The organism is Nocardiopsis metallicus (assembly GCF_014201115.1).
Lineage (GTDB): Bacteria > Actinomycetota > Actinomycetes > Streptosporangiales > Streptosporangiaceae > Nocardiopsis > Nocardiopsis metallicus.
This window is the reverse complement of the sequence record NZ_JACHDO010000001.1, coordinates 4,070,762-4,127,788: the sequence shown is the minus strand read 5'-3', so window position 1 is coordinate 4,127,788 and position 57,027 is coordinate 4,070,762. Positions and strand designations below refer to the sequence as shown.

At 70.5% G+C, this 57,027-nt stretch carries 48 protein-coding genes (2 of these 48 only partly in view); 29 read left to right on the top strand and 19 right to left on the bottom strand.

Annotated elements, in window-relative coordinates:
• From HNR07_RS17980 to HNR07_RS17960, 5 genes are all read left to right on the top strand, one after another.
• Positions 1-578: the 3' portion of an ABC transporter permease gene (locus tag HNR07_RS17980; protein WP_184365983.1), read on the top strand. Its footprint begins 334 nt before the window's first position; the window shows 578 of its 912 coding nt (coding positions 335-912); its start codon lies beyond the left edge, outside the window; its stop codon occupies positions 576-578.
• Complete coding sequence (locus HNR07_RS17975; RefSeq protein WP_184365982.1) at positions 578-1,531, top strand: ABC transporter ATP-binding protein; 954 nt, start codon at positions 578-580, stop codon at positions 1,529-1,531. The genes HNR07_RS17980 and HNR07_RS17975 overlap by 1 nt, the downstream gene beginning before the upstream one ends.
• 4 nt (positions 1,532-1,535) lie before the next feature.
• On the top strand, positions 1,536-2,447 hold the full coding sequence (locus HNR07_RS17970) for an ATP-binding cassette domain-containing protein (protein ID WP_184365981.1): 912 nt from the start codon (positions 1,536-1,538) through the stop codon (positions 2,445-2,447).
• Positions 2,448-2,501: 54 nt separating this feature from the next.
• Entirely contained in the window at positions 2,502-5,009 is a 2,508-nt protein-coding gene (locus tag HNR07_RS17965) for a glycoside hydrolase family 2 protein (protein WP_184365980.1), read from the top strand.
• A 285-nt stretch (positions 5,010-5,294) separates the two neighbouring features.
• A complete protein-coding gene (locus HNR07_RS17960) occupies positions 5,295-5,498 on the top strand; it encodes a cold-shock protein (RefSeq protein WP_017581854.1) in 204 nt (67 codons plus the stop codon).
• A gap of 207 nt (positions 5,499-5,705) precedes the next feature.
• On the opposite strand, the gene HNR07_RS17955 is transcribed toward HNR07_RS17960, so the two are convergent.
• On the bottom strand, positions 5,706-7,274 hold the full coding sequence (locus HNR07_RS17955) for a glycerol-3-phosphate dehydrogenase/oxidase (RefSeq protein WP_184365979.1): 1,569 nt from the start codon (positions 7,272-7,274) through the stop codon (positions 5,706-5,708).
• Between the two features lie 387 nt (positions 7,275-7,661).
• Here HNR07_RS17955 and HNR07_RS17950 point away from each other — a divergent pair, with 387 nt between their 5' ends.
• Complete coding sequence (locus tag HNR07_RS17950; protein ID WP_184365978.1) at positions 7,662-8,516, top strand: helix-turn-helix domain-containing protein; 855 nt, start codon at positions 7,662-7,664, stop codon at positions 8,514-8,516.
• 88 nt (positions 8,517-8,604) lie between these two features.
• On the opposite strand, the gene HNR07_RS17945 is transcribed toward HNR07_RS17950, so the two are convergent.
• The 5 genes from HNR07_RS17945 to HNR07_RS17925 all read right to left on the bottom strand — a co-directional run bounded on the left by HNR07_RS17945 (position 8,605) and on the right by HNR07_RS17925 (position 14,047).
• Positions 8,605-9,366 (bottom strand): MIP/aquaporin family protein, encoded by a 762-nt coding sequence (locus HNR07_RS17945; RefSeq protein WP_184365977.1) that lies wholly within the window; start codon positions 9,364-9,366, stop codon positions 8,605-8,607.
• Positions 9,367-9,553: 187 nt separating this feature from the next.
• A complete protein-coding gene (gene glpK / locus HNR07_RS17940; RefSeq protein WP_184365976.1) occupies positions 9,554-11,053 on the bottom strand; it encodes a glycerol kinase GlpK in 1,500 nt (499 codons plus the stop codon).
• Positions 11,054-11,370: 317 nt separating this feature from the next.
• On the bottom strand, positions 11,371-12,159 hold the full coding sequence (locus HNR07_RS17935) for an IclR family transcriptional regulator (protein WP_184365975.1): 789 nt from the start codon (positions 12,157-12,159) through the stop codon (positions 11,371-11,373).
• 159 nt (positions 12,160-12,318) lie between these two features.
• Complete coding sequence (locus HNR07_RS17930) at positions 12,319-13,323, bottom strand: threonine aldolase family protein (RefSeq protein ID WP_184365974.1); 1,005 nt, start codon at positions 13,321-13,323, stop codon at positions 12,319-12,321.
• Between the two features lie 91 nt (positions 13,324-13,414).
• A complete protein-coding gene (locus HNR07_RS17925) occupies positions 13,415-14,047 on the bottom strand; it encodes a DJ-1/PfpI family protein (protein WP_184365973.1) in 633 nt (210 codons plus the stop codon).
• 342 nt (positions 14,048-14,389) lie between these two features.
• Between HNR07_RS17925 and HNR07_RS17920 the strand changes: the two genes are divergently transcribed.
• Positions 14,390-15,766 carry a GntP family permease gene (locus tag HNR07_RS17920; protein WP_184372246.1) on the top strand — a complete coding sequence of 459 codons (1,377 nt, stop codon included), beginning with the start codon at positions 14,390-14,392 and terminating at the stop codon, positions 15,764-15,766.
• Between the two features lie 42 nt (positions 15,767-15,808).
• On the opposite strand, the gene HNR07_RS17915 is transcribed toward HNR07_RS17920, so the two are convergent.
• Complete coding sequence (locus HNR07_RS17915) at positions 15,809-16,522, bottom strand: FadR/GntR family transcriptional regulator (protein WP_184365972.1); 714 nt, start codon at positions 16,520-16,522, stop codon at positions 15,809-15,811.
• Positions 16,523-16,662: 140 nt separating this feature from the next.
• Here HNR07_RS17915 and HNR07_RS17910 point away from each other — a divergent pair, with 140 nt between their 5' ends.
• Positions 16,663-17,178, top strand: a complete 516-nt coding sequence (locus HNR07_RS17910; RefSeq protein WP_184365971.1) for a gluconokinase — start codon at positions 16,663-16,665, stop codon at positions 17,176-17,178.
• A gap of 121 nt (positions 17,179-17,299) precedes the next feature.
• Positions 17,300-17,794 carry a hypothetical protein gene (locus HNR07_RS17905; RefSeq protein WP_246420377.1) on the top strand — a complete coding sequence of 165 codons (495 nt, stop codon included), beginning with the start codon at positions 17,300-17,302 and terminating at the stop codon, positions 17,792-17,794.
• Between the two features lie 93 nt (positions 17,795-17,887).
• Here HNR07_RS17905 and HNR07_RS17900 read toward each other — a convergent pair whose 3' ends face one another.
• A complete protein-coding gene (locus tag HNR07_RS17900) occupies positions 17,888-18,292 on the bottom strand; it encodes a hypothetical protein (RefSeq protein WP_184365970.1) in 405 nt (134 codons plus the stop codon).
• Positions 18,293-18,649: 357 nt separating this feature from the next.
• Between HNR07_RS17900 and HNR07_RS17895 the strand changes: the two genes are divergently transcribed.
• The 5 genes from HNR07_RS17895 to HNR07_RS17875 all read left to right on the top strand — a co-directional run bounded on the left by HNR07_RS17895 (position 18,650) and on the right by HNR07_RS17875 (position 24,848).
• Positions 18,650-20,317 (top strand): ABC transporter substrate-binding protein, encoded by a 1,668-nt coding sequence (locus tag HNR07_RS17895; protein WP_184365969.1) that lies wholly within the window; start codon positions 18,650-18,652, stop codon positions 20,315-20,317.
• Positions 20,318-20,579: 262 nt separating this feature from the next.
• A complete protein-coding gene (locus tag HNR07_RS17890) occupies positions 20,580-21,584 on the top strand; it encodes an ABC transporter permease (RefSeq protein WP_184365968.1) in 1,005 nt (334 codons plus the stop codon).
• Positions 21,584-22,630 carry an ABC transporter permease gene (locus tag HNR07_RS17885; RefSeq protein ID WP_184365967.1) on the top strand — a complete coding sequence of 349 codons (1,047 nt, stop codon included), beginning with the start codon at positions 21,584-21,586 and terminating at the stop codon, positions 22,628-22,630. Before HNR07_RS17890 ends, HNR07_RS17885 begins: the two co-directional genes overlap by 1 nt.
• 2 nt (positions 22,631-22,632) lie before the next feature.
• Entirely contained in the window at positions 22,633-23,742 is a 1,110-nt protein-coding gene (locus HNR07_RS17880; RefSeq protein ID WP_184365966.1) for an ABC transporter ATP-binding protein, read from the top strand.
• Positions 23,739-24,848, top strand: a complete 1,110-nt coding sequence (locus HNR07_RS17875) for an ABC transporter ATP-binding protein (protein WP_184365965.1) — start codon at positions 23,739-23,741, stop codon at positions 24,846-24,848. Before HNR07_RS17880 ends, HNR07_RS17875 begins: the two co-directional genes overlap by 4 nt.
• A 122-nt stretch (positions 24,849-24,970) precedes the next feature.
• Here HNR07_RS17875 and HNR07_RS17870 read toward each other — a convergent pair whose 3' ends face one another.
• Together HNR07_RS17870 and HNR07_RS17865 are read right to left on the bottom strand one after the other, a co-directional pair.
• Positions 24,971-25,690 (bottom strand): endonuclease domain-containing protein, encoded by a 720-nt coding sequence (locus tag HNR07_RS17870; protein ID WP_221318862.1) that lies wholly within the window; start codon positions 25,688-25,690, stop codon positions 24,971-24,973.
• A gap of 465 nt (positions 25,691-26,155) precedes the next feature.
• Positions 26,156-26,725 (bottom strand): GNAT family N-acetyltransferase, encoded by a 570-nt coding sequence (locus HNR07_RS17865; RefSeq protein WP_184365964.1) that lies wholly within the window; start codon positions 26,723-26,725, stop codon positions 26,156-26,158.
• A gap of 283 nt (positions 26,726-27,008) precedes the next feature.
• Between HNR07_RS17865 and HNR07_RS17860 the strand changes: the two genes are divergently transcribed.
• Positions 27,009-27,806 carry a hypothetical protein gene (locus HNR07_RS17860; protein ID WP_312893873.1) on the top strand — a complete coding sequence of 266 codons (798 nt, stop codon included), beginning with the start codon at positions 27,009-27,011 and terminating at the stop codon, positions 27,804-27,806.
• 178 nt (positions 27,807-27,984) lie between these two features.
• Positions 27,985-29,646 carry a serine hydrolase domain-containing protein gene (locus HNR07_RS17855; RefSeq protein WP_184365962.1) on the top strand — a complete coding sequence of 554 codons (1,662 nt, stop codon included), beginning with the start codon at positions 27,985-27,987 and terminating at the stop codon, positions 29,644-29,646.
• Positions 29,647-29,650: 4 nt separating this feature from the next.
• On the opposite strand, the gene HNR07_RS17850 is transcribed toward HNR07_RS17855, so the two are convergent.
• Both HNR07_RS17850 and HNR07_RS17845 read right to left on the bottom strand, forming a co-directional pair.
• Entirely contained in the window at positions 29,651-30,364 is a 714-nt protein-coding gene (locus HNR07_RS17850; RefSeq protein WP_184365961.1) for a response regulator, read from the bottom strand.
• Positions 30,364-31,656 carry a sensor histidine kinase gene (locus tag HNR07_RS17845; protein ID WP_184365960.1) on the bottom strand — a complete coding sequence of 431 codons (1,293 nt, stop codon included), beginning with the start codon at positions 31,654-31,656 and terminating at the stop codon, positions 30,364-30,366. Before HNR07_RS17845 ends, HNR07_RS17850 begins: the two co-directional genes overlap by 1 nt.
• Before the next feature lie 170 nt (positions 31,657-31,826).
• On the opposite strand from HNR07_RS17845, the gene HNR07_RS17840 reads away from it, so the two are divergent.
• Both HNR07_RS17840 and HNR07_RS17835 read left to right on the top strand, forming a co-directional pair.
• Positions 31,827-32,246: a thiol-disulfide oxidoreductase DCC family protein gene (locus HNR07_RS17840; protein WP_184365959.1), complete on the top strand. Its 420-nt coding sequence runs from the start codon at positions 31,827-31,829 to the stop codon at positions 32,244-32,246.
• Between the two features lie 13 nt (positions 32,247-32,259).
• Positions 32,260-32,673 carry an SdpI family protein gene (locus HNR07_RS17835; RefSeq protein ID WP_184365958.1) on the top strand — a complete coding sequence of 138 codons (414 nt, stop codon included), beginning with the start codon at positions 32,260-32,262 and terminating at the stop codon, positions 32,671-32,673.
• 60 nt (positions 32,674-32,733) lie between these two features.
• On the opposite strand, the gene HNR07_RS17830 is transcribed toward HNR07_RS17835, so the two are convergent.
• On the bottom strand, positions 32,734-33,630 hold the full coding sequence (locus HNR07_RS17830) for a 3-methyladenine DNA glycosylase (RefSeq protein WP_312893872.1): 897 nt from the start codon (positions 33,628-33,630) through the stop codon (positions 32,734-32,736).
• 54 nt (positions 33,631-33,684) lie between these two features.
• Here HNR07_RS17830 and HNR07_RS17825 point away from each other — a divergent pair, with 54 nt between their 5' ends.
• Positions 33,685-34,281, top strand: a complete 597-nt coding sequence (locus tag HNR07_RS17825; RefSeq protein WP_184372235.1) for an HD domain-containing protein — start codon at positions 33,685-33,687, stop codon at positions 34,279-34,281.
• A gap of 34 nt (positions 34,282-34,315) precedes the next feature.
• Here HNR07_RS17825 and HNR07_RS17820 read toward each other — a convergent pair whose 3' ends face one another.
• A complete protein-coding gene (locus HNR07_RS17820) occupies positions 34,316-36,118 on the bottom strand; it encodes a cell division protein ZapB (protein ID WP_184365957.1) in 1,803 nt (600 codons plus the stop codon).
• A gap of 383 nt (positions 36,119-36,501) precedes the next feature.
• Between HNR07_RS17820 and HNR07_RS17815 the strand changes: the two genes are divergently transcribed.
• Entirely contained in the window at positions 36,502-37,926 is a 1,425-nt protein-coding gene (locus HNR07_RS17815) for an aldehyde dehydrogenase family protein (RefSeq protein WP_184365956.1), read from the top strand.
• A 142-nt stretch (positions 37,927-38,068) separates the two neighbouring features.
• Here the strand turns inward: HNR07_RS17815 and HNR07_RS17810 are convergent, their stop codons facing one another.
• A complete protein-coding gene (locus tag HNR07_RS17810; RefSeq protein WP_184365955.1) occupies positions 38,069-39,148 on the bottom strand; it encodes a trypsin-like serine peptidase in 1,080 nt (359 codons plus the stop codon).
• Between the two features lie 194 nt (positions 39,149-39,342).
• The gene (locus HNR07_RS17805) at positions 39,343-40,977 is read right to left on the bottom strand and encodes a CocE/NonD family hydrolase (protein ID WP_184365954.1); all 1,635 of its coding nucleotides are present in this window, start codon (positions 40,975-40,977) and stop codon (positions 39,343-39,345) included.
• Between the two features lie 307 nt (positions 40,978-41,284).
• Here HNR07_RS17805 and dxr point away from each other — a divergent pair, with 307 nt between their 5' ends.
• The 6 genes from dxr to HNR07_RS17775 all read left to right on the top strand — a co-directional run bounded on the left by dxr (position 41,285) and on the right by HNR07_RS17775 (position 50,157).
• Positions 41,285-42,487, top strand: a complete 1,203-nt coding sequence (gene dxr, locus HNR07_RS17800) for a 1-deoxy-D-xylulose-5-phosphate reductoisomerase (protein ID WP_312894068.1) — start codon at positions 41,285-41,287, stop codon at positions 42,485-42,487.
• Positions 42,488-42,514: 27 nt separating this feature from the next.
• A complete protein-coding gene (locus HNR07_RS17795; protein WP_184365952.1) occupies positions 42,515-43,870 on the top strand; it encodes a M50 family metallopeptidase in 1,356 nt (451 codons plus the stop codon).
• A gap of 290 nt (positions 43,871-44,160) precedes the next feature.
• Positions 44,161-45,315: a flavodoxin-dependent (E)-4-hydroxy-3-methylbut-2-enyl-diphosphate synthase gene (gene ispG, locus HNR07_RS17790; RefSeq protein ID WP_184365951.1), complete on the top strand. Its 1,155-nt coding sequence runs from the start codon at positions 44,161-44,163 to the stop codon at positions 45,313-45,315.
• Between the two features lie 463 nt (positions 45,316-45,778).
• Complete coding sequence (locus HNR07_RS17785) at positions 45,779-47,239, top strand: amino acid permease (RefSeq protein ID WP_184365950.1); 1,461 nt, start codon at positions 45,779-45,781, stop codon at positions 47,237-47,239.
• Between the two features lie 307 nt (positions 47,240-47,546).
• On the top strand, positions 47,547-48,365 hold the full coding sequence (locus tag HNR07_RS17780; protein ID WP_184365949.1) for a carbon-nitrogen hydrolase family protein: 819 nt from the start codon (positions 47,547-47,549) through the stop codon (positions 48,363-48,365).
• Positions 48,366-48,432: 67 nt separating this feature from the next.
• Entirely contained in the window at positions 48,433-50,157 is a 1,725-nt protein-coding gene (locus tag HNR07_RS17775; protein ID WP_184365948.1) for a flavin monoamine oxidase family protein, read from the top strand.
• Between the two features lie 92 nt (positions 50,158-50,249).
• On the opposite strand, the gene HNR07_RS17770 is transcribed toward HNR07_RS17775, so the two are convergent.
• A complete protein-coding gene (locus HNR07_RS17770) occupies positions 50,250-50,714 on the bottom strand; it encodes an Lrp/AsnC family transcriptional regulator (protein WP_184365947.1) in 465 nt (154 codons plus the stop codon).
• A gap of 144 nt (positions 50,715-50,858) precedes the next feature.
• Here HNR07_RS17770 and HNR07_RS17765 point away from each other — a divergent pair, with 144 nt between their 5' ends.
• From HNR07_RS17765 to HNR07_RS17755, 3 genes are all read left to right on the top strand, one after another.
• Entirely contained in the window at positions 50,859-52,496 is a 1,638-nt protein-coding gene (locus HNR07_RS17765; RefSeq protein WP_376769929.1) for an alpha/beta fold hydrolase, read from the top strand.
• 127 nt (positions 52,497-52,623) lie between these two features.
• A complete protein-coding gene (locus HNR07_RS17760) occupies positions 52,624-53,466 on the top strand; it encodes a GNAT family N-acetyltransferase (protein WP_184365946.1) in 843 nt (280 codons plus the stop codon).
• A gap of 220 nt (positions 53,467-53,686) precedes the next feature.
• A complete protein-coding gene (locus HNR07_RS17755) occupies positions 53,687-54,916 on the top strand; it encodes a Bcr/CflA family efflux MFS transporter (RefSeq protein ID WP_184365945.1) in 1,230 nt (409 codons plus the stop codon).
• Positions 54,917-55,257: 341 nt separating this feature from the next.
• Here HNR07_RS17755 and HNR07_RS17750 read toward each other — a convergent pair whose 3' ends face one another.
• Both HNR07_RS17750 and HNR07_RS17745 read right to left on the bottom strand, forming a co-directional pair.
• Positions 55,258-56,301: a zinc-binding dehydrogenase gene (locus HNR07_RS17750; protein WP_184365944.1), complete on the bottom strand. Its 1,044-nt coding sequence runs from the start codon at positions 56,299-56,301 to the stop codon at positions 55,258-55,260.
• Between the two features lie 146 nt (positions 56,302-56,447).
• A protein-coding gene (locus tag HNR07_RS17745) for an SH3 domain-containing protein (RefSeq protein ID WP_184365943.1) crosses the window boundary here: on the bottom strand, positions 56,448-57,027 show its end. 3,128 nt of this gene lie beyond the right edge of the window; the window shows 580 of its 3,708 coding nt (coding positions 3,129-3,708); the start codon falls outside the window, past its right edge; the stop codon is at positions 56,448-56,450.

The following is a 57,027-nucleotide window of genomic DNA, read 5'->3' as shown; positions in this document are numbered from 1 at the left end:
TCGTCGTGGGCACCGCGGTCGGGTTCCTCGCCGGCTACAAGGGCGGGTTCATCGACGAACTCCTCAACATGTTCACCAACGTGGTGCTCGTGCTGCCCACCCTGGTCGTGCTGATCGTCGCCGTCGCCTACCTGGACGTGCGAGGCATCCTCGTGCAGGCCCTGTTCATCGGACTGACCTCCTGGCCCTGGGCCGCACGCGCGGTCCGCTCCCAGGCGCTGTCCCTGGCCACCCGCGACTACGTGGACCTGGCCCGTCTGAGCGGTCGCCGCACCGCGAAGATCATCACCACCGAGATCGCTCCGAACATGAGCTCCTACCTGGTGATGTCCTTCATCCTGCTCTTCGGCGGGGCGATCCTCATCGCCGCCGGGCTCGACTTCATCGGCCTGGGCCCCGTGAGCGGGGTCTCCCTCGGCCTCATGTTGGAGAGCGCCGTCCAGTGGAGCGCCCTGCAGCTCGGCATGTGGTGGTGGTTCATCCCGCCGGGTGCCGGGATCACCCTCCTGGTGGGTTCGATGTACATCCTCAACGTCGGGTTGGACGAAGTCTTCAACCCCAAGCTGCGGGAGCTGTGATGACCCTGCGCGTCAAGGACCTGAAGGTCTACTACCAGACCCTGCGCGGGGACGTCCACGCCCTCGACGGGGTGAACTTCGACCTCGCCGACGGGGAGATCATGGGCCTGGCCGGCGAGTCCGGCTGCGGCAAGAGCACCCTCGGCAAGAGCCTGATCAGGCTGGACGGCCGGATGCGGCACGTGGACGGCACGATCGAGCTGGACGGCAAGGACGTACCCATCGCCGATGACGGCGCGATGAATCCGTTCCGCTACCACGAGATCTCCCTCATCCCGCAGTACGCGATGAGCGCGCTCAACCCCACCCGCAAGATCGGGCGGATGATCAACGAGCTGCTGCGCTCGCGCGGAGTGCGCCCCGCCACGGTCGCCGAGGAGCTCGAACGGCGCCTGGAGCTCGTCGGGCTCGACCCCGACGTGCTCAACCGGTTCCCGATCGAGCTCTCCGGCGGGATGAAGCAGCGGGTGGTCATGGTCATGGCGACCCTGCTCAACCCGTCCCTGCTCATCGCGGACGAGGCGACCTCGGCCCTGGACGTGTCGACCCAGCGGTCGGTGGTCGAGTCCATGGTCGAGTTCCGCGACCGCGGCTACGTCAAGAGCATGATCTTCGTGACCCACGACATCTCGCTCGTCTACCAGATGGCCGACACGGTCATGGTGATGTACGCGGGCCGGATCGCCGAGAAGGGCCCGGCGAGCACGATCATCAACGACCCGCAGCACCCCTACACCAAGATGCTCATCGGGGCGCTGCCCGAAGTCGGCGCGACCACGGTGGACACGCGTCTGGAGGGAATCCCGGGCACCCCGCCGGGGCTGCTGAAACCTCCCACGGGCTGCCGGTTCAAGGACCGCTGCCCCATCGCTTCGGAGGAGTGCTCCCAGACGCCGCCGCTGGTGGAGATCGATCCCGGCCACTGGGCCGCCTGCTGGAAGACGGGGAGGTAGTGCCGTGCTGGAACTGAGCCACGTGCACAAGGTGTACCGGGTGGGAGCGTTCGGCGGAGCGAAACTTCGTGCTGTTCGCGACGTCAGCCTGACCGTCGAGCCAGGCGAGGTGGTGTCGCTGATCGGCGAGAGCGGCAGCGGCAAGAGCACGATCGGGAAGATGGTGCTGGGGCTGACCAGGATCAGCTCGGGCACCATCCGTTTCGAGGGCGAGGACGTGTCGCGGATCCGCGGGTTCTCGGCGAAGAAGGAGTACTACCGCAAGGTACAGGGGGTCTTCCAGGACCCGTTCAGTTCCTTCAACCCGATCTTCAAGGCCGACCGCGTCTTCGAGATGATTCGGTCCTCCTACTTCCCCGGGATGTCCGACGCGGACTGGAAGCGCAAGGTCCTGGACGCGGTCGGCACGGTCCGCCTGGACCCGGAGAACGTGCTGGGCAAGTACCCGCACCAGCTCAGCGGCGGGCAGCTCCAGCGGCTGCTCATCGCACGTGCGCTGCTGCTCGACATCAGACTGCTGGTGGCGGACGAGATCATCAGCATGTTGGACGCCTCCACCCGTATCGACGTGCTCAACCTGCTGGGCGACCTCAAGGAACGGGGCCTGGGCATCATCTTCGTGACCCACGACCTGTCCCTGGGCAACTACGTCAGCGACAAGTCCGTGATCCTGCGCAAGGGCGCCATCGCCGAGATGGGACCCACTCGCACGGTGTTCGACAACCCCCTCCACCCCTACAGCCGTCACCTGCTCTCGTGCGTGCCCCAGATGCACCGCACCTGGGCGGAAGTGGACGCGGAGCTGGCGGCCAACCCGCCCGAGGACGTGGAACTGCCCAAGGTCGCCGATGACGACGACTCCGCTCCGCTCATCGAGGCCGAAGAGGGACACTTCGTCGGTATCGATCAGGGCTGACCAAGGTCCGGACCCGCCTCCAACACCATCAGAAGCATCAGAAAGGGAGCGCGCATGACCTCCTGGTTCGACCTCCACGACGACTGGGCCCTCACGGCGGTGCCCCACGGGGACGCCCTGTCGGATCCGGCCGCCGCGGTCGGCGAGGTCCCCGCCACCGTGCCGGGCTGTGTCCACACGGACCTGCTCGACCACGGCCTGATCGCCGACCCCTACCTGGACGACAACGAGGACCGTCTGGGCTGGATCGGGCGCACGGACTGGAGGTACACGCGCTCCCTGGCGGCCGAGGCCGAGGCCCTGGACGGCACGGCGGAGCGCGTGGACCTGGTCTGCGCCGGTCTGGACACCGTCGCCACCGTCCGGGTCGGTGGCCGGGAGGTCGGTCGCTCCGCCAACATGCACCGCTCGTACCGCTTCGACGCCACCGAGGCGCTGGCCGAAGGCGGCGCGGACCCCGCCCTGGAGGTGGAGTTCGCCTCGCCGTACCGGTACGCGGAGGCCAACCGGGAGCGGATGGGCGTCCTCCCCGGCGCCTACGACGAGCCGTACCAGTACATCCGCAAGATGGCCTGCAACTTCGGCTGGGACTGGGGCCCGACCCTGGTGACCTCCGGGATCTGGCGGCCGATCCGGTTGCACGCCTGGTCCACGGCGCGGCTGGCCTCGGTCCGGCCGCTGGTGTCGGTCACCGAGGACGGCTCGCTGGGCCGGGTCGGCGTCCGGGTGGCGGTGGAGCGGACCGGGCCCGGGGCGGACGTTCCCCTCACCCTGACCGCGACGGTGGCGGGGGAGACCACCACCGTCGCCGTGCCCGCGGGCGAGACGGAGGCCGCCCTGGAACTGGTGGTCGCCGACCCCGGGCTGTGGTGGCCGCGCGGTCACGGCGACCAGCCGCTGCACGATCTCACCGTGGAGCTGTCCGCCGCCGAACCCGGTGCGGATCAGAGCATCCTCGACACCTGGACGCGCCGGATCGGGTTCCGCAACGTGGCCGTGCACAGCGCGCCCGACCAGCACGGGGCCGCCTTCGCCCTGCGCGTCAACGGCCGCGACGTCCTGGTCAAGGGCGCCAACTGGATCCCCGACGACACCTTCCCCAGCAGGATCGGCCGCGGCCGCTACCGGGAGAGGATCGACCAGGCCGCCGAGGCCGGGATCAACCTGCTGCGGGTCTGGGGCGGCGGGATCTACGAGTCCGAGGACTTCTACGAACTCTGCTCCGAACGCGGGATGCTCGTCTGGCAGGACTTCCTCTTCGCCTGCGCCGCCTACCCCGAGGACGAGCCGCTGGCCGCCGAGGTCGAGGCCGAGGCGCGGGACGCGGTCGTGCGGCTGGCCCCGCACCCCAGCCTCGCCGTGTGGTGCGGCAACAACGAGAACATCTGGGGGCACGAGGACTGGGGCTGGAAGGAGCAGCTCGACGGCCGGGCCTGGGGCGCCGGGTACTACCTGGACGTGCTGCCGCGCGTGGTCGCCGAACTCGACCCCACCCGCCCCTACTGGCCGGGCAGCCCCTACTCCGAGGCGGAGGGCGTCCACCCCAACGAGGCGACCCACGGCACCATGCACCTGTGGGACGTGTGGAACGAGGTCGACTACACCGTCTACCGCGACCACCGGCCCCGGTTCGCCGCCGAGTTCGGCTACCAGGCGCCGCCCGCCCACTCCACCCTGCGGGGCTCGGTGACGGACGCCCCGCTCACCTCGACCTCGCCCGGCGTGCTGCACCACCAGAAGGCGATCGACGGAAACGGCAAGCTGGCCCGCGGACTGGCCGCGCACTTCGGTGACCGCGACTGGTCCTACGACGACTGGCACTACCTCACCCAGGTCAACCAGGCGCGCGCCCTGACCGTGGGTATCGAGCACTTCCGCTCCACCTGGCCGTACTGCACGGGCACGGTCATGTGGCAGATCAACGACTGCTGGCCGGTCACCTCCTGGGCCGCGGTGGACGGGGCGGGGCTGCGCAAGCCCCTGTGGTACGCGCTGCGCCGCGTGTACGCGGACCGGGTGGCCACCGTCCAGCCGGTCTCCGGTGGCGGGCTGACGGTGGTCCTGGGCAACGACACCGACCAGGAGTGGTCCACCGAGGTGACGGTGGTGCGCCGCGACTTCGACACCGGCCGGGCCCTGGCCGCCTCGGCGCATCCGGTCCGGGTGGCGCCCCGCGGCGCGCTGCGGATCCCGGTGCCCGAGGGGGTCGCCCGGGCCCAGGACCCCGCCCGTGAGGTGCTGACCGCCGACGGCGGGGGAGAGCGGGCCTGGTGGTTCTTCTCCCGTGACCATGAACTGGACTACCGAAAACCCGAATTCGACGTGGAAACGCGGATGGACGGTGACGATTTGCGGGTGAGGGTCCGGGCGCGTGTGCTCTTGCGGGACCTGGTCCTGAACGTGGACCGGCTCGACCCCGGGGTGAGCGCGGACAGCGCCCTGGTGACCCTGCTGCCCGGGGAGTCCCACACCTTCACGGTGCCGGGCGGTGCCCGGCTCGACCCGGAGGCGGTCACGGCGCCACCCGTGCTGAAGTGCGTCAACGACTCCCTCGTGAACTAGGGGTGGCGTTCCCGTTACGCTCCGGTGGCTGCCGTGCGCATCACGCGTGCTCCCCGCGCGGCCCGCCGGTATTCCCCGGCGCGCCGTGCGGGTTGCCACACCGAAATCCATCACCAGCTGGCTCGTCTGTGGTACGTTCATTGAAGATTGTTAGTCGTTGAATTTCGCAGTTGGTGTCTTGCCCGCGGAGTTTGTGACCGGCGGGCGGTTTCTCATGGAGTCGGCTCGCGGCAATTTTCGGGCGTGTGAGTATGCGTCCGTGTACACCGAGCTGAAGGAGAAAACATGGCTCAGGGAACTGTGAAGTGGTTCAACGGCGAGAAGGGCTTCGGCTTCATCTCCCCCGACGACGGTGGCCCCGACGCCTTCGTTCACTACAGCGCCATCCAGGGTTCGGGCTTCCGTAACCTGGAGGAGAACCAGCGCGTGGAGTTCGAGATCGTCGCCGGTACCCGCGGCCCCCAGGCCGAGAACGTCGTCGCGATCTAAGACCGCCAGACGTTGCGATGTCGCCCCTCGAGGGGTGCGAATGTCGCGGAACGCCCCCGGAGAGCCTGGCTCTCCGGGGGCGTTCGCATGTCCGGGGCCGCTGCCCGAGAGCCTCTGGCCCGGGGCCGAGCCCTGGAGCGGTGCCTCCGCGCGCACGGGAGCCCCGGGACCCGTCAACAAAGGTCCCGGGGCTCCCGTGCGCGCGACTCAGGCCTCCAGGAGGGCCTTGGTGCGCTCACGCACCTCGGCGGTGTCCAGGCCGCGCACGGTGACGGTGGTCCGGCGCCGCAGGGCGTCGTCCACGGTCACCGCCCACTCGCGGTCGCGGGCGAAGACCACCTGGGCCCAGATGTCCGGGCCGTCCGGGTGGATGCGCTCGCCCAGTTCCGGCTCGGCGCGCACCATCGCGGCGAGGTCCATGGCCAGGCTGCCGTAGTGGGAGGCCAGGTGCCGGGCGACCAGCGGGTCCAGGCGGGTGCCCGGCTCACGGTCGATGATCAGGCGCTGGGTGACCGCGTCCGGGCTGGCCAGCCCGGGCAGCGGCACGGTCCGCAGCGGGTCGGCCATGTCCTCCGACAGCGGGACCGCCGACACCTTGCGCAGCTCCTCCAGGACGGCCCGGCCGATGTGCCGGTAGGTCGTCCACTTGCCCCCGGCCACCGAGAGCATCCCGCCGCGCCCCTGGCTGACCACGGTCTCCCGCTTGGCCGAGCTGGTGTCCCCGGGGCCGCCCGGCAGCACCCGCAGCCCCGCGAAGGAGTAGGTCATGCGGTCGCGGTCCAGGTAGGGGGCGTCGATGCCCAGCGCCGCCTCGCCCAGGATCTGGTCGACGTCGGAGGGGACCACGCCCACGTCCGCGGGGTCGCCCTCGAAGGCCTCGTCCGTGGTGCCCAGGAGCAGGTGCCCCTCCCACGGGATGGCGAAGGACACCCGGTACTTGTCCACCGGGATGGTGAGCGCGGCCCGCCACGGGTCCGGGGTGCGCAGTACCAGGTGGGCGCCCTTGGACAGGCGCACGCTGGGCGCCGCGGCCGGGTCCTCCAGACGGCGCAGGTGGTCCACCCAGGGGCCGGTCGCGTTGAGGACCAGCCGCGCGTCGATCCCGAAGTCCTCACCGTTCACGCGGTCGCGCAGGTCGGCACCGGTCACCCTGCCCCGGGTGGTGCGCAGCCCCAGGACCTCGGCGTGGTTGAGAACCACGGCCCCGGCGTCCGCGGCGGCGCGCACCGTCATGACCGCCATCCGGCTGTCGTTCATCTGGTGGTCGCTGTAGGCGGCGACGGACTTCAGGCCCTCGGTGCGCAGCCCGGGCGCCAGGCGCTTGGCCTGGAGCGGCGAGAGCAGGCGGCCCATGCCGTCGCCGAAGGCGGACAGCGCGGAGTAGAGGAAGACGCCCGCGCCCATCTTGGCGGCGCCGTGCGGCCCCCCGGAGTAGATCGGCACCAGGAAGGGGCGGTGGTTGACCAGGTGCGGAGCCACGTCGGAGGCGAGCGAGCGCCGCTCCCTGTGGTTCTCCGCGACCAGGCGCACGTTGCCGGTCTGGAGGTAGCGCAGACCGCCGTGCACGAGCTTGGAGGAGGCGCTGGAGGTGGCTCCGGCGAAGTCGCCGGCGTCGACCATGGCCACTCGCAGGCCGGCCTGGGTCGCGGTCCAGGCGACGGAGGTGCCGAGGATCCCGCCGCCGATGACGAGGAGGTCGAAGGTGCCCCGGGCGAGTTCCTCGCGCGTGTGCGCGCGTACCGCGGGGGCGTCGCTTCGGTGGGTGCTGGCGGTCATGGCTGGTGCTCCGTCCGTTGGAGAGGGGGGCGATTCCGCACGTACCTGAACGGGCTCCACGTTTCAGGTGGGTGTCGTACGCATAATACGACAATGCCGAACGATGGTGAAGATCGGAGTCGGTATTGGCGGTGTTCCCTTGACCGAGATGGGTCTTGGGGGGCGCTTGGAAGCTCTGATGTGACCCAGGGGGGTCATGGTGTCGCTTGTTGTGTTTGAGGTTCGGCATTGTCGCACTGTTTGAGTACGTGGCCAGAAGCCTCGTGCGCAAGGTAAAAGCTGGAATCCGGGGATCCTGAACTGGGCTTCCAGCTTCCCTGAACAGGATAAATGCCTGGACTTCGGGTTCTCCGGTTGTCCCACTGGGGAGGCGCCGCCGGTCCTACGATGAACCGCATCATGGCCAATAGGTACTCACCCACGATCCGGCGGCGCCGGCTCTCCGCCGAGCTCCGGCGGGTCCGGCTCGCCGCCCGTAAGACCAGCGAAGAGGCCGCGGCGGAAGCGGGCCTGTCCAAGTCCACGTATTCGAACATCGAGTCCGGGGTGAAGAAGCGCCCCAGCCTCCCGGAGGTCCGGGCGATCCTGGAGGCCTGCGGGGTGCCCCCGGGCGGAGAGTTCGACGAGATTCTGGACCTGTGCCGCCAGTCCCTCGAACGCGGCTGGTGGACCCGGTACCGCGACGTCCTCGCGGCCCGGTTCGTCGGCTTCGAGGCCGAGGCCAGATCCATCACGACCTGGCAGCCCCTCCTGGTGCCCGGGCTGCTCCAGGTCCCCGAGTACATGCGGCTCGTCGCGCAGGCCTGCCTGGCCAGCCCGCAGGAGATCCGCCGGGCCGTCGACGCCCGGATGACCAGACAGCGCATCCTGGAGGACCGCGACCCGCCGGAGCTGTACGCCATCTTCGACGAGGGCTCGCTGCTGCGCCTGCACGACCATCCCGAGGTCCGGCGCAGCCAGGTCAAACACCTCCTGGAGATGGCCCAGCGCCCCAACGTCACCGTGCAGATGACCAGGGCGGACCGGGTCAACCCCGGCAGCGGCGGCTCCTGCGTGATCCTGGAGTTCCCCGATGCCATCGACCCGACCGTGGTCTTCCTGGAGACCGCCACCGACGGCATCTACCTGGAGGAGCCGGATGACGTGGCCCGCTACCGGAACCTGCTCAACCACCTGGGGCTGGTGGCGCTGCGACCGGGGGAGACCCTCGACTACCTGGAGGAGGTCCACCTCGGCCGGTGAGCCGTGGAACGGGAACGGCACGAACGACGGAGGGCGCCCGGAACGATCCGGGCGCCCTCCGAGGACACTGATGGCGGCGGGATCGCGGCTAGCCGCCGAAACCGGTCAGGTGCCAGATCCAGGCGCCGATCACACCGCCCACGATCGGGCCGACCACCGGGATCCACGCGTAGCCCCAGTCGGACGAGCCCTTGCCCGGGATCGGCAGCAGCGCGTGCGCGATGCGCGGACCCAGGTCACGGGCCGGGTTGATGGCGTACCCGGTGGGACCACCGAGCGACAGGCCGATGCCGAGCACCAGGAGACCGACCAGCAGCGGGGCCAGGCCGGTGCTGAACAGGCCGGACAGGTCGGCGTCACCGATCGAGACGTGGCCGGAGTTGGCGCCGATGCCGAGGATGCCCAGCACCAGCATCGCGGTGCCGATGACCTCGGTGGTGAGGTTGGCGACCGGGTTGCGTACCGCGGGCGAGGTGCTGAAGACGGCGAGCTTGGCGTCCGCGTCGTCGGTGTGCTTCCAGTGCGCGGAGTAGGCCAGGAAGACCAGGCACGCGCCGGTGAAGGCGCCGAGGAGCTGGGCGGCGATGTAGCCGGGCACCAGGGCCCAGCTGAACTCGCCGATGCTGGCCAGCCCGAGCGTGACCGCCGGGTTGATGTGGGCGCCGGAAGTGGTGCCGACGACGTAGACGGCCATGGCGACCGCCATACCCCAGCCGAGCGTCACCACGATCCAGCCCCCGGCGAGGGCCTTGGACTTGGCGAGTACGACGCCGGCGACGACACCGCCGCCGAGCAGGATCAGGATGGCGGTACCGATGAACTCCGCCAGGTACACCGAGAAGTCTTGCATGGGGACCTCCGCCCCGAGAGGGGGGCAGTCGGGTCACGGGTCGGCGCCTTGCCCGTTGCGGGCATAATCGGACGCACCCGTCACAGGATGGATGGGCGGGGGCACTGCTCGGTGCCCCCGGATCCGCGCTCCGGGGGTCCCAGGTGGCACTAGTGCCCCCGGGGCGCGGTCGTCTTGTTGCCAAGCGCTACTTGGCGTCCTCGTGCTCCACCCAGGAGCGGGTGCGCTGCACGGCCTTGTTCCAGTTGTGGTACTCGCGCTCGCGGGCCTCGGAGGCCATCTTCGGGTTCCACTCGGCGGCCTTGTGCCAGTTGGCGCGCAGGGTCTCGATGTCGGGCCAGTAGCCCACCGCGAGCCCCGCCGCGTAGGCGGCGCCCAGGCACGTGGTCTCGGCGACCATCGGCCGCACGACCTCGGCGTCGAGCACGTCGGACAGGATCTGCATGAGCAGGTTGTCCGCGGTCATGCCGCCGTCCACCTTCAGGGTGGTGAGGTCGATCTGGGAGTCGGCGTTCATGGCGTCGACGACCTCGCGGGTCTGCCAGGCCGAGGCCTCCAGGACGGCGCGGGCGATGTGGCCCTTGTTGACGTAGCCGGTCAGGCCGGCGATCACGCCGCGGGCGTCGCTGTCCCAGTGCGGGGCGAACAGGCCGGAGAAGGCCGGGACGATGTAGCAGCCGCCGTTGTCGTCCACGGTGCGCGCGAGCGTCTCGATCTCGGGCGCGGTGGAGATCAGGCCCAGGTTGTCGCGCAGCCACTGGACGAGGGAGCCGGTGACCGCGATGGAGCCCTCGAGGGCGTACACGGCCGGGGCGTCGCCGATCTTGTATCCCAGCGTGGTGAGCAGACCGTTGTTGGAGGTCACGGGCTCGGTGCCGGTGTTCATCACCAGGAAGGTGCCGGTGCCGTAGGTGCCCTTGACGTCGCCGGGGTCGAAGCAGGTCTGGCCGAACAGGGCGGCGTGCTGGTCGCCCAGGGAGGCGGCCACGGGGGTGCCAGCCAGGTAGCCGGTGGACTCGCCGTAGACCTCGGAGGAGGAGCGGATCTCCGGCAGCAGGCTGGCCGGGATCTGCATGGCCTCCAGGATCTCGGTGTCCCAGTCCAGGGTGGCCAGGTTCATCAGCATGGTGCGGCTGGCGTTGGTCACGTCCGTGACGTGGCGGCCGGTCAGCTTCCAGATGAGCCAGGTGTCCATGGTGCCGAACAGCAGCTCGCCGCGCTCGGCGCGCTCGCGGACGCCCTCGACGTTGTCGAGCAGCCAGCGGACCTTGGGACCGGAGAAGTAGGTGGCCAGGGGCAGGCCGCACTTGGGGCGGAACCGGTCCTGGCCCTCCTGGGCGCCGAGCTCGCGGACGATGTCGTCGGTGCGGGTGTCCTGCCAGACGATGGCGTTGTAGACCGGCTCGCCGGTCTCCTTGTCCCAGAGCAGGGTGGTCTCGCGCTGGTTGGTGATGCCGATGGCGGCGATCTGGTCCGGCGTGATGTCGCTCTTTTGCAGGGACTCCTGGACCACGGCCTCGACGTTGGTCCAGATCTCCAGGGCGTCGTGCTCGACCCACCCCGGCTTCGGGAAGATCTGGCGGTGCTCTCGTTGGTCGACCGAGACGATGCGTCCGTCCTGGTCGAAGAGGATGCAGCGGCTCGACGTGGTGCCCTGGTCGATCGCGGCGACGTACTGCTGACTCATCGGTGCTCGCCTTCAAGGTGGACGGGTGCGGAACGGGGTGGGAAACGGTGTGATCGGCGATAGTCACCGAACGACGTACGACATTGACGTATGATTAGGCGATAGTTTCAACCGTCTTTCCTTCCCATGTCAAGGCCGCGTGACGCAATCGTGTTGCGTGGGTCACCAGCTTGGGGCGGCCACTGTCCCAGGACGGGTGCGGACACGGAAAACACCACTCCGCTGATGGCCGCGAAGTGGTGCGAAGTGGACGTCGCCTTGGGAAAGAGGCGGGGTTTGTGAGGGTCTGTGACGGCCAGGCGGGGTCCGGCAGGGCCCTAGTAGGGCGTGACGCCCAGCTCCCGGGAGATCGCGCGGGCGGCGTCGCGGACGTAGGAGACCTGTTCCATGTCGGGCTTTCCGTCCTCGCCGCGCAGGCGCTCGACGGCGCCGCGCACTCCGATGGCGCCGACGGTGACGTTGCGCCGGTCGCGGATGGGGGCGGCGATGGACACCTCGCCCTCGACCAGCTCCTCGGCCTCCCAGCCCCAGCCGCTGTCGCGGATCTCGGTCAGCTGGCCCTCCAGCGCCGCCATGGACGTGACGGTGCGCCGGGTGAAGGCGGTGAGCTCCACCGGGGAGTCGGTCTCCACCGAGGCGACCTCCTCGGGGACGGCCAGCGGGTCGAAGGCCATCAGGGCCTTGCCCAGGGCGGTCGCGTGCAGCGGCAGCAGGGTGCCCACGTCCAGGGTCTGCCGACTGGAGTCCGGCCGGAAGACGTGGTGTACCACCAGGACCTGGTGCTTGTGCAGGGTGCCGATGCGCACGCTCTCCCCGCTGCGCGAGGCTAGGGTGTCCGCCCAGTTCAGCGCACGGGTGCGCAGCTCGTTGCCGTCCAGGTAGCGGGTGCCCAGGCTGAGCATCCCGCCGCCCAGGCGGTACCGGCCCGACTCGGGGTCCTGCTCCACGAAACCGACGTGCTGGAGCGTGCGCAGGATGCCCAGGGCTGTCCCCTTGGGCAGCTCCAGTGAGCGGGAGACCTCCGCCAGGCTCAGTCCGCGGGCGCCACTGGCCAGGAGCCGGAGGATCGCGGCGGCGCGTTCGATGGACTGGATTCTTCCCGGCATTGCGGTGCTACCACTCTCTAGTACGACAATGTCATACGCCAGATGCTACTACGCGATGTGATGCGCAACACCTGCCGGTGCCCCTTCGTTGCGCGAGATCGGCCAAGTGTACCGACGGGCACCCGTGCTGACCTGCGGTCGGGCGAGGCCATGGGCGGATCAGAGTTCGGCCGCGGCCCGGGTGATCGCCTTCGCGGCGTCCTCGACGTCGCTGTCGGTGATCTCCAGGCGCAGTACCAACCGGACCCGGGAACCGCCGCCGAGTGCCCGCACGCCCTGGGCGGCGAAGGCCTCCAGGTACTCCGCGGCCCGCCCCTCAGGGGTCCGGATCAGCACCATGTTGGTCCGCGCCCGCACGGACAGCCCGGGCAGGTCCGCCAGCAGTCCGGCCAGCCGGGCCGCGCGCTCGTGGTCCTCCACGATCCGCTCCCGGTGGTGGCGCAGCGCGTGTAGGGCGCCCGCCGCGATGATCCCCGCCTGGCGCATGCCCGCGCCCAGCAGCTTGCGGCCGCGCCGGGCCCGCCGGATCGTGTCGGTGTCACCGGCCAGCGCCGAACCCACCGGCGCGCCCAGGCCCTTGGAGAAGCAGACCGACACCGTGTCGAAGCCCGCGGCCACCGCGGCGGGGGAGACCTCCAGGTGGGCGGCGGCGTTCCACAGCCGGGCGCCGTCCAGGTGCGCCTTCAGCCCGTGCGAGTGCGCGAAGTCCGTCACCCGCCGCTGCTCGGTCAGCGGGACCACTCGGCCGCTGAAGGTGTTCTCCAGCCACAACAGGGCCGGGTCGGCGCGGTGGACGTCGCCGAGCCCAGAGATCCAGGTGTCCAGAAGCTCCTGCGAGGGGAAGGGGTCGCCCGGGTACAGCCGCGGCAGCACCCGGGAGAGCACCACCGCGGCGCCCTGCTCGTCACCGATGAGGTGGTGGTTCTCGTGCGCCCACACCTCCTCGCCGCTGCGCGTGGACACGTACAGCCCGAGTTGGTTGGCCATGTGCCCGGAGGGGACGTAGAGCGCGGCCTCGCGCCCGAGCAGGGCCGCGGTCTCCTCCTCCAGCGCCCGCACGGTCGGGTCCTCGCCGAACACGTCGTCGCCGACCTCTGCCTCGGCCATGGCCCGGCGCATGTCGGGCGTGGGACGGGTGAGGGTGTCCGAGCGCAGGTCGATCAAGGTTTCTCCGTAGGTTGGGGACGCTGCCACGACGATACTCGGCGGGGCTCGGGCCGCCTCGGGGCAGGTGTCTCCTTTCCCGGCCCTCCCCTCAGGTCTCCTCCATGAGGATCAGGTAGGCGTCCTCGTCGTGCAGGGCGTGCAGCCGGTACCAGGCCTGTAGGGCGCGCGGGCTGAGGACGTCGAGCTTGGCCAGGATCTCCCGGGCGAACTCGACCGGCGCGGTGGCCCCGGCCGTGATGAGGTCGTCGTCGGCGACCGCCAGCTCGGACCGATACCTGTGCCCGCCCGCGTACCCGGTGCCCAGGAGGTAGTCCGGCGCGGAGCTGGTGTGGTCCCGGTGGTCGAGCAGCCCCTCCCTGGCCAGCCCGGCGGTGGCCCCGCAGATCGCGGCCACCGGCACCCCGGCGTCGAGGAAGATGCCCGCAGCCGAGGCCAGCGGCGCCATCGTTTCGGGCGCCGAGTCCCAGTCGGGGGAGCCGGGCAGGACGAGCATCGCACTGGCCGAGGGCTTGAGCTGGGGCAGCGTGAGGTCGGGCAGGACCGTCACCCCGCCCATCGTGGTCACCGGCGCACCGGTCAGCCCCACGGTGACGACCCCGAGGCTCCCCGCCCCGTGCGGCCCGAGCCCCGATCTCACCTGCGCGATCGCATGCCCGTACTGCCAGTCGGCCATCCGGTCGTACACGGCGAGATGCAGGGAGGGGGCGGGCTCAGCACTCATGGCATGAGGTTGGTGTCTGGGCGGTCGGAGTGTCAATTTTCGGCCACCGGCTTCTGCGCAGCGGCCCCATCAGCCTCCGGTTTTATTCATGAGTGCCGTGAAAATACCGGCCTGTCCGTCCAGGTGGCGTCCTGCCCGGATGGCTGCCCGGAGGGTGGCGGTCGGGGGTGCCCCCGACGGATTTCAGGCCTGTGACCTGGGTCTCCCTCACAAAATCGAAACCTCGTGTTCACACGGGCTCACAAATGGTATTACCATTCACTCAGCTTGGCTCAAGAGCAGGTCAAGGGCGTGTTCAGCCACGGCCAAGCACCACTGTCCCGTCCACTGGAAGGCTCCGTCGTGGAGAACTTCGAACCCGTCTACGGCACGGGTCCCCTCCTCGGGATCGCGGCGGGTGCCATCGCGCTCCTGCTGTTCCTGATCATCCGCTTCAAGTTGCACGCGTTCATCGCACTGGTCCTGGTCAGCGTGCTCACCGCGCTGGCCGCCGGGATTCCGGTGGACGGGGTCGTGCCCACCCTGCTGGACGGCTTCGGCGGCACCCTCGCCAACGTCGCCCTGCTGGTGGGCCTGGGCGTGATGATCGGCCGCATGCTGGAGGTCACCGGCGGTGCCGCCGTCCTGGCCGGTGCGCTGATCAAGCTGTTCGGTGAGAAGCGCGCCCCGCTCGCCCTCGGCGTGGCCTCACTGCTCTTCGGCTTCCCGATCTTCTTCGATGTCGGCCTCGTCGTGATGCTGCCGATCGTCTTCAGCGTCGCCCGCCGCGTGGGCGGTTCCGTGCTCACGTACGCGCTGCCGACCGCCGGCGCCTTCGCGGTCATGCACGCCTTCGTGCCGCCGCACCCCGGGCCGGTCACCGCCGCCGTGGAGATCGGCGCGGACATGGGGCTGACCCTGCTGGTCGGCGCCGTCCTGGCCATCCCCACCTGGTACCTGGCCAGTTACCTCTACGGCCTGTGGGCGGGCAAGCGCTTCGAGCTCCCCGTCCCCGACGACATCATGGGCAACGGCGACGTCAAGCACGAGAACCCGCCGCACCTGCTCACCGTGCTCAGCATCCTGCTCCTGCCGATGCTGCTCATCTTCGCCAACACCGGAACCGGTACCCTCACCGCGACCGGAACCGTTTCCGAGGACCTGGTCTGGGTCCAGTCCCTCCAGCTCGTCGGCGCCACCCCCATCGCGCTGCTCATCACCGTGCTCTACGCGATGGTGGTGCTCAGCAACGGCCGCTTCACCCGCCAGCGGGTCGAGGAGATCGTCGGCGGCGCGCTCGGCCCCGTCTGCGGCATCATCCTGATCACCGGCGCGGGCGGTATGTTCGGCGGCGTCCTGCGGGCCAGCGGCATCGGCCAGGCCCTCGCCGGGAGCCTGGAGTCCACGGGTATGCCGGTCATCGTCGCGGCGTTCATCATCGCGCTGGCCCTGCGCGTCGCCCAGGGGTCGGCCACGGTCGCCATCACCACGGCGGCGGGTCTGATCGCCCCGGCGGTACAGGCCACATCCGGGCTCAGCTCCATCGACCTGGCGCTGATCGTGATCGCGATCGCCTCCGGCGCCACCGCGCTCTCGCACGTCAACGACTCCGGGTTCTGGCTGGTCGGCCGTTTCCTGGGGATGGACGTCAAGACCACGCTGAAGACCTGGACGGTCATGGAGACCCTCATCGGCTTCATCGGCTTCGGGCTCGCCTTCGGCCTCTACCTGGTCCTGTAGGGCACGCGTTCGGCCGGGCCGGTGGGCGGGCCGCCGGCCGAGTCAGCAGACGGGCTCCGTACCGTCCTCGCGGAGCGCGTCCGCGACCTCGGTGACGATGGACCGCATCGCCGCCTCCGCCACGTCGGGCAGACCGTCCCGGATGGCCTGCGCCACCGCCGTGTGCAGGCGCAGCGCCTCCGGGCGGGGGTTGTGCGGCATCAGGTCGTAGGAGGTGCGGCCGACCAGGACCTCGGTGACCACCTCGGCCAGGCCGGACAGCATCTCGTTGCCCGACAGCTCCAGGATGCGGCGGTGGAAGGTGATGTCGAGCTCCATGAAGGTGGTGAGCTCACCGGCCTGGCCGGTCAGGGTCATCTGCTCGGCCACCACCACCAGCTGGGCCCGCTCGTCGGCGGGGCCGCGCTCGGCCGCCAGGGCGGCGGCGCCCGGCTCCACGGCGGCGCGGAGCTCGTTGAGGGAGCGCAGCTGGTCCATCCGGCCCGAACCGGCCAGGCGCCAGCGGATGAGCTGGGGGTCGAACACGCTCCAGTCCCGCTGGGGCCGGACCCGGATCCCGGTCCTGGGACGGCTCACGACCAGCCGCATCGACTCCAGGACGCGCACCGCCTCGCGGGCGACCGTCCGGGACACGCCGAAGTCCTGCTCCAGGCCCTGGAGCGTGAAGGCGTGGCCCGGGGTGTAGTCCCCGGCGGCGATCGCCGGGCCGAGTACCGCCAGCACCCGGTTGTGCAGCGTTCGGTGCTCGGTGGCCATCTCATCCCTCGCAGCTTCCAGGATTCCTCGTATGACGACCGGAACCGGTCGGGGTCAGGCTGAAGCCTAGCCCGATTGATTGATACCACTATTGGTGGCGGCGTCGCGGTCGGGCGACGGGCCAAGATATCGGAGAGACCATGCACTTTGTCTTCATGGGCGTATCTGGCAGCGGTAAGACCAGTGTCGCCGAGCGCGTCGCCGAACGGTTGGAGCTCCCCTTCGCGGAGGCCGACGCCTTCCATCCCGAGGCCAACATCACGAAGATGTCGGCCGGGGTGCCGCTGACCGACGGGGACCGCTGGCCCTGGCTGCGCGAACTGGCCGACTGGATCGGCGCCCACGAGGCGCTGGGGGAGTCGACGGTGATGGCCTGCTCGGCGCTCAAGCGCACCTACCGGGACGTGCTGCGCTCCGGGGCTCCCGGCGTGCACTTCCTGCACATGCACGGGCCCTCGGAGGTGATCTGGGGGCGGATCGCCGCCCGTGAGGACCACTTCATGCCGCCCGCGCTCCTGCGGTCGCAGTTGGAGACCCTCCAGCGGCTCGACCCGGACGAGGCGGGGCTGGAGTTCGACGTGCGCGGCGACCTGGACGCGCTCAACGCCGAGGCGCTGGCGTACGTGTCCGGGCAGCTGCGCTCCGCCCAGACCTGAGCGGTCCGGGTCTGAGCCACTCGGCCCTGATTCGTGGCTTTCGGTGATGCTTTGGCAACCGTGTGTGCGGGGATGTGGGCTCCACTTGTGTAGTGCGCCCGGGCGCGCGACCCTGTTCGTCATGCAAGACTCCCAAACGTCCCCTATGTCCTCCGCCGCCCGGCCCTTCAGTGTGGTCCCACCCCCTCGGCAGAGCCTTCTCGCCGCGCGCCGAGCGGGCGTGCGGCCCCCGCAGGACGTTCGGCAGACCTGTGTACTGATGTTCGTCACCGCCGTCGCCTACGTCGGGCTGGGCTACCAGGCCTGGACGATGCTGGAGGCGGGCGCGCCCGGTCCGGTCGTGACCGACCTGTGGATCCTGCTGGTCGTGTCCGGGCTGACCGCTCTCGGGATGGCCGCGCTGGCGCTGCCGGTGCGGCGCGCCGGTCACGTGCTGTGGCGCTCGGCCCAGTTCGGGGCGCTGGTCGCCCTGGGCGCGGCCGTGTCCGCGCTGCACATGTCGGCCAGACTGGCGGACACGCAGATGCTGCTGGTCGGGCTGCTCGTGTCGTTCTTCGCCATCATCGTCAACATCGCGCTGTGGAGCACCAACGTGCGCCGCTGGTGCGAACTGTAGGTCATACGGGGCCGGCGGCCGAGGGCCCGGCGGCGCTGAGGAACTCCTCGGCGCCACCGGGCCCTTTCGTCTCTCAGGCCCCAGGGGCGCCGGTCAGTCCTCCTCCTCGCCGTCTGCCAGGACGTGCAGACGGGCCAGGTGCTCGCTGTCGTCCTCACCGTGGCGGAGCGTGTAGACCTCGCGCGCCTCGTCGGCGATGTCGCCGACCTCGTCCTCGAAGCCGTAGTCGAGGAGGTCGTCCAGCAGGTCGAGCGCACGGTGCAGCGGATCCCCGTCGTCGGGGTCCTCGGCGGCCTCCTGCGGCGAGTGGCCCGTGACCCGGGCCAGCACGGCGCCTCGGGCCTCCTCCACCGCGCTCTCCGCTCCGGCCGCGGCGCTCAGTCGGATGCGGGTGATGGGGTCCTCGTCGGCGATGAGCATCAGCTGCTCGGCCAGCCAGGCGCTGTCCTGGCCTTCGAGGAACGCGGTGAGGTCCGCGTCGTCAAGGGGAGTGTCCATCCGCAGATCATAGGACGAACGGGACCCGATCGGCGCCCCGGCCCGGTTTTCCGGAGGGAAACAGAAAGCGGACATTATGGCTTTTATGTTAATTCGTCCTATGACCTGATGACGTGTTGCGGAATTGTGTTCGCGTGGATACCCAATGTCACCGGAGTGGGGCGTGGGTGGCTCAGGGGAAGGTGGTGCTCAGTTAAACACATGCGGGCCAAAAGCACGCCTATGGATCACGGCACAGATCTGAAACGGTTGTATTAATACCCAGCCGTCTATCTTCCCAGGCGGTCCCGGGCCGGTTTAGGGTCCGAGCATCGTTCAGGGCCTCAAACCCCCCGTCCCCCATCACCGAGGTGGACCATGTTCACGAAGTCTTCCCGAAAGCCGCTCGGCCTCGTGGCCGTAGCGGCGTCGCTCACTCTGGTGGCGACAGCCTGTGCGGAGAGCGACCGAGGCGGCGCGGGCGGCGGCGACGAGCAGCCGTTCGTCTTCGCCTCGGCCGGTGACATCGCATCGCTCGACCCCTTCCTCGCGACTGACGGAGAGACCTTCCGCTACAGTCGCCAGGTTTTCGAAACCCTTCTGGAGCACGAATCCGGCGGTTCCGAAATCGTCGGAGGACTGGCCGAGACCTGGGAGCAGTCCGAGGACGGTACCGTCTGGACCTTCGGTCTCCGCGACGGCGTGGAGTTCCACGACGGCGACGAACTGAACGCCGAAGCGGTCTGCGCCAATTTCGACCGCTGGTTCAATCTGACCGGCGCCTACCAGAGCTCCAACAACTCCTATTACTGGCAGAAGATCTTCGGCGGATTCGCGGAGAACGACGAGGACCACGCCCCGCCGGAGCCGCGTTACGTCTCCTGTGACGCCGAGGACGAGCTCACCGTCGTCATCGAGGTCAGCGAGTACTCCTCCCTCTACCCGGGCGGTTTCAGCCTCGCGGCCTTCGGCATCATGAGCCCCAGCAGCCTGGAGGCCATGGAAGGCCAGGAGATCGGCGGTGAGGAGGGCAACCCCACCCTGCCCGAGTACAGCCAGGTCCCCGGCACGGTCGCCGGCACTGGTCCGTTCACCGTCGAGGAGTGGAACCAGGACCAGAGCGAGATCACCTTCAACCGCTTCGACGGCTACTGGGGAGACCCGGCGGGCTTCGAGAGGATGATCATCCGGGCCATCCCGGACGAGAACGCCCGCCGCCAGGCCCTGGAGGCCAACGACATCCACGGGTACGACCTGGTCGCCCCCGCCGACGTCGGCCCGCTCCAGGACGCGGGCTTCGAGGTGCCCACCCGCGACGTGTTCAACGTCCTCTACCTGGCCTACCAGCAGGACCACGAGGCACTGGCCGAGCTGGAGGTCCGTGAGGCCCTCTCACACGCGGTCAACCGCCAGCGCATCGTGGACACCATCCTGCCCGAGGGCGGCGAGGTCGCCACGCAGTTCCACCCGGACACCCTCGACGGCTGGTCCCCCAACGTGCGCGAGTTCGAGTACGACCCCGAGCTCGCCCAGGAGAAGCTCGCCGACGCGGGTTACGAGGACCTCGAGATCGAGTTCTGCTACCCGACCGAGGTGACCCGACCGTACATGCCCGCCCCCAAGGACATCTTCGACGTCATCACTGAAGACCTCCAGGAAGCCGGCGTGACCGTCGAGGCCACGAGCTACGAGTGGGCCGAGTACATCAACCAGACCGACAGCGGTAACTGCCCGCTCTACCTGCTCGGCTGGACCGGTGACTACAACGACGCCTACAACTTCATCGGCACCTGGTTCGCCGGACCCAGCAGCGCCTGGGGCGTGGACGACGAGGAGCTCTTCGACAAGATGGCAGAGGTGAGCGGCAACCCCGACGAGGAAGAGCGCGTCGCCGGTTACCAGGAGCTCAACGAGATGGTGATGGACATCCTGCCCGGACTGCCCATCTCCAGCTCCCCGCCCTCCATCGCGTTCTCCGCGGACGTCAACCCGCCCAACGTCAGCCCGCTGACCCAGGAGAACTTCGCCGAGGCCTCCTGGAAGTAGGGGAGCAGGCGCAAGCTCCTCTCCCCGACCCCAGAGCTGCGTTCACCGGGCCCGGCCGGTCCTGACCGGTCGGGCCCTCGCACGGCGGGCTCCCTATGAAGGCCCCGCGCGGCCTCTCCCCCCCACGGCGGCCCCGTCCCCCCCCCACGGAACCCCGCCGGGCCCCTCGGGAAACCCCCGCAAGTCCATCCGTTCATCCCGCCACACCCCGGCGGGGACGCTTCGCGTCCATCGTTCCCACCACTGGCGAAAGGCGGCGAAGGTGCTGCGATTCATCGTCAGGCGACTCCTACAGCTGATCCCGACACTCGGCGGCCTGTCGATCCTGCTGTTCGTCTGGCTCCAAAGACTTCCGGGCGGACCGGAGTACGCCCTCCTCCCCGACGACGCGACCGCGGAGCAACGCGCTGCTCTGCGCCGCTCGCTCGGCCTGGACGAACCCCTCGCGGTCCAGTACCTGTCCTTCCTCGGCAGGATCGTCCAAGGGGACCTGGGAACCTCACTCCAGACCAGCCGACCGGTCCTGGAGGAGTTCTTCCTCCGTTTCCCGGCCACGTTCGAACTGGCCGTGACGGCGATGCTCATCGCCGTCACCGTGGGGCTGCCCCTGGGCTACCTGGCGGCGCGCAAACGTGGCACCGTGCTGGACTTCGCCGCGGTCGGCGGCTCCCTCCTGGGCATCTGCACCCCCGTCTTCTTCCTGGCGTTCATCCTCAAGGTGATCTTCGCTGAGAATCTCGGGTGGTTCCCGTCGGCCTTCCGGCTCTCCCCGGGGCTGAGCCGTACCGACATCACCGGGTTCGTCGTCCTGGACGGCCTCATGACCCGCGAGTGGGACGTGGTCGCCGACGCCCTCGCGCACCTGGCCCTGCCGGGGCTGGCACTGGCCTCCATCCCGTTGGCCGTCATCACCCGCATGACCCGCGCCAGCGTCCTGGAGGTCATGGGCGAGGACTACGTCCGCACCGCCAACGCCAAGGGCCTGCACCGCACCACGGTGCGCACCCGCCACGTGCTGCGCAACGCCCTGCTGCCGGTGGTCACGGCCGTCGGACTGCTCGCGGGCAGCCTCTTCGCCGGGGCGGTCCTCACCGAGAGCGTCTTCGCCTTCCCCGGCATCGGCTCCTTCGTCTACGCGGCCACCCAGACCCGTGACTACCCGGTGCTCACCGGGTTCATCCTGCTCATCGCCACCATGTACGTGTTCATCAACCTCCTGGTCGACATCTCGTACAGCCTCCTCGACCCGAGAGTGCGGGCCCAGTGATGCCTACGACACCGAGTTCGAACCCGTCCGAGGTTCCGGGCGCGACCGGGGCTCCGGGCGCGACCGGGGCCGAAGAGAAGATCCCGTTCCACAAGCGCAAGGCCGCCAAGGTCGACCGCCTCGCCGAGCTCATGGGCGACCGCGGCGACGACGGCCACGGCTCCGGGATCTGGCGCGAGGCCTTCCAACGGATGCGCCGCAGCCCCATGGCGATCACCGGAGCGGTCATCGTCGCGCTGTTCGTCGTCATCGCGCTGTTCTCGCCGCTCATCGCGCCCTACAGCCCCACCTCCCAGGCCTGGGGCAACGAGGTCTTCCCCAACCGCAACGAGTTCGTCGGCCCGCGTGCCGAGAACTGGCTCGGCCTGGACCACCTGGGCCGGGACATGTTCTCCCGCATGGTGATCGGCGCCCGCCAGACCCTGCTGGTCGGTGTGGTCGCCACCCTCGTCGGCTTCTTCTTCGGCGCGATCCTCGGCGGCCTCGCCGGGGCCTGCTCGGTGCTCGGCGGCCGCTGGGGGCGCCAGGTCGACAACGTGGTGATGCGCATCATCGACATGATGCTGGCCATGCCGACCCTGCTGCTCGCCGTCACCGTCGCCGCCCTGGTCGGGCCCAGCCTCACCACGGTCATGATCGCGGTCGGTATCGCCCAGATCCCGATCTTCGCCCGTCTGCTGCGCGGCGCGATGATCTCCCAGGGCAACCGCGAGTACGTGCTGGCCGCCCAGGCGCTGGGCGTGCGCAAGCGCAAGATCGCCCTCACCCACATCCTGCCCAACTCCATGGGTCCGGTGATCGTGCAGTCCACGCTCACCCTGGCGACCGCCATCATCGACGCGGCCGCACTGTCCTACCTGGGCCTGGGCAACCCGGACGCGAACTTCCCCGAGTGGGGAACGATGCTCTCCGAAGCCCAGCGGTTCCTGTCCAGCGCACCGTCCCTGGCCGTCTACCCGGCCCTGGGCATCATCATCACCGCACTCGGCTTCACCCTGCTGGGTGAGGCGCTGCGTGAGGCGCTCGACCCGAAGTTGAGGAAGTGACCATGAGTTCCAGCACGCCGCTGTTGGCGGTGGACGAGCTGTCCGTGGCGTTCCACCGCAGAGGGCACGGGGAGACCCGCGCCGTCGACGGGGTCTCCTTCACCCTGGAGGAAGGAAAGGTCACCGGCCTGGTCGGTGAGTCCGGCTGCGGCAAGAGCGTCACCTCCCTGGCCCTCATGGGGCTGCTCCCGGACCGGGGCGTGAGGGTCGGCGGCAGCGCCGTCTTGCGCCTGTCCGACCGGGGTGAGGAGGTCGTGGAGGCGGACCTGCTCCGCATCTCCAACCGCCGGATGCGCGACCTGCGCGGCTCCCAGCTGGCGATGATCTTCCAGGATCCGCTCAGCTCGCTCAACCCGGTGGTCCCCATCGGCGTCCAGGTCACCGAGATCCTCAAGCGCCACCGCGGTCTGCGCGGCACGCCCGCCCGCAAGGAGGCCGCCGACCTGCTCTACCGGGTGGGCATCCCCGACCCCGCCCGCCGCCTGAACGAGTACCCGCACCAGCTGTCCGGCGGGATGCGCCAGCGCGCGCTCATCGCGATGGCGGTGGCCTGCAAACCGCGTCTGATGATCGCCGACGAGCCCACCACCGCGCTGGACGTCACCATCCAGGCCCAGATTCTGGAACTGCTCAAGGACCTGGTCACCGAGGAGGGCACGGCCCTGCTCATGATCACCCACGACCTCGGCGTGGTGGCCGGTCTCTGCGACGACATCAACGTCCTGTACGCGGGCCGGGCCGTGGAGACCGCCGAGCGCGGTCCCCTGTTCGCCGACCCCACCCACCCCTACACGGTGGGCCTGCTCGGCTCCATCCCCCGCCTGGACGCGCCGCGCGGCGAACCGCTCACCCCGGTGCGGGGTTCGGTCAACGACAACATCGCCTGGACGGACGGGTGCGCGTTCGCCCCCCGCTGCGACCACTACACGATGGAGTGCCTGCAGGGGCCGCCTCCACTGGTCCAGGTGGCCAACGGCGCCGGAGAAGGCGACGACGCGGGCTCGGCACACGTCCACCGCTGTGTGAACCCCATCAGCCACCCCGAGGTGGTGGACCGGGCCGTACTGGAGAGCCCGGCCGTGGCGGGCGACGACGAGGAGGAGCGGGCATGAGCCTGCTGGAGATCAAGGACCTCAAGGTCCACTTCCCGATCAAACGCGGTGTGGTCTTCGACCGGACCGTCGGGCACGTGCGCGCCGTGGACGGGGTCTCGCTCAGCATCGAGCCGGGCCAGACCTACGGCCTGGTCGGCGAGTCCGGCTGCGGCAAGACCACCCTGGGCCGCGCTGTGCTGCGGCTGAACCAGATCACCGAGGGCGAGGTGTGGTTCGACGGGCGCGACCTGGCCCGTCTCGACTCGGAGTCGATGCGCCGCGAGCGGGCCAAGCTCCAGATGGTCTTCCAGGACCCGCTGGGCAGCCTCAACCCGCGCCAGAACATCGGCTCCATCCTCCTGGAGGGTCTGCAGACCCACGGGATCGGCGGGCCGTCCGAGGAGGAGGCCAGGGGCCTCAGCCGCAGCGAGCGCCGCCGCCGGACCACGCAGGACCAGCACCGCCGCGTGGTGGACGCCCTGGAGCGCGTGGGCCTGTCCGCCAAGGCCCTCCAGCGCTACCCGCACGAGTTCTCCGGCGGTCAGCGCCAGCGCATCGGCATCGCCCGCGCTCTGGTGCTGGAGCCCGACCTGATCATCTGCGACGAGCCGGTCTCGGCCCTGGACGTGTCCATCCAGGCGCAGGTGCTCAACCTGCTGGAGGAGCTCCAGGGGGAACTGGGCCTGACCTACCTGGTCATCGCGCACGACCTCGCCGTGGTGCGGCACGTCAGCGACGTGGTGGGGGTGATGTACCTGGGTTCGATGGTCGAGGAGGCGACCAGCGACGAGCTGTACGAGACCCCGGTGCACCCCTACACCCGGTCCCTGATGTCGGCCGTGCCGGTCCCGGACCCGACGGTGGAGGACACCCGCGAGCGCATCCTGCTCGCCGGTGACCTGCCCTCGCCCGCCAAGCCGCCCACGGGCTGCCGATTCCATACCCGGTGCCCGTGGCGCCAGGAGGAGCTCTGCGACACCGAGCGGCCGGAGCTGCGCCCGCTGCACGGCGACCAGGGCAGCGGTACCCACCGGGTGGCCTGCCACTACGCGGAGCAGATCCTGTCCGGCGAGATCCAGCCGAGCGAGGAGCGCGCCGAACGCATCGTGCACGCCGCGAGCTGACCCGCCGCGCCCATCCTCCCCTTCGTGATCTTGCTACCAGGGGCAAGTTCGGCGCTGATTTCGCTCCTGGTAGCAAGATCACGGAACATGGGTCGGAGATTGGGGCGCCCCCTGGGAGGTGCTCAGCCCCCCGCTCCGGTTACGGAGGCGAGGATGTACTGGGGCCGTTTCAGGTCCTGCCAGGTGAAGCGGACGATACGTACGCCCGGATGCCACCGTTGCAGGGCGTTCTGTCGCTCCCGGTCCCTGAGCAGTGCCTGAGGAAGGCCGTGCGGACCGTGCCCGTCGGCCTCACCGACGAGCTGGTACTCCTCCCACCAGAAGTCGGCGATGCCGATGGTACGACCGTGTCCGTCTCGAAAGCGGTGCTGCAGGCTCGTCGGAGGCACCCCGCCGTCCACGCAGATCAGGCGCACCCGGGTCTCCAAGGGGCTCTCGGAACGACCATCGGCCAAGGGCCACCACCGGCGGACGTTCACACAGCCCCTGCGGCCACGGTTGGCCAGCTCCAGCCCCGGCACCTCCTCTTCGAGAACGAGCCCTTGGTGCGGCGCGGAGTCCATGAGGCATACCGCGCTCTCCCGGTCCACGCGCAGCAGAGTGTCACGCAGGGTCCTACCGGGGTCGGTCAAGCGGATGCCCGCCCTCGTGCTGATTTCTTCAGGACGCACCTGCCAGCTGTGCAGTGTGACGCGGTGGTGGTGTCGCTGGGCGCCGAGCGCCGGAATGACCATGTGCACGGTTCGCCCGTCCCATCGGGGTAGGCCCTGCATCCCCCACAGGAGGGCGGCGGTCTCGCCACCGGCGAAGGCCTCCGGTCCGAGGGCCAGTTGGGCGGCCATGGTCGCTGAGCGAAGGTGTGCGTCCGAGCCGGAAGGGGAGGCCAGGCTTCGTACGGTGTAGACGCCGGTGTGCGGATGCCCCCATACACCGTTGCGAACAAGGCGGCGGGCGTCGCTCTTGGTTACACCGGCGGTACTGGCCTGTTCCCAGCTGAGTACTCCGTGCTGCCGAGCGGCGATGGCGAGGGCGGTGCCGGGAACGGTACGGGTACCGCGCGCGGCAGGGTACGGATCGGTGCGTCGTCGCTGGCTGGAGGCCGTGGATCGCCCGGGGTGTGGTGAGGAGGCGGGACCTCGGCGAGGTTCGGGAGGGTTCATCCCTTCAGCGTGCGGTCGCATCGCTTCAGAAGCGATGCCCTGTTGCCAGGCTGTGGATAACCCGCCTCCTTTCTTCCGTGATCTTGCTACCAGGGGCAAGTTCGGCGCCGATTTCGCTCCTGGTAGCAAGATCACGGCGGAGAGGGGTCACAGGTTCACCGGGCGGACGAACCTTCGGCACACGTACACCCGCCCGAACTTCTCGCGGAGCTCCGCCTCCTCGCACAGGTCCGCGTGCAGGAAGGCCTTGCCCACGTGGAAGCCGACCAGCGGCGCCGCTGCCCCGGCTGCCTCCGCGCCGTCGGCGTGGACATGCACGTAGTGGTCCTGCTCGGTGAAGCCCATCGCCCGGTACCAGCCCAGGACCTCGGGCTGGTCGCGGGTGTAGGCGTCCAAGGTGCGGACCCCGGCTTCCCGCAGCGGCACCAGGAGAGCCTCCAGCAGGGCGGTCCCGATACCGCGTCCCTGGTGATCCGGGTGGACCGCGATGGTGTCGATCGTGGCTTCCTCCCCGCACAGTTCCGCGTCGAGGACCCCGACCACCGTTCCGTCGGAAACGGCCACCAGCTCCACCCCGGGCCCCTCGAACTCCGTCTTGGTGGTCTTCACGTCGTCGTAGTAGGGGGTGTAAAGGAAGGACAGGACCCGGCAGCGCAGCCACCGGTCCTCGTCGGAGGGGCGGTAGGGGCGGATCTCCAAGTTGGTCACGGCGGCCATTCTCATCGTCGGGAAGGCCTGTCGCCAAAGGGTTTTCGTCTGGGCGAAGCCCTCATGGGCCTCGGCTCCGCGCGGGTGTGCCTCCCTGAGCAGGCAATACCGGTGCGTCACCGCTCGCAATCGCGAGACGCCGGTTTTCCGAGCGGAGTCTCCCAATCGTGATTTTCCGGTTATGGGTTTGTCGGCTATGTGAGAGGGGAACAAGAGTAAGTTTCTTGGGTCACCCTTTTCACTCCTGTCCACACCCGCCTCGGTGGACCCCGTCATTTCACAGGAGTCCCTCGTGTTCACTTCCCCTGGTGTCGGCGCGTTCGGCGTCCGGCTCTTCGGCGCCGCCGCCCTCACGGCAGGCATCGTTCTCAGCGCGGGAACCGCAGCCGCCGCCGCGCCCGGCGACAACGGCACCGTCAAGATCCACAACCCCGAAACCCCCGACGAGGACAACCGCAACGAGCCCAAGGTCTGCGAGTTCAAGGTCGTCGCCTTCGGCTTCGACGCGGGCCAGGAGGTCTCCTGGGAGATCCTGACCCACGGCGGACCGCCCAACTCGCGCACCGTCGAGCTGGAGGGCGAGCTCGTCCTCGACGAGGAGGGGGCCGGCAGCACCGAGCTCCTCAACCTCGACAACGGCCACTACAAGCTCGAGTGGAGCTTCGACGGGCAGAAGGGCAAGGGCGGCAAGCACAAGGTCTTCAAGGTCGACTGCCCCGAGGGGGACGAGGAGACCGAGCCGAGCCCCACCCCGGAGCCGAGCCCCACTCCGACCGATGAGCCGGAGGCGGAGACCCCGGAGACCCCGGAGACCCCGGAGACCCCCGAGACCCCGGACACCCCGGACGAGGGCAAGACCCCCGGCGAGGAGGGCGACCTGCCCGAGAGCGGCTCCGAGGAGGAGCCCGAGCCCACCAGCCCCGTCACCGAGGCTGGCCCGGGCCAGGAGAAGGACGGTAGCGACCTGGCCGTGACCGGTTCGGCCCTGGCCGGTCTGGTGGCCGCCGGCGCCCTTGCCGCCGCCGGTGGCGGCGCGGCCCTGTACATGAGCCGTAAGCGCCGCGCTGGGGGCACCGACTCCGAGGCGTAGAACGCTGGCTCCGGATGGCCCCGTCCGGAGCCGCACGGGGGCGGGACCGGTGCTCCGGTCCCGCCCTTCGCCGTGCCCGGGTAGGCCGTGCCATGACATCCAGCACGGTGACAGGACCGGTGGGGCCGTGACCTCCGTGACTGGTGGCACGGGGCGGCGCCCCTGAAGAATCGGAGACATGACCCCCTCTGACGCGCGGCACACTCCGCCGTACCAGGACCAGCCCGCCCCCGACCAGCCCGCCCCCGACCAGCCCGCCCCCGAACAGCCCGCCCCCGAGGGCCCCGGGCAGCGGCCCCGGGCCGAGGCGGCGCCGCGCAACGTACTGCTGGTGGCCCTCGCGGTCGGCGCGGTGGTCGCCCTGGCCGCCGTCCTGCTCTTCCCGCTCCTGCCGCACCGTTCCCCGGCTCCGGCGGTGGAGTTCGAGGGTGACGAGGCCCTGGTCGCCGACGTGTCGGCCGCCCTGGACCCCGGCCGGGTGCAGGGCCTGGCCGTCGCCCGGTTCCCCAACGACGCCCCCGAGCAGGTCGAGTGGGTGACCGCGGGCACCGCTGACGGCACGGCGCCGATCACCACGACCACCCCGTTCGAGACCGGCTCGGTGTTCAAGGTCTTCACCGCCATGACCCTCGCCGACATGGTGGCCGCCGGGGAGACCTCCCTGGACCGCACTGTCGGCGAGATCTTCCCGGACACCGAGTTCGCCGACCCGGCTATCGCCGGGGCCACGCTGGAGGACCTGGCCACCCATCACGCGGGGTTCGTCACGCAGATGGAGGAGGGTCCGCTCGGGGCGCTGCGCAGGAACGCCTGGGGTGACTCCTACCGCCAGGCGGTGCCGCCGCTGGAGTTCGCCGCCACCGCGCAGGCAGCTGTCCCCGGTAGCTTCATGTACAGCAACGCCGGGTACGCGCTCCTGGGTGAGGCCCTGGCCGAGGAGTCCGGTACCCCCTACCCGGAGCTGGTGCGCGAACGGGTCCTGGACCCGCTGCGTCTGGACGCGACCGTGATCAGCGACGCCGGGGTGCCCGAGGGCGGGGCAGGTCCGTACACCGAGCCCGGGTCGCGGGTCCAGGAGTGGCGCAACACCGACTACGCGGCCGCCGGGGTCGCGACCTGGGGCACCCCCGAGGACCTGGTCCGCTTCATGGCCGCGGTGGCCGAGGGCGAAGCGCCCGGAATGGCTGCTCTGGACCCCGTCCACGAGACGGTCGAGTTCGAGGTTCCGCAGGCGGAGCCGGAAGGGCTCGGTATCGGGCTCGGCTGGCGCCTGCTCGACGTGCCCGGCGTCGGCCAGGTGACCTGGCACAGCGGCGGTTCCTTCGGCACCCGCACCATGATCGCCACGGACGGGGAACAGTCGGTGGTGGTCATGGCCAACAGCCTCGGCGTCGAGGCCCCGGCACTCGCCTTCCAACTGCTCGGTGACGACCCCCAGCGGATCCCCGGCAGCCCGGTACCGGTGAAGCTGCTCGTAAGCTACTTCACGGTGCTGGTCCCCGCCGCGCTCCTGCTCGCCCTGGTGCTGCGCCGCCGAACCCTGCTCACGCGGCGGCCGCTGGACCGGCTGCGGATCGTCTCGCTCACCCTCGGCGCCCTGGCCTGGAACCTGCTGGGGCTGCGGCACGGGGACTGGGTCGGCGCCCCGGCGTTCGTCTGGGCCCTGGGCCTCGGTCTGGTCGCCGCCGCGGTCACCGTCGGCGCCTGGCACTGGCGCCGGGTTCCGGTGGAGGCGGGCCGCTTCCGCTGGCTGCACGTGACGGTGTTCGTCCTGTCGCTGCTCTTCTCCCTCGGCCTGGGCACTCTGATGGCCTGGGGCCTGACGGTCGCCTGGTCCTGATCCGCTACCGGCCCTGGCCGCTCTCCCACGAGGCGCACCAGAGGGCCAGGGCGGTGCGGTCGCGCAGGCCGAGCTTGCGCAGGGCGTTGGTGACGTGGTTGCGGACGGTCCCCTCGGACAGGAACAGGGTGCGGGCGACCTCGCGGTTGCTGGCCCCGGTCCCGATCAGGCGCACCACGTCCCATTCCCGGTCGGTGAGGCCGTGGGAGTCCGACTGTGGCGGCGCGGGCGCGGGTTCCGGGGCCGGTCCGCTGCTGGCAGCACCCGCGAGGTTGGCGATCATCCGTTCCGCAGCGTGTCCGAACAGGACGCTCTCCCCCCGGGCCGCTCGGCGGACGGACTCGGCGACCTCCTCGGGTTCGGCGTCCTTGAGCAGGTAGCCCTTCGCGCCCGCGCGCAGGCAGGCGAACAGGTGCTCGTCCTCGTCGAAGCTGGTCAGCACCACCGCGGCCACACCGGGGTGGCGCTTGGCCAGGTGCCCGATCAGCTCGGTGCCGTCCATCCGCGGCATGTGCACGTCCACCAGGGCCACGTGCGGCGGTTCGGTGAGGTCGGGGGAGCCGAGGAGTTCGAGCGCGGCCACCCCGTCCTCTGCCTCGCCCACCACCTCGATGTCCCCTTCGGCGGCCAGCAGCCGGGCCATCCCGCGCCGGAGGATCCGGTGGTCGTCCACCAGGATCACCCGGACCCGCTCGGCCCCGTGGTTCGGCTGCGACATCACACCGCCTCCAGTTCCCGTGCTTGATCGTTGGTCATGACCGGGAGCCGGGCCCGGAGCTCGAACCCGCCTCCCGGGCGGGCCCCGGTCTCCAGTGCCCCGTTCAGCCCGGCCAGGCGTTCGCGCAGCGCGGTCAGCCCGAAGCCCGGCGCCCCCTCGCCCGGGCCCCGCCCGTCGTCGGCGACGATCAGGTCCAGCCGATCCGCCCCGGCGTGCACGGCCACCTCGATCCGGCTCGCCCCGGAATGCCGCAACGCGTTGGTCAGTGCCTCCTGCACGCACCGGAACGCGACCAGCTCGGCCTCGCCGTCCAGGTCCTCGGGCCACTCGCCGCTGCTGGTGAAGGAGGTGGTCACCCCCAGCTCGCCGAAGGAGTCCGTGAGCGAGCGCAGCGCGGCCGGACCGGAACGCTCGGCCAACGCGATGGGTTTGAGGGCCCGCACCCAGCGGCGGGTGTCGGCCAGGGTCTCCTTGGTGAGCCTGCGTGCCTGACCGATGTCCTCGCGGAGGTCGTCGAGGAGGTCGCGAGGCGGGTCCTCTGGGAGGGCCGCGACCGCGCGTTCGGCGTTGGCCAGGCACAGGTGGACGGCGCTCAGGTGGTGGCCGGTGCTGTCGTGCATCTCCCGGGCCATCCGGGCGCGCTCGTCGGCGATGGCGCGCTCCCGGTCGCGGGCGGCGTGCGCGCGCAGCTGATCGTGGGCCCGCGCCAGCTCCGCCAGGAGTTCACGGGTGCGCTGGGACTGCCGGACGGCGCCGATCAGGGTCAGCACGGCGGCGACCACCCCGAGCCCGTAGACCAGCAGGAGAGCCCCGTTGAACAGCGCGTGGCCGGTGGCGAACCCGGGAGCGGCCAGGCCCATTCCCATGTTGACCAGTGCGAACAGCAGTGCCATGGCCAGTCCGCCGAGCGGCCCGAAGGCGCACACGGCGAGGGCGATCGCGACGGCGATCAGACCGAAGAAGCCGAACTCCACCGTGACCGGCATGAGCAGGGCGCTGCTGGCGAGGAAGCCCACGGTGGCGGCCCGGCGGTGGGCTGGGGCGCCGCGCTCCCAGGCGGTGAGGGGCCACAGCGCGCACAGGGGCAGCAGCGCGCCCAGCATGAGGAGGAAGACGGGGGCGGGGTACACGTACTGAGCCGGGACCAACCGCCCCTCGGCCAGGGCGTTGAGGCCGCGCACCAGGACGAAGCCGAGCACGACGGCGCCGAACACGAGGTGGAGGACGAGGCGGGGGCGGGGGCCGCGCGGGTCCAGGAGGTCGACCAGCGATCGCTGGGGGAGGTCGGGCATGCCCCAACTCTCCCAAAGCCGGTGTCCCCGCGCGAAGGGGCGTGACAGATGCCCCATGACATCCGTGACTGTCGCGGGGCAGACGGGCGGTGCCAGGATGGGGCACGGTGTGGGAGGCGGCACCGAAGCCCTCTGGGCTGGAGACGGAGCCAGGAGGGAATGATGGAGGTATGGAAGCCACAGCGGGTGTGAGCGAACGGCCCGGCGCCGGGCTGTTCCTGTACGACCGGGACTGCGGGTTTTGCCAGCGGGCGGTCGGCTTCGCCCGTGAGCGACTGCGCACACGGACGGCCTTCGCGGCCTGGCAGGACGTCCACCTCGACGCCCTGGGGCTGACCCCCGAGCAGACCGATGAGCGGGCCTGGGTCGTCTACCCGGACGGGCGGCGCCTGGCCGGGGGAGACGCGGTCGCCGGGGTCCTCCTGGCCGCCGGGTTCCCCACGAGGGTCCTGGGCCGCCTGATGCTCCTGCCCGGAGCGCGTCTGCTCAGCCGCGCGGCCTACCGGGTCGTGGCCGCCAACCGGTACCGGCTGCCCGGCGGCACCGCCGCCTGTGCCCTCCCCACCAGCTCCCTCCGGAACCCGAAGTAGCAAAGGACCCGTAGTGAACCCGCTGGCCGAGAACGCCGACCAGATGATGCCCCTTGTTCCGTTCGTCATCCTCATGGTGACCGTGGTGCTCATGGCGGGGGCCCTGGTGCTCATGGGGGTGTTGGGGGCCCAGCGGCGGATCAAACCGAACGAGTTCTTCGGGATCCGGACCGCCTACACCCGCTCCGGCGAGTTCGCCTGGTACACCGTGCACGAGGTCTCGGCGCGCTGGTCGGTCGTGGCCGGGCTGGCCTGCCTGCCCTCGCTGGTCCTGGTCCCCATCGCGACCACCCCGAACGGGCAGGTCGCCGCCCTGCTCGTGCCCATGGGGCTCAGCCTCACCCTGCTGGTCCTCGGCTCCTGGCGGGCGCACAAGGTGTCCCGGGAACGGGAGGCCCGGGAGGCGGGTCGCGCAGACCTTCCCTGAACCAGGCCTGCCCTGAATCCGCCCCGGCCCACGCCTGGGCCCGTCCCGCTCCCTGTCGGCTCAGCCCGCAGCGCGCAGCTCCCGGCACACCGCCAGGACCCGCTCGCGCAGCACGGCCCCGCGTTCGGCGAAGTCGCGCTGGTACTCCATGTAGGCCGCCTTGCCCTCGGCGGTCTCGATCCGCACCGGCTCGTACCCCCAGTCCCTTAGGTCGTAGGGGGAGGCGCGCATGTCCAGGACCCGGATCTCCTTGGAGAGCTCGAAGCAGTCCGCCACCAGCTCCGACGGCACCGCCGGGGTGAGCTTGTACGCCCACTTGTACAGGTCCATGTTGGCGTGCAGGCAGCCCGGCTGGTCCAGTTCCGCCTGCCGCTCCCGGGTGGGCTGGAGCGTGTTGAGCGGGCGCGCGGGCCCGGTGAAGAACCGGAACGCGTCGAAGTGCGAGCACTGGATCCGGTGTGACTCCACCACCCGGTCAGTGCCCTCGCGGCCCAGCCGCAGCGGCACCTGGCCGTGCCGGACCTCCTCGGTGCGGTACGCCATCGCCCACTCGTGCAGTCCGAAACAGCCCAGGTGCGCGGGGCGCCCGGCCACCGACGACAGCAGCCGCTCCACGAAGTCCAGGACCGGCCGCGCGGCCAGGAACGCGGGCACGTCCAGCCCCACCCCGCCCGGAAGCTCGGTGTAGAAGCGCTCCGTGAGCCGCCCGCGCGCGCCCTCGCCCAGCAGCACCGAACCCGCGCCCGGGTGCCAGCGCCGCAGCTGCGACGGCTTGAGGTTGTAGTAGGTGAACAGGAAGTCCTCGACCGGGTGCCGCTCGCCCGCGCTCCTGCGCCGCAGGTGGTCGCCGACCAGCGCGTCCACGCGTCGTGCGTGCCGCTCGGCGCGCTCGCGCCACTCCGGCTCCGTCAGAGTCCGCGTCAGGCCCGCCAGGCCTGTAGTACTCGTTCCCGTCACGACCCCCAGGGTATGCGCGCCGCACCGCGGTCCGGCGTCTACTCTGCTGGGGTGCTGACTATCCCCACCGACGAACAGATCCGGGCCCTCCACGAGCGCCACGCGCCCACCGCCGAGGCCTTCGACCGGGTGTACACCCATTGCCGGGTGGTGTGCGAGGTGGCTGAACAGCTCCTGGACCGCGCCGCCCCCGGCGTGAACGCCGACCTCGTGCGCGCGGGCTGCCTGCTCCACGACATCGGCGTGTACCGGCTGTACGGTCCGGACGGGCGGCTCGACGGCTCCCGCTACGTCAGCCACGGGGTGCTCGGCCACGAGCTTCTGGCGGGGGAGGGGCTGCCCGAGACCCTGTGCCGCTTCTGCTCCCACCACACCGGGGTGGGGATCACCCGCGAGGACGTGCGTTCCCAGGGGCTGCCCGTCCCGGTGGCCGACTACCTCGCCTCCTCACCCGAGGAGGAGCTGGTCATGTACGCGGACAAGTTCCACAGCAAGAGCCAGCCGCCGACCTTCCTCACCGCCGCCTCCTTCGCGGCCAAGGTGCGGCGCTTCGGCTCGGACAAGGAGCTCCGGTTCAAGGAGATGGTGGATCGGTACGGCGAGCCGGACCTGGCCGCGCTGTCCGCCGCCTACGGCCACAGGGTGGTCTGACCGCGTGGCCTGAACCGCGCTGCTTCGACCCGTGTCAGTTCGACTGCTGCACCGGCAGGTGGCGGCCCAGGTAGCCCACGTACACCCGGTTGGTGGTGTCCGGGCCCAGGTGCGGGTAGAAGTACAGCCGCGGGCAGATGCCGTACTCGATGTCCAGCTTGATGTGCGCGTACATCGGCACCCGGCCCGCCGGGTGCACCTCGGTCGGTACCCGGAACACCCGTTTCTCGTTGAGCTTGCCGCGGTTGCGCACGTAGTCCGACTCCTGCGAGGCCAGTCGCTTGACCGGGATCACCCGGTAGCCGTCCGGGGGATCGCGCAGGTAGGAGTGGAAGCCCAGCCCGCTGCCGGGGTTGTCGAACTGGTAGCGCGCGTAGTCGTTCAGCGCCAGCAGCGCCTCCCAGGCCCGGGTCACCCACAGCCCCTCCTTGCGGCTGTCGGAGAGCTCGTACACCGTCTGGTCCTCGATGGTGAAGAACAGGTGCGGCAGCGCCGTGCCGTCGGTGATCCGCTCCAGCAGTTCCGCCACGCTGGACGGCGGCCGCTGCTCGGGGTCGTGCGGTGCCGGGGTCGCGGCCAGCCGGAACAGGCCCTCCTCCCGGATCCGCTCGCGCAGCCACTGCGCTTCGTAGCGGGCGCTGCGCCGCTCGTCCCGGGCGGAGTTCAGCTCCTCGGTGAGGTCCGCGGTCTCCGCAAGCAGGGCCTGGCGCTCCTCCGAGAGCTCCCCGATCCGCGCGCTGAGCCGGCGCACCTCCTCTCTGAGCCGCTGGGCCTGTTGCTCCTGGGCCTGGGCGGCGGCCAGTTCCGCGATGATGACCGAGTCCGGCTCGGACTGGTGCGCGATGGTGTTCCCCGATCCGGTCGTTGCTGTCTGCTGTGACGCGGGGGGAAGCGGAGTGCTGGGACCCCGGCGCAGGTCCTCGGTCTCCTCCGACAGAAGGATGTCGATCGCCTTGAGCGCCTCGGGCAGCGCCAGTCCGACGGCGTTGTCGCGCACTCTCCGGGACAGCGCGGCGCCCACCCAGTTGCGCACGCGCTCGCCGTCGCGGGCGGTGTCCAGGGTGGTCGGGCTCATCCTGGGGTGGCGCTGGGCGTCCTCCGGATCTGCCAGGTCCACCCCTGGTAAGAAGGTGCGCACCCCGCCCGCGGGCACGTCCAGGTCCCGGGGCAGGATCCCGCCCACCTGGTCCAGGGCGGCTCCGTCCAGCACGTACCCGGCGCACATTCCGGTGCAGCGGGACAGGGAGCCGGCCATCGAGTTGCGCCAGTCGGCGACGGTCACGTCACGGGGCGCCCCGGTGGCCACGATGGCCAGTCTGCGCAGGGGATCGCGCACGCTGGAGATCAGCGCCGCCACGTCGGCGTCATCGCGCCCGCGCACGATCCGCGGCGTGGAGGGCAGGGGGTGGGCGCCGTCGTGCGCGGCGACCGCCTCCAGCAGCATGCGCGCCGCCTCGGGCGGCATCACGTCCAGGCGGGGGGCGTCCGGGGTGTCGGCGGCGGAGACGGGGTCGACGGTCATGTCGATCCACACGTAGTTCCACGGCGAGAGCTCGGGGTCCACGACGACGGTGGCCAGGGTCCGCCACACCCCGTCGGCCTTGTCGGACTCCGTGGTCAGTCGCAGGAAGGTGAGCCCCTCATCGGTGTTCTCGTGCCGCGCGACCAGCGCGCGCGAGCGGTTGCTGAGCTCGTAGCGGCCCGGCGAACCGAAGTCCACGCGCGCGCCCGAGTTGCCGCGTTTGCTCAGCCAGCGGGAGAGGACGGCCGAAGCGACGGCGACGAGATCCCCGTCGTCGTCGTGGACGGCGACGAGCGTGCGGTAGACAAGCGGCAATGAGCCCTCCCGGGTTCCCGTCAGCGGCGGCGGACCCGAGGGCCTGGCCCAGTGTTCCAGAAAGGTTGGCGCTGGCAGAGCCCTCTTTTACCACTGTGTATCAAGGACAGCTCACGCGCCAGCCGGTTGACCAAAGAACCGTTGACCGGATTGTCATCCCACGGCTCACACGCTGTACCGATCGTTCACCCAGGGGAGGTCCGCCTCGTCCACGTGTACACGCCACTCGGCGTCCGGGATGGCCTCCCCTAGCCGGGTGAGCGCTGAGGTGGAGCGGGGCACCGACAGCCCGGACCGGATGCGCCACAGTGGCCAACTCTCGGTCCTCGGTTGGCAACTGTGGACAAAGCGGTCCTGCCCGGGCGCGGGTTAGCGTCACCGGCATGAGCACGCACCCGTTCTGGCTGGCCGGAACCGCCGCGACCGGCGACACCGAGATGACCGTCCGCAACCCCTACACCGGCGAGGCGGCGGGCGTCGTCTCCGTGCCCACCGGGGCCCAGGTGGAGGCCGCCGTCGCCGCCGCGGACGCGGTGGCCGCCCAGGCCGCCGCCCTGCCCGCGCACGTACGCGCCGGGGCCCTCGACCACGTCTCCCGGCGCATCGGCGAGCGCGCCGAGGAGATCGCCCGGACCATCACCGCCGAGAGCGGTAAGCCGATCAAGTGGGCCCGCGCCGAGGCCGGGCGCGCCGTCTCGGTGTTCCGCTGGGCCGCCGAGGAGGCCCGCCGGGACAGCGGCGAGCTCCAGCGCCTGGACACCGACCCGGGCGGTACCGGGCGGATGGCCATGGTCCGCAGGGTCCCCAAGGGTCCGGTCCTGGGCATCTCCCCGTTCAACTTCCCGCTCAACCTGGTCGCCCACAAGGTCGCTCCGGCCATCGCCGTGGGCGCCCCGGTGATCCTCAAGCCCGCCCCCGCCACCCCGGTCACCGCGCTGATCCTCGGTGCGATCCTCGCCGAGACCGACCTGCCCGCGGGCATGTTCTCGGTGCTGCCCATGCCCAACGAGCTGGCCGCCCCGCTGATCACCGACGAGCGCCTGCCCGTCGTCTCCTTCACCGGCGGCCCCTTCGGCTGGGAGATCCAGCGGCGCGCCCCGCACAAGCACGTCACCCTGGAGCTCGGCGGCAACGCCGCGGCCGTGGTGCTCGACGACGCCGACCTCGACTGGGCCGCTCAGCGGGTCGCGCTGTTCGGCAACAACCAGGCCGGCCAGGTGTGCATCGGCGTGCAGCGGGTCGTGGTCACCGAGTCCGTCTACGAGGAGTTCCTGCCGCGTCTGGTCAACCAGGTCGAGGCCCTCGGTACCGGGGACCCGGCCGACCCGAAGACCGACGTCGGTCCGCTGGTCGACGAGGCCGCCGCCGATCGGGTGTCCTCCTGGATCGAGGAGGCGGTCGCCGCGGGGGCGCGACTGCTCACCGGCGGCACCCGTGACGGCGTCACCGTCGCGCCGACCGTCCTGGCGGACGTGCCCGCCGACGCCAAGGTGGTGCGCGAGGAGGTGTTCGGCCCCGTGCTGGTGATCCAGCGGGTCGCCGACACCGACGCCGCCTTCGCCGCGGTCAACGACAGCGACTTCGGCCTGCAGGCCGGGGTCTTCACCCGTGACCTGCCCACCGCCTTCCGCGCCCACCGCGAGCTGGAGGTGGGCGGCGTGGTCATCGGCGACGTCCCCACCTTCCGCGCCGACCAGATGCCCTACGGCGGCGTCAAGCGTTCGGGTGTGGGCAAGGAGGGCCTGCGCGCCGCGATGACCGACCTCACCCACGAGCGGGTCCTCGTCCTCACCGGTATCGACCTCTAGACCGGGGGAGAGCCGGGTCCGGTGGCGGCCGGACCAGGAGAAGAACGGCGGGGCGGTGGTGACCGGGGATGGCACCACCGCCCCGCCGTTCCGTTTCGGCGCGGGCCTGACCCGGCCGGCCGCCATACGGGCGGCCCCGGGCCTAGAGCTGGTTGGCGTGGTCGAAGAGGCGCTTGGCCTCGGCGCCCAGACGCGGCCCGTACTGCGTGTTGCGGTCGTCGGCGTACTTGAAGCTCACCACCGAGGAGATGGTGCCCTGCCCGGTGGCGGGGTCGAAGCCGGTGAACCAGGGGCCGCCGCTGGAGCCCTGGGTCATGGTGCAGCGGACGCCGTTGGCGGTGGTGCCGCCGGTGTCGGGAACGGTGCGGCCGGAGCAGTAGTGCAGGTGGCGGCCGTTGAAGGGTGAGGCGGCCGGGTAGCCGAAGGTGTACACCTGTACCCCGTCGCGGACCCGCTGCTCGGTCCAGGTGTCGAAGGCGATCTTCTGGGCGCCGACCCGGTCCTGCGCGCTGGCGCCGCCGTCCCGGTTCAGCACCACCATCGCGAAGTCGTAGCTGTCGTCGGCCCGGTTGGCCCACTGCGGGGCGACCATGAGGTCGCGGGCGGTGAACTTGCCGTGCGGGCTGGAGCCGTCGGCGTAGCCGGGGACGAAGGTCCAGTTGCGGGCCCAGGAGCCGCGGCCGTCCTTGGCGCAGTGCCCGGCGGTCACCAGGGTGCTGCCGTTGGCGGAGTCCACGACCGATGCCGAACACGTGAAGTCGCGTCCGTCCATGGTCAGGTACACCTTGCCGGTGGTCCGGCTGACGCGGCCGCCGTCGTTCCAGCGCTCCCCGTCGCTGTCGGGCCGGGCGGCCTGCGGCTCGACCCCGGCGGGGGACGGGCGCAGGGGGTCGGCGAGCCCGAGGGCGGAGTCGACCAGGCTGGAGATGGGCTGCGCGGCGGCCATCCGCTCGCTGGTCCAGTAGTCGAGGACGGCGGCGTTCTGCTCGTCGGTCACCGCCCCGGTCTGGTGGACGACCCCGTCCATCCGGGTGGCGGCGACCCGACTCTGCTGAACGGGTGTTTCGGGGGCCAGCGAGCCCGGGTGGGCGGCGGAGGCGTGCAGGGCCTGGGTGACGGCCGAGGCCGGGGCGGGCAGGTGGTCGACGAGGGCCAGACCCCCGAGGGCGACCGCGGCGGCGGCCAGCGGCGCGAGGATCTTGCGTGCGGTGGACGAGGTCATGGCCACGATCTTTGCACACTTTGAGTAACTCAATAACTACTTTTAGTTTGTGTCGTGGCTTCTTCGGGAAGCGAGGGGCGACCGGCCGGCCCTGCGGGAGTCCGGGCCGACCGGTCGCCGGTCTCACGGTTTCCTCCTGGTTGAAAACCGAGGTATCGGTCAAGAGGTAACCGGGGTGTTCACGGGTCCAGGGTCTAGCCGAGCGGGATGGTCACCTTGGTCGGGTTCTCCTCCGGCGAGGTCACCGTGACGCGGTTGCCGATGCGGCTCTCGCTGTCGTAGCGCAGGTCCTTGCTGTCCACCACCACGGCCAGCCGGTGCCCGGCCGGGACGTCCCACACCACCGAGGACATCTCGGTCTCCACCGTCACCGGCTCACCCGGAACGGCGCCGCGCAGCGTGTAGGGGGCGTGGCTCAGCAGGGAGCCGGTCCCGTGGGCGTTGATCGCGTACAGGTACACGAACACCGACTGGTCGGCGGTGGTCGGCGTGACCGTGAACGTCACCTCGGGCACACCGGCCACGCGGGCGCCGTCGGGGTAGGCGGGACTGGTCCACACCGCCGCCCGGTAGCGGTCCACGGTGGGCAGCAGCACTCCGGTGGGCACGTCGAAGAACTGCTGGAGCGCTCCGGACAGGATCACCGTGCCACTGCGCGCCGTCGTACTGATGCCGGTACGGAAACCGTAGTTCCAGCCGGTCGCGGGCTCGGCCTCCATGGCGCCGCTGCTCTGCCAGCGGCCCCAGCTGGTGCTGGGCCGGTCCAGGTAGTACTCGTCGGTCCCGGCGGTCACCGACGGCCAGTCCGCGTGCGAGGTCCAGTCGCCGTTGCCGTTGTTGGGCCTGACGCGCACCGGGGCCTCGGCGTCGATGCCGTTGTCCTCGCCCTTGAGGTGGTGGTCGAACCAGCGGCCCAGGTCCTCCCAGACCTCGTTGGGCAGCCCGACCGCGCCGAACGCCTCGGGGGTGGCGTGGTCGCCGGGGGTGAGCATGAGCCGCTTGTCGCCGGACAGCTCCTCGTAGAAGTCGGCGATGTGCGCGGCCGGGAACATGCCGTCGTTCCAGCCGTGCGCCATCATGACGGCTGTCCCGTTGGCGTTGATCTGGTCCACCTTGGTGGCGGCCGAGCGGTCCGGGGCCATCTCGAGGATGGGGTCGATGTTGCCGCGCCGATACTCGCGCTCCATCTCCTTGAGCGCCTCGCCCGGGGTGCCGAGCAGGTTCCCGGCCAGGAGCAGCAGCTCGGCGGACTGCACGTCGATGGTCTCGTTCGGGTAGAGCGAGGCCTCCAGGTCGGCCCAGCCGCTCATCGAGCCGACCGCCTTGACCCGGGGGTCCTCGGCGGCCGTGAGCAGGCTGATCCCGCCGCCGTAGGAGATGCCGGCCATGCCGATGCGGTCGACGTCGGCCTCGGTGTTCTCCAGGGCCCAGTCGATGACGGCGCTGGCGTCGGCCCGGTCCTCGGGTCCGGCCACCTCGATGCCGCCGCCGGAGTCCCAGAAGCCGCGCGAGGAGTAGGCGACGACCTGGTAGCCGGATTCCTCGGCCAGCTTCTTGGCCGCTCCGACGTACAGGATGTGCGGGGTCGCCCAGGCGGAGGGCATGACCAGCAGCGGGTGCGGGCCCTCGGCGCCGGTGGGGGTGATGACCTTGGCCTTCAGCTCGGTGCCGTCATGGCTGACGATCGTCTCGTAGCTGATGGTCGACGCGACGGTGACCGCGGAGGCGGGCGCCGGGGACAGGGTGGCGACCGCGACGGCGGCCGCCGCCACACAGGAGAGGGAGCGAAGACGCGCGCCGGGGGAGGGGCGCGTACGGACAGGGGTCATGTCGGAAACCTCGGCGGGGATGGGGGCGGGGAGGTTTCGATGGGCAGTCGCGCCCGCACCATCGGGGGAGGCCGGTGTTCGGTCGCACCGGCGGTGATCGGCGTCTCTCTTTACTGTGGGGTAACTTACTCACGGGTCAAGTTAGGCGATCCCCGTGCTCTTGTAAAGACCCCGTGTCCCCGGTGTGTCGCCTCCGTTTCACCGGAGCTTCGCGCCGTCGCCCCGACGGGTTGTCCACAGGGCATCGGCGCGGATCCGCCGGGTGCGCGACAATGGACGCGTGCGAGAAGAACAGCAGCGAACAGTAGTGGTCCTCGGCTCCACCGGTTCCATCGGGACCCAGGCCATCGACATCGTCCAGCGCAACCCCGAGCGCTTCCGGGTGGTGGGCCTGGCCGCCGGGGGCGGCCGGGTGGACCTGCTGGCCAAGCAGGCCGTGGACCTGGGGGCCGAACGCGTCGCCGTGGCCGATCCGGCCCGCGCCGCCGAGCTCACCCGCCTGCTCGGCGAGCAGGGCGCCGCCCCCGAGGTGCTGGTCGGCGCCGAGGGTGTGGCTGAGCTGGCCGCTTCCCCCTGCGACGCCGTCCTCAACGGGATCACCGGGGCGCTGGGCCTGGAGTCCACCCTGGCCGCTCTGCGCGCCGGAACCACGCTGGCCCTGGCCAACAAGGAATCCCTGATCATCGGCGGGCCGCTCGTACGCGACCTGGCCGCCCCCGGCCAGATCGTCCCGGTCGACTCCGAGCACTACGCCATCGCCCAGTGCTTCCCGTACCTGCCCGAGGGCGAGCTCACCAGCCCCGCTCAGGGGCTCGTGCACGCCGGACTGGCAGAGGTGCGCCGCCTGGTGGTCACCGCCAGCGGCGGCCCCTTCCGCGGCCGCCGGGCCGAGGAGCTGGCCGACGTCACCCCCGCCGAGGCGCTCGACCACCCCACCTGGAGCATGGGCCCGGTCATCACCGTCAACTCCGCGACCCTGGTCAACAAGGGGCTGGAGGTGATCGAGGCCAACCTGCTCTTCGACGTGCCCTTCGACCGCATCGACGTGGTCGTCCACCCGCAGTCGATCGTGCACTCCATGGTCGAGTACGTGGACGGCACCACCCTGGCCAAGGCCAGCCCGCCCAGCATGATGATCCCGATCGCCTACGGGATCGGCGCCCCCGAACGCGTCCCCGACGCCGCTCCCGGCATGGACTGGACCAGGCCGCAGAGCTGGACCTTCGAGCCCCTGGACGAGGAGGCCTTCCCCGCCGTGCGGCTGGCCGCGGAGGTCGGCGCCGCGGGCGGTACGGCCCCGGCCGTCTACAACGCGGCCAACGAGGAGGCGGTCGACGCCTTCCTGAAGGGAAACCTCGCGTTCCCGGCCATCATGGACACTGTCTCCCAGGTAGTCTCAGAACACCAGCGGACGGAGCGCCCGGGGGCCTCGACCCTGACCCTGGACGACGTGTACGCCGCTGACACCTGGGCCCGAACCCGCGCGCGCGAGCTGCTCGCCCGCGGCTGAGGGCCATACTGGCTTGAGGAGAGATACATGGTCGTCCTGCTGACCGTGGTCGGGATCGTCCTGTTCGTGGTGGGACTGCTGTTCTCGATCGCATGGCACGAGCTCGGCCATATGTCCACGGCCAAGATGTTCGGGATCAAGTGCACCGAGTTCATGGTGGGCTTCGGCAAGACACTGTGGTCGGTGCGCAGGGGCGAGACCGAGTACGGCATCAAGGCCGTCCCGCTGGGCGGCTTCGTGCGGATGGTCGGCATGCTGCCGCCCGCCAAGCGCGCAGAGGACGGCGGCGCCAAGAAGATGTCGCGCTGGCGGGCGATGGCCGAGGACGCACGCGAGGCCTCCTACGTGGAGCTCTCCCCCGAGGACCAGGACCGGCAGTTCTACCAGCGCGCCCCATGGAAGCGCCTGATCGTCATGTTCGCCGGTCCGGGCATGAACCTCGTCCTCGCGGTGATCCTGCTGGCCGTGCTCTTCATGGGGATCGGCGTGCACAAGGAGACCCCGCAGATCGGCCAGCTGCGTGAGTGCATCGTGCCCGCCGGGGTCACCGCCACCGAGTGCACCGACGAGTTCGACCGCACCCCCTCCTACGAGGCCGGGCTGGAGCCGGGCGACCTCATCCTCTCCATCGACGGCGAGCGTACCGAGGGCGCCAACGTCAACAGCCAGATCCGCCAGTCCCTCGGCCCCACCGAGTTCGTGATCGAACGCGACGGCGAGCGCTTCACCACCGACATCGACATCGTCGAGAACGAGCTGCCAGCCCGGGACGCGGACGGCAACATCGTCTACGAGCTCGACGAGAACGGAAACCACGTCTACGACGAACAGGGCCGCCGGATCGCCGCCACCGAGGTCGTGGGCTTCCTGGGGGTCATCTTCGTCCAGGAGCGCCAGGCCCTGACCGTGGGGGAGTCGGTCTCCGAGGTCGGCACCATGCTGGTCAACGTCGGCGAGGCGATCATCGCCCTGCCCAGCCGGGTTCCCGAGGTTTTCGGCGCGGCCTTCCTGGGCGAGCAGCGCACCGAGGACTCCCCCGTGGGCATCGTCGGTATCTCCCGCATCGGCGGCGAGATCATGTCGCAGGGCCTGCCGGTGATCGACACCGTCGCGATCATGCTCAGCATCCTGGCCAGCGTCAACCTCTTCCTCTTCGCCTTCAACATGCTGCCGATCCTGCCGCTGGACGGCGGGCACATGGTCGGGGCGATCTGGGAGTCCATCAAGAAGTGGACGGCCAGGATCTTCCGACGACCGGATCCGGGGCCGGTGGACGTGGCGCTGCTGACCCCGGTGGCATACGTGATCGTGGCCTGTTTCCTGGTGTTCAGCGTCATCCTGCTCGTGGCCGACCTCATCAATCCGGTCCGATTGTTCGGTTGACGCAAGCCTGACCTCTTCGGGGCGGCCTCCGGGGTGCCCGGGGCCGCCCCGAGATCGTCTTCGGCAGATGAATACCGGTTGAACTGGTGTGAGTGGGGCCACGACGGTCCGAGCGTCTTCTCCGGGGCGGGTAACCTTGGGGTCGCGTTCCGGGAACGCCGCCGCGGTTCAGGCCGCCCAGCCGGAGCACCCGAACGCGGCTCCGGGCGCTGTTCCGGGCGCCCTTCTCCACGAACCGGACGACATCAAGTGCCGCCCCCCTCTCCGGCGGCAGACGAGGTGAATCAAGCGTGACCATCGATCTCGGTATCCCCGCCACCCCGCCGCGCCCGCTGGCGACCCGGCGCAAGACCCGGCAGATCATGGTCGGGAACGTCCCCGTCGGCGGGGACGCCCCGGTTTCCGTGCAGTCGATGACGACCACCCGCACCTCCGACATCAACGCGACCCTGCAGCAGATCGCCGAGCTGACCGCCTCCGGCTGTCAGATCGTCCGGGTGGCCGTGCCCACCAACGACGACGCCGACGCGCTGCCGATCATCGCCAAGAAGTCGCAGATCCCGGTCATCGCCGACATCCACTTCCAGCCCAAGTACGTGTTCCAGGCCATCGACGCCGGCTGTGCCGCCGTGCGCGTGAACCCGGGCAACATCAAGAAGTTCGACGACAAGGTCGCCGAGATCGCCAAGGCCGCCGGTGAGGCCGGGACCCCGATCCGGATCGGGGTCAACGCCGGTTCGCTCGACAAGCGCCTGCTCGCCAAGTACGGCAAGGCCACCCCCGAGGCGCTGGTGGAGTCCGCGCTGTGGGAGTGCTCGCTGTTCGAGGAGCACGGCTTCCGCGACATCAAGATCTCGGTCAAGCACAACGACCCGGTCGTGATGGTCAACGCCTACCGCCAGCTGTCCCAGGCCTGCGACTACCCGCTGCACCTGGGCGTCACCGAGGCCGGTCCGGCCTTCCAGGGCACCATCAAGTCCGCCGTGGCCTTCGGCGCCCTGCTGTCGGAGGGGATCGGCGACACCATCCGCGTGTCCCTGTCCGCCCCGCCCGCCGAGGAGGTCAAGGTCGGCGCGCAGATCCTGGAGTCCCTGGGCCTGCGCGAGCGCGGCCTGGAGATCGTCTCCTGCCCGAGCTGCGGCCGCGCCCAGGTGGACGTGTACACGCTCGCCGAGGAGGTCACCGCCGGGCTGGAGGGCCTGGAGGTGCCGCTGCGGGTGGCCGTCATGGGCTGCGTCGTCAACGGTCCGGGTGAGGCGCGCGAGGCCGACCTGGGCGTGGCCTCGGGCAACGGCAAGGGCCAGATCTTCGTCAAGGGCGAGGTCATCAAGACCGTCCCCGAGTCCAAGATCGTGGAGACCCTCATCGAGGAGGCCATGCGCATCGCCGAGGAGATGGGCGAGGCCGGCATCGAGGGCGAACCCAGCGTCTCCGTGGCGAGCTGACCCGGGCCAGCGCGTCCAGCGGGCTTGACCCGCGGTTGAAGCTTCCGAGGGGGAGCACGGCGAGTGGCCGTGCTCCCCTTTGCTTCGCCAGGAAGACCCGGGCTGTTCCAGGAACACTCGGCGCCCATGGTCGCTTACACCTACCGGCGATGCCCGGTCATCGAAACCCGGGCCATCGAACCCCAGCTCGTCGAACCCCAGTCGTGGGAACCCGGCCGCGTCCTCGCAGGTCACGCGGGAGTGGTCACATTGGGTCACTTCATATGACATGAATCACGGTCGCGTGCGTTTTCTTGCGCCGGTGCGCATGATTCCGCTGGATCAAGCGGACAAATGCAACAAATTTGGGTCATGTTACTCAGGCAACACCATTAACGTTGCCTAGGGCACATTTGGGGTGCCGTTGGTTCGAGACGGCGCCGATCCGGTGCGCCCACCCCGCAGAACGTCGAGGAGTCAATTCGTGGTGGACCAGAAGACCCCCGCGCAGGTGAGCGCGGCAGCGCCCACGCTCGGGCAACGCCTGAGCCGGCGCAAGCCGGTCGAGAAGCTGGTGGCCGAGACCGAGAGCGGCAACGGACTGCGCCGCACCATGGGTTTCTGGCAGCTGTCCATGATCGGTATCGGCGCCACCCTGGGCACCGGCATCTTCGTCGTCCTCGGCGAGGCCGTCCCGATCGCCGGGCCCGCCGTCATCCTGGCGTTCGTCCTCGCCGGTGTGACCGCGCTGTTCTCCGCGCTCGCCTACGCCGAGATGGCCGGGATGATCCCCGCCTCCGGCTCGGCCTACTCCTACAGTTACGCCACCATGGGCGAGTTCATGGCCTGGGTGTGCGGCTGGTGTCTGATGCTGACCTACGGCGTCTCCGTCGCCGCGGTCGGCGTCGGCTGGGGCCAGTACATCAACGAGCTCCTGCAGCTGACCACGGGCCTGTCGCTGCCCGGCGCGTTCCTGGCCGGACCCCTCGAGGGCGGCGTGATCAACGTGCCCGCCGCCATCGTGGTCCTGCTGTCGATGTTCGCCCTGCTCGCCGGGGTCCGTGAGAGCACCCGCGTCAACGCCGTCATGGTCGCCATCAAGGTCGCCGTGCTGGTGATGTTCGTGGCCATCGCGATCACCGCCGTCCAGGACGGCAACTTCGCCCCCTTCATGCCGATGGGCATGGCCGGTGTCTCCGCCGCCGGTGCCACCCTGTTCTTCTCCTACATCGGTTTCGACTCCGCCTCCACCGCCAGCGAGGAGGCCAAGAACCCGCAGCGCGACCTGCCGCGCGCGATCATGTTCTCGATGATCGTGGTCACCGCGATCTACTGCCTGGTGGCCTTCAGCGCGGTCGGCGCCCTCAACTGGGAGCTGTTCGCCGAGGGGCAGACCTCCCTGGCCGGCATCCTGACCGTCGTCACCGGCACTCCGATCTGGGCGGTCATCTTCGCCGCCGGCGCCGTTCTGGCCCTGGCCAGCGTCGTCCTGGTCGTGCTCTACAGCCAGACCCGCATCCTCTTCGCGATGTCGCGCGACGGCCTCATCCCCAAGGCCTTCTCCAAGGTCGACGCCAAGGGCACCCCGCGCACCAACACCATCATCACCTCGGTGTTCATCGCCCTGCTGGCCGCGCTCATCCCGCTCGGCCCGCTCGCCGACGCCACCGCGATCGGCACGCTCTTCGCCTTCGCCCTGGTCAACGTGGCCGTCCTGGTGCTGCGCAGGAACCGCCCGGATCTCAAGCGCGCCTTCCGGATGCCCGGCGCCCCCCTCACCCCGGTCCTGGGCGTCCTGGCCTGCGCCTACCTGATGTTCAGCATGTCGCTCAGCGTGTGGATCGCCTTCGGCGTCTGGCTCGCGGTCGGTCTGGCCATCTACTTCGGCTACAGCATGCGCCGCTCCGCGCTGGAGACCGAGCCGACCGTCGAGGTCCGCTCCTGACCGGCCCCTGAGCAGCGTTCGCGCCCGCATCACAAGCAGCACGGCGGGCTCGGACACAAGGGCGGGGCCGGGGGGAATCCCCGGCTCCGCCCTCGCGTTCTGCCTGGGGGAGTGAGGGACCGCGGTCCCGGGTTCGCGGGCGGGGATCCAAGGGTAACGAGCGCGAACGTGCGCACCCGCGCAACGAACCACGGTGGTCCGGTGCGAACTCGCAACAGAGTGCACGCCCCACACACCGATCCCACGCCCTGCTCCACCTAGAGTGGACGCTGCTGACCAGCGATGACACACCGGGAGGTGCACAGCGATGCCCACACCACTGCGCGTGGCCCTCGACCAGGGCACGGGACGCAGCGGCGACACCGCCTCCTCCCTGGTCCGGCTCCGCGAGCGGGCCCGCGCGGCCGCCGCCGAGGGCGCCGAGCTCCTGATCACCCCCGAGATGTCGATGACCGGCTACAACATCGGGGAACGGGTCGCGAAGCTGGCCGAGGCCGCCGACGGGCCGCTCTTCGAAGCGGTCTCCCGGATCGCCGCCGAGACCGGTGTCGCGATCGTCTACGGTTTCCCCGAGCTGGCCGACGGCAACGTCTTCAACGCGGTGCGGCTCGTGGACGCCACGGGGGCCTCCCGCGCGCTCTACCGCAAGACCCACCTGTTCGGCGACCTGGACCGGAACCTGTTCAGCGCCGGTGACGACCTGGTCGTCCAGGCGGACCTTGACGGCCACCGGATCGGCTTCCTCGTCTGCTACGACGTGGAGTTCCCCGAGGCCGTGCGCGCGCACGCGCTGGCCGGGACCACCTTCCTCGTCGTGCCCACCGCCCTGATGGGCCCGGACACCTCGGTGGCCACCCTCCTCGCCCCGGCCCGGGCCATGGAGAACCAGATCCACCTGGCCTACGTGAACCGCTGCGACGCCGAGGCGGAGCTCGACTACGTGGGCCTGAGCACGCTGGTGGGCCCCGACGGCACCGAGCTGCTGCGGGCCGGACCCGCGGAGGAGCTGCTGGTCGGCGAGGTCGACCCGGCCGCCACCGAGCTGTCCCGCACCGAACTCTCCTACCTCGGTGACCGCCGCCCGGAGCTGTACTCCGAGCCCGCGGCCGCCACCCGCACTGCCTGACACCTCTCGTCACACACCGCACCACACCCGTCCCCGGTGAAACCCAGCCCAGCGAAGGAGGGCCTTCATGACGTCTGCCGTGCCCACGGCCGCCGGTAGCGCGCCCGCTGCCGACACCCCGGCCAACGACCGTCCGCTGACCATGTCCGGGCCCGACTTCCCGTTCGCCTACGACGAGTTCCTGGCGCACCCGGCCGGGCTGGGCCAGGTTCCGGCCGAGCACCACGGCACCGAGGTCGCGGTGATCGGCGGCGGTCTGTCCGGCGTCGTCACCGCCTACGAGCTCATGAGGATGGGCCTCAAGCCGGTCGTGTACGAGGCCGACCGCATCGGCGGCCGCCTGCGCACCGAGCGCCTTCCCGGCGCCCCCGCCGACGTGGTCGCCGAGATGGGCGCCATGCGCTTTCCGCCGACCTCCACCTCCTTCTGGCACTACTCGGACCGGATGGGCCTGACCACCAGCCCCTTCCCGAACCCGCTCTCCGCGGCCACCCCGAGCACCGTGGTCGACCTCAAGGGCGAGTCGCACTACGCGACCCACCTGGACGAGCTGCCCGAGGTCTACCGCGAGGTGGCGCGCGCCTGGGACCAGACCCTGGAGAGCGTCGAGCACACCCGCATGCAGAAGGCGATCCGCGAGCGGGACGTCGCCACCCAGAAGGAGATCTGGAACCGGCTGGTCGAGAAGCTGGACAACCAGACCTTCTACGGCTTCCTGTGCGAGTCCCCGGGCTTCTCGTCCTTCCGCAACCGCGAGGTCTTCGGCCAGGTGGGTTTCGGTACCGGCGGCTGGGACACCGACTTCCCCAACTCCATCCTGGAGATCCTGCGGGTCACCTACACCGGCGCGGACGACGACCACATGGGTATCGTCGGCGGCGTGGACCAGCTCCCGCTGCGCCTGTGGGAGGACGCCCCGGACAAGCTCGTGCACTGGGCGCAGGGCACCTCCCTGGCCTCGTTGCACGGCGGTGACCCGCGCCCGGCCGTGACCGCGCTGCGCCGGACCGCCGCCAAGGGCGACCCGGCCGGCAACATCACCGTCACCGACTCCTCCGGCTCCACCCGCACCTACGCGGCCGCGGTGTTCACCGCGCAGTCCTGGATGATGCTGTCCAAGATCGACTGCGACGACGACCTGCTGCCGATCGACCACTGGACGGCGATCGAGCGGACCCACTACATGGAGTCCTCCAAGCTGTTCGTCCCGGTGGACCGCGCGTTCTGGCGGGACAAGGACCCCGAGACCGGCCGCGACGTCATGAGCATGACGCTCACCGACCGGATGACCCGGGGCACCTACCTCCTGGAGGGCGAGGACCCGGACGGCCCCGCGGCGATCTGCATGTCCTACACCTGGTGCGACGACTCGCTCAAGTGGCTGCCGCTCTCGGGCAACGAGCGCCTGGAGGTCATGCTGGCCTCGCTCGGCAAGATCTACCCGGGAGTGGACATCCGCTCCCACATCACCGGCGACCCGGTCACCGTGTCCTGGGAGGACGAGCCCTACTTCATGGGCGCGTTCAAGGCCAACCTGCCCGGCCACTACCGGTACCAGCGCCGCTTGTTCACCCACTTCCACCAGGCGGACCTGGACGAGCGATACCGCGGGCTGTTCCTCGCGGGTGACGACGTGTCCTGGACCGCCGGCTGGGCCGAGGGGGCTGTGCAGACCGCCCTGAACGCGGTGTGGGGCGTCATGCACCACTTCGGCGGCCAGACCGACCCGTCCAACCCGGGCCCGGGTGACCGCTTCGACGAACTGGCCCCGGTCACCCTCCCGGAGGACTAGGGCCGGAGCCCGGGCCCTGACGGGTCTCTCCCCGGACCCCGGAAGCGTTCCCTGACGGCGCTACCGGGGTCCCTTCCTGTGGCCGGAACCCGCTAGGACAGGTCGGCGGCTCCGGCGAGGATGGGCTGGTCGACCAGGCGGGACAGCACCAGGGTGCTCTTGGTGCGCACCACGAACGGTTCGGCGCCGATGCGCTCGATGACTTCCTCCAGGTGCTGGGTGTCGCGGGCGCGGACCTGCACTATGGCGTCGGCCTCCCCGGTGACCGTGCACGCCGAGGTGATCTCCGCGTAGCTGGCCAGGCCGATGCGGATCTCGCCGGGCGAGGTGCGCGCACGGCAGTAGAGCTCGATGAAGGCCTCGGTGGTCCAGCCGATCGCCTGGGGTTCGACGACCACGGTGAAACCGCGGACGGCGCCGGACTCCACCAGGCGGTCCACCCGGCGCTTCACCGCGGACGGGCTGAGGCCGACCTCGCCGCCGATCTCCGCGAAACTCATCCGCGCGTCCGCGCCGAGTATCGCGATGATCCGCTCGTCGACACGATCAAGCCGCATTATGCCCCTTTGTCCATGTCTGATCCGACCAGGGCACATGTTACCGGGGGAGTGCTCAGATGGGGTCCGTGTCGCTTCCCGTGATCACAATAGGTAATGGAGACAATGCATGGTGACAACACGGTAGTCATCGGGGGTAATCGAGTGCGATCAACAGGCACACAGTGGGCCGCTGTCTCCGCCGGGGTGCTCCTGGCCTCCCTGATCACCGTGCCGACGGCACAGGCCGCCGAGAACGGGACGGCCGCCGCACCCACCACCCGCATCGACCAGAAGGCGGTCGGCTGGCAGCCCTGTGAGGACCTCGACCCGGTCGGCGACGCCAAACTCGAGTGCGCGACCATCACCGTCCCCTTGGCCCGGACCACCGGCGGGGAACGCGTCAACGACCTCGCCGAGACCGTCGAGATCGCCCTGTCCCGCGTCCGCGCCACCGGCACCGCCGAACACACCATGCTGGTCAACCCCGGCGGACCCGGCAGCGCCGGACGCATGTGGGCCGCGCACACCCACAACCGCATGCCCGCGGAACTCCGCGAGACCTACGACGTGGTCGCCTTCGACCCGCGCGGTATGGGCGCCTCCACCCCCGCCGTCACCTGTGACCCCGGCTTCTTCACCCCCGTCCGCAAGGACACCGTTCCGGCCGACGCGGCCGAGGAGGACGCCCTGCGCCAGGACGCCGAGGCCTACGCCGCCGCCTGCGCGGAGGGCGCCGGGCCGCTCCTGGACCACATGCGCACCGAGGACACCGCGCACGACATGGACGCCATCCGGATCGCCCTCGACCTCGAACAGGTCGACTACCTCGGCTACTCCTACGGCAGCTACCTCGGCACCGTCTACTCCTCCCTCTACCCGGACAGCGTGCGCGCCGTGATCCTGGACAGCGTCGTCAACCCGGACAACCCCTGGTACGAGAGCAACCTCGTGCAGAGCCGCGCCCTGGACCGCGCCGCACTCAACTTCTTCGACTGGGTCGCCCGCCACGACGACACCTACGGCCTGGGCACCGACCGCGAGGCGGTCGCCGACGCCTACTACGGCCTGCGCGCCGAACTGCGTGAGAACCCCCTCGACGACACCGTCGGCCCCACCGAACTCGAGGGCGCCGTCATCGTCGTCGCCTACAGCGGCAATGCCTGGCCCGCCGTCGCCGGGGCCCTGGCCGCACAGGTCAACGACGAGGACCCCGCCCCGCTGCTGGCCCTGCACGACTCCTACGGCGACGACGCCGACAGCGACCCCGGCTACGGCGGCTACCTCGCGGTCCAGTGCACCGACACCGTGTGGCCAGACGACTGGCGGACCTGGCGCGCGAACGCCGAAGCGGTCCACGAGGACGCGCCCTTCATGGGCTGGCACAACATCTGGTACAACGCGCCCTGTATCACCTGGGAAGGCGATTCCGCCCCCTGGTTCCAGATCGGCGACGGGCCCTACGAACACCCCGCCTACGACGGAGAGGTGCTCATCGTGCACGCCACCGGCGACGGCGCCACCCCGGTCGAGGGCTCCCACGCCCTGCGGGGCCGCCTGTCCGGCTCCTCCCTGGTCATCGAGGACGGCGGCATCACCCACGGCGTCGCCCTCACCGGCAACACCTGCGTCGACGAGACGGTCGTCGCCTACCTCCAGGACCTGACCCTGCCCGAACGCGGGGTCGAAGGACCCGACCTGACCTGCGACGCACGGCCCGAACCCCAGCCGCGCACCGCGCAGAGCGCCCCCCACGCGCCGGTGGACCGCCTCGGCCCGATCGGACTCGAAACGACCAGGTGAGACCGGACAGCGAAATCACTCAGTGGAGACGGTCTAATAGGCTGGAATCGGCGCGAATTCGTCGTGGGCCCACGAACCGCTCCGGCATCCCGCCGGACACGGTGAGCGGGTAGATGGGGGAGATGCGATGCTGCGGACCTCGGCGGTTCGAATCCTTGGCGAACGCGACAGGGATGCCGTCCGCGAGCTACTCGACGCCGACCCCGTGGGCAACGTCTTCGTCGCCTCGCGCCTGATGACCACCGGGATCTCCGGTGGCGGCGTGGGCGCCGAGGTCTGGGGCCACATGGAGCGCGGCAGACTCACCGCCCTGTGCTATTCGGGCGCCAACCTCGTCCCGGTCAACGCAGGGCCCAACGCCGTGCGCGGCTTCGCCGACCACGCCCGCTGGCGCGGCCGCCGCTGCTCCTCGATCGTCGGTCCGGTGGAGGCGGTCAACGACTTCTGGCAGCAGGTCACCCCCGCCTGGGGGCCCGCGCGCGCCATCCGCGCCAGCCAGCCGGTCCTGGAGATCGACGGCCCGCCCGCCGTCGAACCCGACCCGCTGGTCCGCCGGGTCCGCACCTCCGAGATCAACACCCTGGTGCCCGCCTGCGTCGCCATGTTCACCGAGGAGGTCGGCGTCCCACCGGACTCCGGCGACGGCGGAGCCCTCTACCGCGCCCGCGTCGAGGAACTGGTCCGCACCGGCCGCGCCTTCGCCCGGATCGAGAACGGCCGCGTGGTGTTCAAGGCCGAGATCGGGGCCGTCACCCAGCACGTCTGCCAGATCCAGGGCGTCTGGGTCCACCCGGAGCTGCGCGGCCAGGGCCACTCCACCGCGGGCATGGCCGCCGTGGTCAACTACGCGCTGGCCGAGATCGCGCCCCGGGTGACGCTGTACGTCAACGACTTCAACACTCCGGCCCGCGCCGCCTACCAACGGGTGGGCTTCCGCCAGGTCGGGGAGGTCATGTCCGTGCTCTTCTGAAGGCGCCGCCGGGAAGTCGAGAGCGCTGCCGGCAAGTGCGGCGAATCCGGGGCCGTCACCGCCGTCCAGGCGCAGAGGCCGGACTGGTGGGACGAGGGGCGTTCCTGACAGATCACAGTCAGATTGGCGACTGGGCAGGAAACGGGGCAGACGACTCTGGATAACGTGGACGCGCTCTCCGACCAGAGCCCTCAGTTACCCCGCGCCACAGAGAGACTCGATGCCGCACAACCCGACCGGCCGCGCACGCCTGGGCCTGGCCCTCCTCCTCGCCCTGCTGACGGTGCTGGGTCCGCTCAACATCGACATGTACCTCCCGGCTTTCCCGGAGATCTCCGCTGATCTGGGGGCCAACGCCTCCCAGGTGCAGCTGAGCCTCACGACCTGTCTGGTCGGTCTCGCGGTCGGTCAGGTGGTCATCGGCCCGATCAGCGACGCCCGGGGGCGCCGGGGGCCGCTCCTGCTCTGCATCGCCCTGTTCGTCCTTGCCTCGGCGCTGTGCGCCCTCGCCCCGAACACCGCCGTGCTCGTGCTGGGCCGTTTCCTCCAGGGCTTCACCGCCAGCGCGGGCGTGGTGCTCTCCCGCGCCGTGGTCCGCGACGTCTTCGACGGGGCCGCGCTCACCCGCTTCTTCGCCCTGATCATGGTGGTGGTCGCGGTCGCGCCCATGGTCGCCCCCGTCGTCGGCGGGGGAGTCCTGCTACTGCCCTCCGCGACCTGGCGGAGCATCTTCTGGACGCTGGCGCTGCTCGGTGCGGTGATCGTCCTGGTCGTGGCCCTGCGCCTGCCCGAGACCCTGCCCGCCGAACGGCGCATCCCGAGTACCCTCGCCGGCAGCCTGCGCACCATGGGCGTGCTGCTGCGCGACCGCCGCTACCTCGGCTACACCCTCATCGTGGGGTTGCTGCACGGCGGCAGCTTCGCCTACGTCGCCGGAACGCCCTTCGTCTACCAGGACCTGTACGGGGTGTCCCCACAGGTCTTCGGCTTCCTCTTCGGCGTGAACGGCATCGCGATCATCCTCGGCAGCGCCGCCGTGGGCCGCCTCAGCGAACGCTTCGGAGAGCGCTCCCTCCTCGGCCTCGCCGTGGCGGTGGCCGTCGGCGCCACCGCCGTGGTGCTCGCCACGGCCTTCCTCCAGGGCCCGCTGGTGCTCCTGGTCGTGCCCATCTTCGTCTACATGACCTGCATGGGCATGGTCCTCACCGGCTCCTTCGCCCTGGCCATGGAAGGCCAGGAGAACCGGGCGGGGAGCGCGAGTTCCCTGCTGGGGGCGCTGCCGATGATCATCGGCGCGGCCGTCGCGCCCATGGTGGGCCTGGACGAGACCACGGCGATCCCGATGGGCCTGCTCCTCTTCGGCAGTTCGGTCCTGGGACTGCTGGTCATGCTCACCATGACCCGCCCGCCCGCGAAGGCCGTCGTCCCCGAATCCGATCCCCGCCCCTGACCCCGAGATCTCGCGCGACGTGCTCCCCCGACGGAACGGCGACAGCGACCGTGAAGGAAGGAGCCCCGGCGGCCCGGCAGGTAACGGTTCGCGTGTCACGGCGGCCCGGCAGGGAACCGTTCACGTGTCACGGCCGGTCAAGGTCGGCGGCGCAACTGCGGTGGTGATGGTGGCCGGGTGCCTGTCGCGGCCCTGGACGTGAAGATGATCTTGCTACCAGGGGCAAGTTCGGCGCCGAACTTGCCCCTGGTAGCAAGATCATCGGGGATATGGGGGGCTTGCATCGCTGGCGCAATCACAACCCTGCTCAGGGCACGTCGGAGGAATCGGCGGAGAACCAGTCAGCGGGTGGGGTCGATGACGGTCATACCGGACACCGTGGCCCGGTCGAACCCCGGAAGCAGCGCCGCCGCCTCCTCCAGGCCGATGACCCTCTCGACCAGCAGCTGGGGCCGCAACACACCCCGTTCGACGAGGTCCATCATGCCCGGGTAGTCGGTCGCCGCCATCCCGTGGCTGCCGAGCAGGTCCAGCTCCCAGCCGATCACTCGGTCCATCGGTACCCTCGGGTGGCCTCCGACCGGCGGCAGCAGGCCCACCTGAACGTGCCGACCGCGCCGCCGGAGCCCGAGTATCGCGTCCGCGCAGGTCTGTTCACTGCCCACCGCGTCCACGGCGACATGGCTGCCCCCGCCGGTCAGCTCACGGACGGCGGCGGGTACGTCGGTCCCGTCCGCGGCGGCCAGGACGTGTTCGGCGCCCAATTCCCGCGCGGCGGCCAGGGCGCCGGCGTGGCGGTCCACGGCGACCACCCGGGCCCCCAGCGCGCGGGCGATCATGACCGCGCTGAGCCCGACCCCGCCGGCGCCGACCACGGTCACCCACTCGCCCTCACGGAGCCGGGCGCGGCCGACCAGGGCCCGGTAGGCGGTGGCGAACCGGCACCCCAGGCTGGCCGCCGTGGCGAAGTCCACCCCCTCGGGGATGGCCACGAGGTTCACGTCCGCGGCGTACAGGGCGACGTACTCGGCGAACGAACCCCAGTCGGTGAAGCCCGGCTGCCGCTGGTCCGGGCACACCTGGGCTTGCCCGGACCGGCACCACTCGCAGCGGCCGCAACCGCACACGAACGGCACCGTCACCCGGTCACCGGTCTTCCACCGCTCCACCCCGGGGCCGGTCCCGACCACCACCCCCGCGAGCTCGTGTCCGGGCACGTGCGGGAAGGCGACATCGTCGTCATGGCCCGCCCAGGCGTGCCAGTCACTGCGGCACATCCCCGTGGCCATCACCCTGACCAGCACGCCGTCAGCGGGCACCTCCGGCACCGCCACCGAACGCACCTCCGGACGGCCCTGGACCGCGTCCATGACAACTGCGCGCATTCTCTCCCCTTCGTGAGGCCTGTACACCCCGGGCGAGGGGCCGTGCACCGGGCGGGGCCTGCCGGAACGTGCGTGCTGCCGACACGTCTCGGGCAGGGGCCCCCGGTGGGTAGGGGCCCTGCCCGATGACCAACGGTCTCCTCCGATCAGGTGGACTCTACCCAGCCCACGACACCCCGGTAGTTCACCAGGTCCCAGCCCGAACCGTGCTCCATGACGTCGGGCTCCCCCCGCGGGGGAACCAACCCGACGACCGTGCTCTCCGGGGTCGGCTCCGCCCGGATCACCTGTGTCCTGGGCTCAGGAGCGGCGGGAGCGGCCGCCTGCGCGTAGGCGCGTGCCATCAGCTCGCGGCGGCTCTCCTGGTCCTCGACTTCCTCCGCCAGGGCCTGGGCGAATTCCTGTTCCCCCATCGCCTGCATCATCTGGCCCAGGTCCATGGTGGAACGGACAACCACACCCTGGCGGGTCCAGCTCGGTACCGCCTGTACGTGGTTGTCGAGCTTGACCCGCAGGGAGGTCACCCCGGGCTCCGGCTCTTCCTCGTCGGTGTCCCAACCCTCGAAGGCGGCGTTTCCGGACAGGGCCGGGGCCGTCAGATCGACGGTCCGGCCCTTCTTGTAGATCCGAACCATCGGGCCGTACCCGTCGCCCCGCCCTCCGAGGTCAGAGGGGCACGTGATCACAGAGTCGCCGACAGCCCCCTCGGGAAGTACGGCAAGGACC

Coding starts and splice junctions, on each gene's coding strand:
- HNR07_RS17845 (WP_184365960.1), bottom strand. CDS start 31,656: ATGCCCGACCTCCCCCAGCGATCGCTGGTCGACCTCCTGGACCCGCGC.
- HNR07_RS17755 (WP_184365945.1), top strand. CDS start 53,687: ATGCCGCACAACCCGACCGGCCGCGCACGCCTGGGCCTGGCCCTCCTC.
- HNR07_RS17975 (WP_184365982.1), top strand. CDS start 578: ATGACCCTGCGCGTCAAGGACCTGAAGGTCTACTACCAGACCCTGCGC.
- HNR07_RS17905 (WP_246420377.1), top strand. CDS start 17,300: ATGCAAGACTCCCAAACGTCCCCTATGTCCTCCGCCGCCCGGCCCTTC.
- HNR07_RS17935 (WP_184365975.1), bottom strand. CDS start 12,159: ATGCCGGGAAGAATCCAGTCCATCGAACGCGCCGCCGCGATCCTCCGG.
- HNR07_RS17805 (WP_184365954.1), bottom strand. CDS start 40,977: ATGACCCCTGTCCGTACGCGCCCCTCCCCCGGCGCGCGTCTTCGCTCC.
- HNR07_RS17915 (WP_184365972.1), bottom strand. CDS start 16,522: ATGGCCACCGAGCACCGAACGCTGCACAACCGGGTGCTGGCGGTACTC.
- HNR07_RS17925 (WP_184365973.1), bottom strand. CDS start 14,047: ATGAGTGCTGAGCCCGCCCCCTCCCTGCATCTCGCCGTGTACGACCGG.
- HNR07_RS17880 (WP_184365966.1), top strand. CDS start 22,633: ATGAGTTCCAGCACGCCGCTGTTGGCGGTGGACGAGCTGTCCGTGGCG.
- HNR07_RS17965 (WP_184365980.1), top strand. CDS start 2,502: ATGACCTCCTGGTTCGACCTCCACGACGACTGGGCCCTCACGGCGGTG.
- HNR07_RS17945 (WP_184365977.1), bottom strand. CDS start 9,366: ATGCAAGACTTCTCGGTGTACCTGGCGGAGTTCATCGGTACCGCCATC.
- HNR07_RS17950 (WP_184365978.1), top strand. CDS start 7,662: ATGAACCGCATCATGGCCAATAGGTACTCACCCACGATCCGGCGGCGC.
- HNR07_RS17885 (WP_184365967.1), top strand. CDS start 21,584: ATGCCTACGACACCGAGTTCGAACCCGTCCGAGGTTCCGGGCGCGACC.
- HNR07_RS17960 (WP_017581854.1), top strand. CDS start 5,295: ATGGCTCAGGGAACTGTGAAGTGGTTCAACGGCGAGAAGGGCTTCGGC.
- HNR07_RS17900 (WP_184365970.1), bottom strand. CDS start 18,292: ATGGACACTCCCCTTGACGACGCGGACCTCACCGCGTTCCTCGAAGGC.
- HNR07_RS17815 (WP_184365956.1), top strand. CDS start 36,502: ATGAGCACGCACCCGTTCTGGCTGGCCGGAACCGCCGCGACCGGCGAC.
- HNR07_RS17770 (WP_184365947.1), bottom strand. CDS start 50,714: ATGCGGCTTGATCGTGTCGACGAGCGGATCATCGCGATACTCGGCGCG.
- HNR07_RS17870 (WP_221318862.1), bottom strand. CDS start 25,690: ATGGCCGCCCAACTGGCCCTCGGACCGGAGGCCTTCGCCGGTGGCGAG.
- HNR07_RS17840 (WP_184365959.1), top strand. CDS start 31,827: ATGGAAGCCACAGCGGGTGTGAGCGAACGGCCCGGCGCCGGGCTGTTC.
- HNR07_RS17875 (WP_184365965.1), top strand. CDS start 23,739: ATGAGCCTGCTGGAGATCAAGGACCTCAAGGTCCACTTCCCGATCAAA.
- glpK (WP_184365976.1), bottom strand. CDS start 11,053: ATGAGTCAGCAGTACGTCGCCGCGATCGACCAGGGCACCACGTCGAGC.
- HNR07_RS17810 (WP_184365955.1), bottom strand. CDS start 39,148: ATGACCTCGTCCACCGCACGCAAGATCCTCGCGCCGCTGGCCGCCGCC.
- HNR07_RS17795 (WP_184365952.1), top strand. CDS start 42,515: ATGGTCGTCCTGCTGACCGTGGTCGGGATCGTCCTGTTCGTGGTGGGA.
- HNR07_RS17955 (WP_184365979.1), bottom strand. CDS start 7,274: ATGACCGCCAGCACCCACCGAAGCGACGCCCCCGCGGTACGCGCGCAC.
- HNR07_RS17775 (WP_184365948.1), top strand. CDS start 48,433: ATGACGTCTGCCGTGCCCACGGCCGCCGGTAGCGCGCCCGCTGCCGAC.
- HNR07_RS17865 (WP_184365964.1), bottom strand. CDS start 26,725: ATGGCCGCCGTGACCAACTTGGAGATCCGCCCCTACCGCCCCTCCGAC.
- HNR07_RS17895 (WP_184365969.1), top strand. CDS start 18,650: ATGTTCACGAAGTCTTCCCGAAAGCCGCTCGGCCTCGTGGCCGTAGCG.
- HNR07_RS17850 (WP_184365961.1), bottom strand. CDS start 30,364: ATGTCGCAGCCGAACCACGGGGCCGAGCGGGTCCGGGTGATCCTGGTG.
- HNR07_RS17750 (WP_184365944.1), bottom strand. CDS start 56,301: ATGCGCGCAGTTGTCATGGACGCGGTCCAGGGCCGTCCGGAGGTGCGT.
- HNR07_RS17780 (WP_184365949.1), top strand. CDS start 47,547: ATGCCCACACCACTGCGCGTGGCCCTCGACCAGGGCACGGGACGCAGC.
- HNR07_RS17760 (WP_184365946.1), top strand. CDS start 52,624: ATGCTGCGGACCTCGGCGGTTCGAATCCTTGGCGAACGCGACAGGGAT.
- HNR07_RS17910 (WP_184365971.1), top strand. CDS start 16,663: ATGCACTTTGTCTTCATGGGCGTATCTGGCAGCGGTAAGACCAGTGTC.
- HNR07_RS17855 (WP_184365962.1), top strand. CDS start 27,985: ATGACCCCCTCTGACGCGCGGCACACTCCGCCGTACCAGGACCAGCCC.